At 46.2% G+C, this 57,671-nt stretch carries 47 protein-coding genes and 1 riboswitch (1 of these 48 running past the window's edge); of the genes, 26 read left to right on the forward strand and 21 right to left on the reverse strand.

All coding sequences use genetic code 11. The annotated features are described in order from the left end of the window. Window positions 1–160: 160 nt before the first annotated feature. Both nadC and K6Y31_RS07185 read right to left on the reverse strand, forming a co-directional pair. The gene (nadC, locus tag K6Y31_RS07180) at window positions 161–1,003 is read right to left on the reverse strand and encodes a carboxylating nicotinate-nucleotide diphosphorylase (RefSeq protein WP_233052129.1); all 843 of its coding nucleotides are present in this window, start codon (window positions 1,001–1,003) and stop codon (window positions 161–163) included. 25 nt (window positions 1,004–1,028) lie between these two features. Further along, window positions 1,029–1,544: a retropepsin-like aspartic protease family protein gene (locus tag K6Y31_RS07185; protein ID WP_233052130.1), complete on the reverse strand. Its 516-nt coding sequence runs from the start codon at window positions 1,542–1,544 to the stop codon at window positions 1,029–1,031. 257 nt (window positions 1,545–1,801) lie between these two features. Between K6Y31_RS07185 and ampD the strand changes: the two genes are divergently transcribed. The 6 genes from ampD to K6Y31_RS07215 all read left to right on the forward strand — a co-directional run bounded on the left by ampD (window position 1,802) and on the right by K6Y31_RS07215 (window position 10,793). Further along, complete coding sequence (gene ampD / locus K6Y31_RS07190; RefSeq protein WP_233052131.1) at window positions 1,802–2,359, forward strand: 1,6-anhydro-N-acetylmuramyl-L-alanine amidase AmpD; 558 nt, start codon at window positions 1,802–1,804, stop codon at window positions 2,357–2,359. A gap of 528 nt (window positions 2,360–2,887) precedes the next feature. Continuing rightward, a complete protein-coding gene (pdhR, locus tag K6Y31_RS07195) occupies window positions 2,888–3,652 on the forward strand; it encodes a pyruvate dehydrogenase complex transcriptional repressor PdhR (protein WP_232799884.1) in 765 nt (254 codons plus the stop codon). Window positions 3,653–3,728: 76 nt separating this feature from the next. Continuing rightward, window positions 3,729–6,392 carry a pyruvate dehydrogenase (acetyl-transferring), homodimeric type gene (aceE, locus tag K6Y31_RS07200; RefSeq protein WP_233052132.1) on the forward strand — a complete coding sequence of 888 codons (2,664 nt, stop codon included), beginning with the start codon at window positions 3,729–3,731 and terminating at the stop codon, window positions 6,390–6,392. 17 nt (window positions 6,393–6,409) lie between these two features. Further along, window positions 6,410–8,374: a pyruvate dehydrogenase complex dihydrolipoyllysine-residue acetyltransferase gene (gene aceF, locus K6Y31_RS07205; RefSeq protein WP_233052133.1), complete on the forward strand. Its 1,965-nt coding sequence runs from the start codon at window positions 6,410–6,412 to the stop codon at window positions 8,372–8,374. 108 nt (window positions 8,375–8,482) lie between these two features. Continuing rightward, entirely contained in the window at window positions 8,483–9,907 is a 1,425-nt protein-coding gene (lpdA, locus tag K6Y31_RS07210) for a dihydrolipoyl dehydrogenase (RefSeq protein ID WP_233052134.1), read from the forward strand. Window positions 9,908–10,268: 361 nt separating this feature from the next. Next, on the forward strand, window positions 10,269–10,793 hold the full coding sequence (locus K6Y31_RS07215) for a chloramphenicol phosphotransferase CPT family protein (RefSeq protein ID WP_233052135.1): 525 nt from the start codon (window positions 10,269–10,271) through the stop codon (window positions 10,791–10,793). A gap of 13 nt (window positions 10,794–10,806) precedes the next feature. Here the strand turns inward: K6Y31_RS07215 and K6Y31_RS07220 are convergent, their stop codons facing one another. Next, the gene (locus K6Y31_RS07220) at window positions 10,807–11,673 is read right to left on the reverse strand and encodes an AraC family transcriptional regulator (RefSeq protein ID WP_233052136.1); all 867 of its coding nucleotides are present in this window, start codon (window positions 11,671–11,673) and stop codon (window positions 10,807–10,809) included. 84 nt (window positions 11,674–11,757) lie between these two features. Here K6Y31_RS07220 and K6Y31_RS07225 point away from each other — a divergent pair, with 84 nt between their 5' ends. The 5 genes from K6Y31_RS07225 (at window position 11,758) to K6Y31_RS07245 (ending at window position 16,000) form a co-directional block, all read left to right on the forward strand. Further along, a complete protein-coding gene (locus tag K6Y31_RS07225; protein WP_233052137.1) occupies window positions 11,758–13,152 on the forward strand; it encodes an MATE family efflux transporter in 1,395 nt (464 codons plus the stop codon). A gap of 289 nt (window positions 13,153–13,441) precedes the next feature. Further along, on the forward strand, window positions 13,442–13,846 hold the full coding sequence (locus K6Y31_RS07230; RefSeq protein WP_233052138.1) for a GntR family transcriptional regulator: 405 nt from the start codon (window positions 13,442–13,444) through the stop codon (window positions 13,844–13,846). A 22-nt stretch (window positions 13,847–13,868) separates the two neighbouring features. Continuing rightward, window positions 13,869–14,726, forward strand: a complete 858-nt coding sequence (locus K6Y31_RS07235) for an ABC transporter ATP-binding protein (RefSeq protein ID WP_233052139.1) — start codon at window positions 13,869–13,871, stop codon at window positions 14,724–14,726. Next, entirely contained in the window at window positions 14,723–15,184 is a 462-nt protein-coding gene (locus K6Y31_RS07240; RefSeq protein WP_233052140.1) for a hypothetical protein, read from the forward strand. The genes K6Y31_RS07235 and K6Y31_RS07240 overlap by 4 nt, the downstream gene beginning before the upstream one ends. Before the next feature lie 69 nt (window positions 15,185–15,253). After that, on the forward strand, window positions 15,254–16,000 hold the full coding sequence (locus tag K6Y31_RS07245) for a hypothetical protein (protein WP_233052141.1): 747 nt from the start codon (window positions 15,254–15,256) through the stop codon (window positions 15,998–16,000). Window positions 16,001–16,116: 116 nt separating this feature from the next. Here the strand turns inward: K6Y31_RS07245 and K6Y31_RS07250 are convergent, their stop codons facing one another. Both K6Y31_RS07250 and K6Y31_RS07255 read right to left on the reverse strand, forming a co-directional pair. Continuing rightward, window positions 16,117–17,670, reverse strand: coding sequence for a cryptochrome/photolyase family protein (locus tag K6Y31_RS07250; RefSeq protein ID WP_233052142.1), 1,554 nt, complete (start codon window positions 17,668–17,670; stop codon window positions 16,117–16,119). A gap of 73 nt (window positions 17,671–17,743) precedes the next feature. After that, the gene (locus tag K6Y31_RS07255) at window positions 17,744–18,487 is read right to left on the reverse strand and encodes a DUF4397 domain-containing protein (protein WP_233052143.1); all 744 of its coding nucleotides are present in this window, start codon (window positions 18,485–18,487) and stop codon (window positions 17,744–17,746) included. Between the two features lie 190 nt (window positions 18,488–18,677). Here K6Y31_RS07255 and K6Y31_RS07260 point away from each other — a divergent pair, with 190 nt between their 5' ends. From K6Y31_RS07260 to K6Y31_RS07280, 5 genes are all read left to right on the forward strand, one after another. Beyond that, window positions 18,678–19,256 carry an anthranilate synthase component II gene (locus K6Y31_RS07260; protein ID WP_233052144.1) on the forward strand — a complete coding sequence of 193 codons (579 nt, stop codon included), beginning with the start codon at window positions 18,678–18,680 and terminating at the stop codon, window positions 19,254–19,256. A gap of 262 nt (window positions 19,257–19,518) precedes the next feature. Then, complete coding sequence (locus K6Y31_RS07265; RefSeq protein WP_345790244.1) at window positions 19,519–20,721, forward strand: aspartate aminotransferase family protein; 1,203 nt, start codon at window positions 19,519–19,521, stop codon at window positions 20,719–20,721. A 70-nt stretch (window positions 20,722–20,791) separates the two neighbouring features. Continuing rightward, window positions 20,792–21,808 carry an arginine N-succinyltransferase gene (astA, locus tag K6Y31_RS07270; RefSeq protein ID WP_233052146.1) on the forward strand — a complete coding sequence of 339 codons (1,017 nt, stop codon included), beginning with the start codon at window positions 20,792–20,794 and terminating at the stop codon, window positions 21,806–21,808. 120 nt (window positions 21,809–21,928) lie between these two features. After that, window positions 21,929–23,389: a succinylglutamate-semialdehyde dehydrogenase gene (astD, locus tag K6Y31_RS07275; protein ID WP_233052147.1), complete on the forward strand. Its 1,461-nt coding sequence runs from the start codon at window positions 21,929–21,931 to the stop codon at window positions 23,387–23,389. 60 nt (window positions 23,390–23,449) lie between these two features. Further along, on the forward strand, window positions 23,450–24,250 hold the full coding sequence (locus K6Y31_RS07280) for a DUF1338 domain-containing protein (protein WP_233052148.1): 801 nt from the start codon (window positions 23,450–23,452) through the stop codon (window positions 24,248–24,250). A gap of 153 nt (window positions 24,251–24,403) precedes the next feature. Here K6Y31_RS07280 and K6Y31_RS07285 read toward each other — a convergent pair whose 3' ends face one another. Further along, window positions 24,404–25,762 (reverse strand): aminotransferase-like domain-containing protein, encoded by a 1,359-nt coding sequence (locus tag K6Y31_RS07285; RefSeq protein WP_233052149.1) that lies wholly within the window; start codon window positions 25,760–25,762, stop codon window positions 24,404–24,406. A gap of 129 nt (window positions 25,763–25,891) precedes the next feature. Here K6Y31_RS07285 and K6Y31_RS07290 point away from each other — a divergent pair, with 129 nt between their 5' ends. Beyond that, complete coding sequence (locus K6Y31_RS07290) at window positions 25,892–26,758, forward strand: NAD(P)-dependent oxidoreductase (protein WP_233052150.1); 867 nt, start codon at window positions 25,892–25,894, stop codon at window positions 26,756–26,758. 81 nt (window positions 26,759–26,839) lie between these two features. On the opposite strand, the gene msrA is transcribed toward K6Y31_RS07290, so the two are convergent. Continuing rightward, complete coding sequence (gene msrA / locus K6Y31_RS07295) at window positions 26,840–27,469, reverse strand: peptide-methionine (S)-S-oxide reductase MsrA (RefSeq protein WP_233052151.1); 630 nt, start codon at window positions 27,467–27,469, stop codon at window positions 26,840–26,842. 281 nt (window positions 27,470–27,750) lie between these two features. On the opposite strand from msrA, the gene glpX reads away from it, so the two are divergent. Beyond that, window positions 27,751–28,761, forward strand: coding sequence for a class II fructose-bisphosphatase (glpX, locus tag K6Y31_RS07300; protein WP_233052152.1), 1,011 nt, complete (start codon window positions 27,751–27,753; stop codon window positions 28,759–28,761). A gap of 32 nt (window positions 28,762–28,793) precedes the next feature. Here the strand turns inward: glpX and K6Y31_RS07305 are convergent, their stop codons facing one another. From K6Y31_RS07305 to K6Y31_RS07325, 5 genes are all read right to left on the reverse strand, one after another. Continuing rightward, window positions 28,794–29,759: a LysR family transcriptional regulator gene (locus K6Y31_RS07305; protein WP_233052153.1), complete on the reverse strand. Its 966-nt coding sequence runs from the start codon at window positions 29,757–29,759 to the stop codon at window positions 28,794–28,796. Beyond that, window positions 29,746–30,699, reverse strand: a complete 954-nt coding sequence (locus K6Y31_RS07310; protein ID WP_233052154.1) for a LysR family transcriptional regulator — start codon at window positions 30,697–30,699, stop codon at window positions 29,746–29,748. Before K6Y31_RS07310 ends, K6Y31_RS07305 begins: the two co-directional genes overlap by 14 nt. Before the next feature lie 134 nt (window positions 30,700–30,833). Next, window positions 30,834–31,802: an OmpA family protein gene (locus tag K6Y31_RS07315; RefSeq protein ID WP_233052155.1), complete on the reverse strand. Its 969-nt coding sequence runs from the start codon at window positions 31,800–31,802 to the stop codon at window positions 30,834–30,836. 237 nt (window positions 31,803–32,039) lie between these two features. Then, entirely contained in the window at window positions 32,040–32,822 is a 783-nt protein-coding gene (locus K6Y31_RS07320; RefSeq protein ID WP_233052156.1) for a DsbA family protein, read from the reverse strand. Window positions 32,823–33,048: 226 nt separating this feature from the next. Next, window positions 33,049–33,510: a RidA family protein gene (locus tag K6Y31_RS07325; protein ID WP_232799861.1), complete on the reverse strand. Its 462-nt coding sequence runs from the start codon at window positions 33,508–33,510 to the stop codon at window positions 33,049–33,051. A gap of 552 nt (window positions 33,511–34,062) precedes the next feature. Here K6Y31_RS07325 and K6Y31_RS07330 point away from each other — a divergent pair. Next, entirely contained in the window at window positions 34,063–37,419 is a 3,357-nt protein-coding gene (locus K6Y31_RS07330; protein ID WP_233052157.1) for a thrombospondin type 3 repeat-containing protein, read from the forward strand. Between the two features lie 465 nt (window positions 37,420–37,884). Here K6Y31_RS07330 and K6Y31_RS07335 read toward each other — a convergent pair whose 3' ends face one another. Genes K6Y31_RS07335 through K6Y31_RS07350 form a run of 4 tightly spaced genes read right to left on the reverse strand, consistent with a single transcriptional unit; the run spans window position 37,885 to window position 42,958 of the window. Next, the gene (locus K6Y31_RS07335) at window positions 37,885–39,816 is read right to left on the reverse strand and encodes a hypothetical protein (protein WP_233052158.1); all 1,932 of its coding nucleotides are present in this window, start codon (window positions 39,814–39,816) and stop codon (window positions 37,885–37,887) included. Window positions 39,817–39,828: 12 nt separating this feature from the next. After that, the gene (locus tag K6Y31_RS07340) at window positions 39,829–40,269 is read right to left on the reverse strand and encodes a hypothetical protein (protein WP_233052159.1); all 441 of its coding nucleotides are present in this window, start codon (window positions 40,267–40,269) and stop codon (window positions 39,829–39,831) included. After that, complete coding sequence (locus K6Y31_RS07345) at window positions 40,270–41,799, reverse strand: hypothetical protein (RefSeq protein ID WP_233052160.1); 1,530 nt, start codon at window positions 41,797–41,799, stop codon at window positions 40,270–40,272. A 10-nt stretch (window positions 41,800–41,809) separates the two neighbouring features. Beyond that, the gene (locus tag K6Y31_RS07350; protein WP_233052161.1) at window positions 41,810–42,958 is read right to left on the reverse strand and encodes a hypothetical protein; all 1,149 of its coding nucleotides are present in this window, start codon (window positions 42,956–42,958) and stop codon (window positions 41,810–41,812) included. A 187-nt stretch (window positions 42,959–43,145) separates the two neighbouring features. Here K6Y31_RS07350 and K6Y31_RS07355 point away from each other — a divergent pair, with 187 nt between their 5' ends. Both K6Y31_RS07355 and K6Y31_RS07360 read left to right on the forward strand, forming a co-directional pair. Beyond that, window positions 43,146–43,412 (forward strand): carboxymuconolactone decarboxylase family protein, encoded by a 267-nt coding sequence (locus K6Y31_RS07355; protein ID WP_233052162.1) that lies wholly within the window; start codon window positions 43,146–43,148, stop codon window positions 43,410–43,412. Between the two features lie 161 nt (window positions 43,413–43,573). Continuing rightward, complete coding sequence (locus K6Y31_RS07360; RefSeq protein ID WP_233052163.1) at window positions 43,574–45,259, forward strand: cellulase family glycosylhydrolase; 1,686 nt, start codon at window positions 43,574–43,576, stop codon at window positions 45,257–45,259. A gap of 91 nt (window positions 45,260–45,350) precedes the next feature. Here the strand turns inward: K6Y31_RS07360 and ppnP are convergent, their stop codons facing one another. Further along, the gene (gene ppnP, locus K6Y31_RS07365; protein WP_232799855.1) at window positions 45,351–45,635 is read right to left on the reverse strand and encodes a pyrimidine/purine nucleoside phosphorylase; all 285 of its coding nucleotides are present in this window, start codon (window positions 45,633–45,635) and stop codon (window positions 45,351–45,353) included. A 215-nt stretch (window positions 45,636–45,850) separates the two neighbouring features. On the opposite strand from ppnP, the gene K6Y31_RS07370 reads away from it, so the two are divergent. Both K6Y31_RS07370 and K6Y31_RS07375 read left to right on the forward strand, forming a co-directional pair. After that, on the forward strand, window positions 45,851–46,666 hold the full coding sequence (locus K6Y31_RS07370) for a PhzF family phenazine biosynthesis protein (protein WP_233052164.1): 816 nt from the start codon (window positions 45,851–45,853) through the stop codon (window positions 46,664–46,666). Between the two features lie 189 nt (window positions 46,667–46,855). Further along, entirely contained in the window at window positions 46,856–48,685 is a 1,830-nt protein-coding gene (locus K6Y31_RS07375) for an ABC transporter ATP-binding protein (RefSeq protein WP_232799853.1), read from the forward strand. A gap of 200 nt (window positions 48,686–48,885) precedes the next feature. Here K6Y31_RS07375 and ribB read toward each other — a convergent pair whose 3' ends face one another. Continuing rightward, a complete protein-coding gene (gene ribB, locus K6Y31_RS07380; RefSeq protein ID WP_233052165.1) occupies window positions 48,886–49,539 on the reverse strand; it encodes a 3,4-dihydroxy-2-butanone-4-phosphate synthase in 654 nt (217 codons plus the stop codon). A 135-nt stretch (window positions 49,540–49,674) separates the two neighbouring features. Then, window positions 49,675–49,844, reverse strand: a riboswitch (FMN riboswitch). 122 nt (window positions 49,845–49,966) lie between these two features. Here ribB and K6Y31_RS07385 point away from each other — a divergent pair. From K6Y31_RS07385 to K6Y31_RS07395, 3 genes are all read left to right on the forward strand, one after another. Next, window positions 49,967–50,425 (forward strand): hypothetical protein, encoded by a 459-nt coding sequence (locus K6Y31_RS07385; RefSeq protein WP_233052166.1) that lies wholly within the window; start codon window positions 49,967–49,969, stop codon window positions 50,423–50,425. Window positions 50,426–50,593: 168 nt separating this feature from the next. Next, entirely contained in the window at window positions 50,594–52,750 is a 2,157-nt protein-coding gene (locus tag K6Y31_RS07390; protein WP_233052167.1) for a TonB-dependent receptor, read from the forward strand. Window positions 52,751–52,843: 93 nt separating this feature from the next. Beyond that, on the forward strand, window positions 52,844–54,385 hold the full coding sequence (locus K6Y31_RS07395; protein WP_233052168.1) for a PepSY domain-containing protein: 1,542 nt from the start codon (window positions 52,844–52,846) through the stop codon (window positions 54,383–54,385). A 30-nt stretch (window positions 54,386–54,415) separates the two neighbouring features. Here the strand turns inward: K6Y31_RS07395 and K6Y31_RS07400 are convergent, their stop codons facing one another. The 3 genes in view from K6Y31_RS07400 to K6Y31_RS07410 are tightly spaced (each overlapping or abutting the next) and all read right to left on the reverse strand, a layout consistent with a single transcriptional unit that may run on beyond the window. Continuing rightward, complete coding sequence (locus tag K6Y31_RS07400; RefSeq protein ID WP_233052169.1) at window positions 54,416–56,071, reverse strand: hypothetical protein; 1,656 nt, start codon at window positions 56,069–56,071, stop codon at window positions 54,416–54,418. Further along, complete coding sequence (locus K6Y31_RS07405) at window positions 56,068–57,426, reverse strand: protein kinase domain-containing protein (RefSeq protein WP_233052170.1); 1,359 nt, start codon at window positions 57,424–57,426, stop codon at window positions 56,068–56,070. Before K6Y31_RS07405 ends, K6Y31_RS07400 begins: the two co-directional genes overlap by 4 nt. Next, window positions 57,423–57,671, reverse strand: the final stretch of a protein-coding gene (locus tag K6Y31_RS07410) for a PP2C family serine/threonine-protein phosphatase (protein ID WP_233052171.1). Its footprint extends 531 nt past the window's final position; only the last 249 of its 780 coding nucleotides appear in the window; its start codon lies beyond the right edge, outside the window; it ends in the stop codon at window positions 57,423–57,425. The genes K6Y31_RS07405 and K6Y31_RS07410 overlap by 4 nt, the downstream gene beginning before the upstream one ends.

Genomic DNA, 57,671 nt, shown 5'->3' on the forward strand with positions numbered 1-57,671 from the left:
ATTCTTTGCAATGTCGATGGCGAATAAGTTAGATTTCTTCATGTATGGACTCCCTTGGTAAAGTAATTTTTCGTCACTTTATTTATACCGCATCTCCCGCGTGGGGAGGAGTCCATACATCTCCCACGGGGTATTCCACAAAGCGTTATACAACAAAGTGTTATCCAACAAAGCGCATTGATAAATCAACGGCTTGCACATGCTTGGTTAACGCGCCAACCGAGATAAAATCCACGCCGGTTTCAGCAAAGGTGGCGATGGTGGTTAAATCCACATTACCTGACACTTCTAGTTTGGTGTCGCCATGATTATTGGCAACGGCTTGCTCCATCATCGGCACGGTGAAGTTATCTAGCATCACCACATCGGCCTTGGCAGCCAATGCTTGGGCAAGTTCTTCGAGGCTTTCCACTTCAACTTCTACTTTTAAACCCGGCTTTAGAGTGCGCGCTTGGTTAATGGCCTCTGCAATGCCGCCACAGGCTAGAATATGGTTTTCTTTAATTAGGTAAGCGTCATACAAACCAATGCGGTGATTGTTACCGCCGCCGCAAGTTACGGCATATTTAGATGCGTTACGCAGGCCGGGCAAGGTTTTACGTGTATCTAACAATTTACATTGGGTGTGGGCAATTTTACTGGCGTATTCATGGGTCGCGGTGGCAATGCCTGATAAAGTTTGAATGAAGTTTAATGCGCTGCGTTCACCCGTTAGTAAGGTGCGAGCCGGGCCAGATAAATGGCAAAGCACTTGATTTGGCGTAACGAGGTCGCCGTCTTTAACTTGCCAATCAATGGTGACGCTGCTGCCAAGTTGTTTAAACACTTCATCGGCCCAGGCTTGGCCACAAAACACCGCGGGTTCACGGCTGATAATGGTCGCTTTAGCTTGAGTGTCTGCAGCAATTAAGTTCGCGGTAATATCGCCGACGTCAGCGCTTAGGCCGTTTAAATCTTCAGTGAGGGCGAGGGTGACGCTTTGGGCGATTTCTTGCTGGTTCATGCTATGTCCTGTCGGGCGGATAAAGTTAATTAAAGCTGATGGTCAGCTCGTTACCTTGTTGTACTAACTTAAACTGGCGCAGTACATTCATACCAAGCAGCACAGTGTCGTCGTCCATATAAGGGTTTATTTGCGCGCGGAGATCGTACAATGTTAGCGACCCTAAGCTCAAGCTTTTAATCTCGGTTGAATAGACGGAAATAATGCCATTAGCGGTGCTGACTTGGCTGGCATAGCCGCGCGTTAAACCCAGTTGGTCGGCAATATGCTGCGGCAACACAGTTGAGGTCGCGCCAGTATCCAGCATAAAAGTGACCTTTTGCCCGTCAATCAGGCCATCAACCACGTAATGGCCTTGGCGATTTTGCACTAAGGTAATGCTGCCTTGTTGGGTTTGATTATTTAGCTGGCCGTTAGGATTATATTCGCGGGCTATTTTGCTATCAAAATATTGATAACTCAGGCCACCTAAGCACAGCCAAGCAATTACCCACATCCATTTACTTACTTTTTTTGGTGCATTGTGTTCCGGCAATTCCATGACTTCCTCATCTATTCTTTTCGGCTTATTTACACCCAATCAACCTAGAGATGCTTGAAACATGCATCTTCAAGGTGATTGGGTATATAACCCAGCGAAATCTAATACGGGTTAATTGCTACTCTTACTAAAACCTGCTTACCTTGATAATTACGCGCTTTACTTGAAAAGACAACCTGTCTTAGCAGATCAGACTTTAGTTAAGGTGTTGGAAATGGCAGGATATGCGCATTAATGGCATTGAGTTTAGGAAATGTATGTCTGTTACTATCGATAGCCAAGGCATGATAGCGCAAGCCCGCCAAGTGCCTTCGCCCTTTTGTGATTTTCGCCCGCTGGAGGCGTCCATTTCTTTGCTGGTGATCCATTCCATCAGTCTGCCGCCGGCACAATTTGGTGGGCCGTTCATCGACCAATTATTTACCGGTCAGCTTAATCCGAGTGAGCATCCATACTTTGAGATTATTCACCAATTTAAAGTGTCCGCCCATGCTCTGATCCGCCGTGACGGTGAATTAGTACAATACGTGCCGCTGAATAAACGGGCTTGGCATGCCGGCGTGTCTGAGTTTTCCGGACAAGAAAAATGTAATGATTTCTCCATTGGTATTGAGCTTGAGGGCACCGATGACAGCGAGTTTACCGATGCGCAATATCAAACCTTAACTAAGCTAACCAAAGCCATTTTAACGCGTTACCCTTTGATTACTCCGCAGCGGATCACCGGCCATAGTGACATCGCCCCAGGGCGCAAAACCGACCCCGGCACTGGATTTGATTGGCAGCGATATTTGCAAGGTTGGGCTGTGAATTAATATCACGCTATTACCGGCGTTCCGAAGGGTAAATTATGCTGGTGTTCATGTAGGAGATGAGCTTGCTCAGCGAGCACCAGATATTCCCTGAGCAAGCTCAGGTCCTACAAAAAAACACCAATCAACCCGCTCAACATACAAGGAGGTGAGCTTGCTCAGCGAGCACCAGACATTCCCTGAGCAAGCTCAGGTCCTACAAAAATGCGAATCAACAAGTTCACATACAAGGAGATGTATGCTGCGATTTATCTGAGATTGTGCCTGTCATTTTATCGCCCCATTACTAGGGCTCCTAGGTTGGGCGGTAACTTGCTTTTAATAAAGTTGTCAAAATGTGCTGTTAGGGTTGAGCGAATGTAAAATAAGTTCATTGGTCTGACCTATATAAGTCGTTTAAATGTCAAATTGACTAATTTCCTTTGATCAAGATCAGCTTTTCGCTAGACAAAATGTTAGCGCTTTGCTATTTTTTGCCGCAAATGAAATTGGTAATACCAATTGCTCTAAAAGTGCTCTTAAAGAGAAACCATGGCCTATCAAAAGATAAAACAGCCTAAAATTGCCGACGTGATTGAAGCGCAATTGGAAAGCATGATTCTGGAAGGGAGCTTAAATCCCGGTCAGAAGCTGCCGCCTGAGCGTGAATTAGCCAAGCAATTTGATGTTTCCAGGCCATCTCTTCGTGAAGCGATTCAACGCCTTGAAGCGCGTGGTTTGCTCACTCGTCGTCATGGCGGTGGCACCTTTGTTGGCGCCGAGCTCAGACAAGGATTAACCGATCCTTTGTACGACTTGCTCAACTCAACGCCTGAATCACAATATGATTTATTAGAATTTCGTCATGCCCTTGAAGGTATTTCGGCGTTTTATGCGGCGCTGCGTGGCACCGAAACCGATTTTGAGCAAATTCGCCAAACCTTCTCTAATATAGAGCAGGTGCAATTAAATCAAGATCTTGAAGCAGAAGCAAAAGTGGTAGTGGCGTTTTATTTAGCCATCGTCGAAGCCTCTCATAATTTGGTATTGATGCATTTGATGCGCGGTTTATTACCGTTATTAGAGCAAAACGTATTACACAATTTAGAACAACTGCAGCGCCGTCCGGAAATTACCGAAGCAATTCGTGAGCACCGGAAAATGCTGCTTGATGCGATTTTGGGCAAAGCGCCTAAAAAAGCCAGAGATGCGTCAGATCGCCATCTGGTTTTTATTGAAGAAACCCTGCTTGAAATCAGCCGTGAAGAAAACCGCCTTGAGCGCTCTTTACGTCGAATTCAGCAAATTAAAGAATAACTGGGTGTGAATAATCACACTTTCGTTTGTGCGTGAAAGCAGTCACGTTATCGTGAATAACAAATAGGAAACTGCCATGTCAGATATCCAGAAGCAAGATCTCGATCCACAGGAAACTGCGGAATGGTTAGAGGCTTTAGAAGCGGTCATTTCAGAAGAAGGTACTGAGCGTGCTCACTACTTACTTGAAAAGCTAGCTGATAAAACACGTCGTAGCGGTGGTCACTTGCCGTTTGACGCGACCACAGCTTATGTTAATACCATCCCACCGGGTCAAGAGCCACACATGTCTGGCGACATGGCGTTAGAGCGTCGTATCCGCGCTATCGTGCGTTGGAATGCGTTAGCGATGGTATTACGTGCATCGAAGAAAGATTTAGACCTAGGTGGTCACATCTCAAGCTTCGCGTCTTCTGCTACGTTATACGATGTAGGTTTTAACCACTTTTTCCGTGGTCCAAACGAACAAGACGGCGGCGATTTAGTTTACTTCCAAGGCCATATCTCTCCGGGTATCTACTCGCGTGCATTCCTTGAAGGCCGTTTGACAGAAGAGCAGCTAGACCATTTCCGTCAAGAAGTAGACGGTAAAGGTTTACCTTCTTACCCACATCCTAAGTTACTACCTGATTTTTGGCAGTTCCCTACGGTATCTATGGGTCTGGGTCCAATCTCAGCTATTTACCAAGCACGTTTCCTTAAATACCTAACAGACCGTGGCATTAAAGACTGTTCACAACAGCGCGTTTACTGTTACTTAGGTGACGGTGAGTGTGATGAGCCTGAATCATTAGGTGCTATCGGCATGGCTGCACGTGAAGGCCTAGATAACCTATGTTTCGTTATCAACTGTAACCTACAGCGTCTAGACGGCCCAGTTCGTGGTAACTCTAAGATTATTCAAGAGCTTGAAGGTACCTTCCGCGGCGCCGGCTGGGAAGTGCTAAAAGTTATCTGGGGTCGCTACTGGGATCCACTATTAGCACAAGACAAGTCAGGTAAACTGCTGCAGCTAATGGAAGAAACCGTAGACGGTGAATACCAAAACTTTAAAGCCAAAGGCGGCGCGTACACACGTGAGCACTTCTTTGGTAAGTACCCAGAAACGGCCGAAATGGTTGCTAACATGTCAGATGAAGATATCTGGCGTCTAAACCGTGGTGGTCACGACCCATACAAGGTTTACGCAGCTTACAAAAAAGCGGCTGAAACCAAAGGCCGTCCAACGGTTATCTTAGCTAAAACCGTTAAAGGTTACGGTATGGGCGCAGCAGGCGAAGGTAAAAACATCGCTCACGGCGTGAAGAAAATGGATCTAGAAGCGATCAGGCACTACCGTGACCGTTTCAATATTCCAATTTCGGATGAAGATTTACCTAACATTCCTTACTACAACCCGGGTCCAGATTCGGAAGAAGTAAGATACATGAAGGCGCGCCGTGAAGCCCTAAAAGGTTTCTTGCCACAGCGTCGTATTAACTCTGACATTGAAATGCCGATCCCACCAGTGAATGCATTTGATGCGGTACTAAAAGGCTCAAACGGGCGTGAAATTTCAACTACCATGGCGTTTGTGCGTATCCTAACGGTACTGCTAAAAGACAAGCAAATTGGTAAGCGTATTGTGCCTATCATCCCTGATGAAGCACGTACTTTTGGTATGGAAGGTCTGTTCCGTCAAGTGGGTATTTACTCACGTCAAGGTCAGAAATACACCCCACAAGATAAAGACCAAGTGGCTTACTACAAAGAAGACATTAAAGGTCAAGTACTGCAAGAAGGTATTAACGAGCTAGGTGCGAAAGCAGATTGGGTTGCCGCGGCGACATCATACAGCACCAACAACAGCCCGATGATCCCATTCTACATCTACTACTCTATGTTTGGTTTCCAACGTGTTGGCGACATGGCATGGTTAGCGGGTGACCAACAAGCACGTGGTTTTGTGATTGGTGGTACTGCAGGTCGTACTACATTAAACGGTGAAGGTTTACAGCACGAAGATGGTCACTCACATGTACAAGCGAACGTGATCCCGAACTGTATCTCTTACGATCCAACGTACGGTTACGAGCTGGCAGTGGTTGTTCAAGACGGCATGAAACGCATGTACGAAGACAACGAGAACATTTACTACTACTTAACGGTAATGAATGAAAACTACGAGCAACCAGCCATGCCAGAAGGTGCGGAAGAAGGTATTCGTAAAGGTATTTACAAGCTAGACGAAGTGAAAGGCCAAGGTAAAGCGAAGATCCAATTGCTAAGCTCGGGTACTATCATGCTGCAAGTTCGCGAAGCGGCTCGCATTCTAGCGGAAGATTACGGCGTTGATGCTAGCGTATTTAGCGCAACCTCATTCAACGAGCTAGCGCGTGATGGTCAAGCGGTTGAGCGTCTAAACATGCTAAACCCACTAGCCGAAGAGCAAGTACCTTACATTACGACTGTTCTTGAAGCTGGCGTACCAACGGTTGCGGCAACGGACTACATGAAAACTTACGCTGACCAAGTACGTGCATACGTACCAGGCCCATACAAGGTATTGGGTACTGATGGTTTCGGCCGCAGTGATAGCCGTGAAAATCTACGTCGTCACTTTGAAGTTAACGCATCTTACGTAGTGGTTGCTGCGTTAGGCGAACTAGCGAAGCAAGGCAGCATTGAGAAATCAGTGGTTGCGGAAGCGATTGCTAAATTCGGCATTGATGTAAACAAAGTTAACCCACTGCACGCATAACAATAGGTATTAAGAGAATGTCTGATATTAAAGAAATTCTGGTTCCTGACATTGGCGCAGACGAAGTCGATGTAACCGAGATTTTAGTCGCCGTGGGTGACACCATTGAAGAAGAGCAAGGCTTGATTTCTGTTGAAGGTGATAAAGCATCAATGGAAGTACCTGCGCCGTTTGGCGGCGTAGTAAAAGAAATCAAAGTAGCAGTTGGCGATAAAGTGTCTGAAGGTACTCTTATCATTACTGTGGAAGCGGCGGGCGGTGCGCCTGCAGCAGAAGCGCCTGCTGCGCAAGAGGCTCCTACGACGCCGACTCCTGAAGCACCAGCTCCAGCAGCCGCAGCGCCAGCTGGCGCAAGCCAACTACTCGAAATCACGGTGCCAGATATTGGCGCTGATGAAGTTGACGTTACTGAGATTTTAGTAGCCGTTGGCGACACTATCGAAGAAGAGCAAGGTTTGATTTCTGTTGAAGGCGACAAAGCATCAATGGAAGTACCGGCGCCATTTGGCGGTGTGGTAAAAGAAATTAAAGTAGCGGTTGGCGATAAAGTGTCTGAAGGCACTTTGATTGTGGTCGTTGAGTCTGGCTCAGCTGCTGCAGAGGCACCAGCTGCTCAAGCAGCGCCTGCACCCGTTGCTGAACCTGCTCCTGCAGCTGCGCCAAGTGCTGCATCAACGACTGAGCTTAAAGAAGTTCACGTGCCTGATATCGGCGGCGATGAAGTTGAAGTCACTGAGCTACTTGTTTCAGTTGGCGACACTATCGAAGAAGAAGCGGGTCTACTCACCGTTGAAGGCGATAAGGCTTCAATGGAAGTACCTGCACCGTTTGCGGGTGTAGTAAAAGAGCTAAAAATTAACGTCGGTGACAAGGTATCTGAAGGTACCTTAGTGGCTGTGGTTGAAGTCACGGTTGCAGGTGCACCTGCAACCGCTCAAGCGGCACCTGCTCCTGTTGCTGCAGCGCCTGCACCAGCACAAGCTGCGCCGCAACAAGCTGCACCTAAGCCGCCGCCAGTACCGCATCATCCAAGTGCTGCAGAAAGCAAAGGTTCAGGTACAGTGCATGCTTCACCATCAGTGCGTCGTTTAGCGCGCGAATTTGGTGTTGATTTAACTAAAGTTAAAGGCACAGGTCGTAAAGCTCGCATCATCAAAGAAGACGTACAAGCATATGTGAAATACGAACTGTCACGTCCAAAAGCAACGGCGGCAACGTCAGTTGGCGGCGGTAACGGTTTACAAGTGGTTAAAGCGCCTAAAGTTGATTTCTCTAAATTTGGTGAAATCGAAACCGTTGAAATGTCTCGTATCCAGAAAATTTCTGGTCCTGCGCTACATCGCAACTGGGTGACTATTCCACACGTAACGCAATTTGACGAAGCGGATATCACCGAGCTAGAAGCATTCCGTCAAAGCGAAAACGCGATGAATGCGAAAATCGGTAACGGCATCAAAATTAGCCCACTGATCTTCATCATCAAAGCGGTAGCGAAAGCCCTTGAACTGCATCCTAAGTTCAACACGTCACTATCTGAAGATGGCGAGCACATCATCTACAAGAAATACATCAACATTGGTGTAGCGGTAGATACGCCAAACGGCCTAGTGGTACCGGTTGTTAAAGATGCTAACCGCAAAGGCATTCACGAGCTAAGCCGCGATTTGGCTGAAATCTCTAAGAAAGCACGTGATGGCAAGCTAACAGGTAAAGACATGCAAGGTGGTTCACTGAGTATTTCTAGCCTTGGCGGCATCGGTGGCACGCAGTTTACGCCAATCGTTAATGCGCCAGAAGTGGCTATTTTGGGTGTGTCTAAGTCAGACATGAAGCCAAAATGGAACGGCAAAGAGTTTGAGCCACGCTTGATGGTTCCATTAGCGCTTTCTTACGATCACCGTGTGATTGACGGCGCAGATGGCGCACGTTTCATCACCACAATTAATGGTTTACTGTCTGATTTACGTAAATTAGTCCTGTAAATGTTAAGAGGTCGGCGTTTGCCGACCTTTTTACTTCCATTTTCTTAACATGATTGTAAACTTGTTGGGATTTTTGTACCCCGACAAGCCAAAAGATAAGAGGCCAGAATGAGTAACGAAGTGAAAGCACAGGTAGTTGTGCTAGGATCCGGCCCTGCCGGATATTCTGCCGCGTTTCGCGCTGCAGATTTAGGTTTGGAAACTGTGTTAATCGAAAAATACTCTACCTTAGGTGGTGTATGTCTTAACGTAGGCTGTATTCCTTCAAAAGCCTTGTTACACGTTGCAAAAGTAATTGAAGAAGCCAAAGCCCTTGCTGAGCACGGTGTTATCTTTGGTGAAGCACAAACAGACGTTGATAAAATCCGCATCTGGAAAGATAAAGTAGTTGGCCAACTTACTGGTGGTCTTGGCGGTATGGCTAAGATGCGTAAAGTAAAAGTAGTTGAAGGTTTCGGTAAATTTACTGGTCCTAACTCAATCGAAGTTGAAGGCAAAGACGGTAAAACCACCGTTAACTTTGACAACGCAATCATTGCAGCTGGCTCACGTCCGGTTAAATTACCGTTCATCCCACATGATGACCCACGTATTTGGGATTCAACGGGTGCATTAGAGCTGAAAACAGTTCCTGAGCGTTTACTGGTGCTTGGCGGTGGTATCATTGGTCTAGAAATGGGTCAAGTTTACAGCGCGTTGGGCTCGAACATCGACGTTGTTGAATTTGCTGACCAGCTTATCCCTGCGGCTGATAAAGATGTTATCCAAGTTTATACCAAGCGTGTGAAGAAGAAATTCGACATCATGCTAGAAACTAAAGTAGTCGCCGTTGAAGCCAAAGAAGACGCGATTTACGTGACGTTTGAAGGCAAAAATGCACCTGCTGAGCCAAAAGCATACGACGCAGTATTGGTTGCTGTTGGCCGTGTTCCTAACGGTCTAGGTCTAGATGCAGAGAAAGCGGGCGTAAACGTTACCGAGCGTGGCTTTATCGAAGTTGATAAGCAAATGCGTACTAACGTGCCACACATTCACGCTATCGGCGACATCGTAGGTCAGCCAATGCTAGCGCACAAAGGTGTGCATGAAGGTCACGTAGCGGCAGAAGTGATTGCTGGTAAGAAGCACTACTTCGATCCTAAAGTGATTCCATCAATTGCCTACACTGAGCCAGAAGTTGCTTGGGTTGGTTTAACCGAGAAAGAAGCGAAAGAGCAGGGCGTTAACTACGAGAAAGCAGTATTCCCGTGGGCAGCATCAGGCCGTGCGATTGCATCAGATTGTTCTGACGGCATGACTAAGCTTCTGTTTGATAAAGACACACACCGCGTAATCGGTGGTGCTGTTGTGGGTACTAACGCTGGTGAACTACTTGGCGAAATCGGTTTAGCGATTGAGCTAGGTGCTGATGCAGAAGATATCGCGCTAACTATCCATGCTCACCCAACGCTACACGAATCAGTGGGTCTAGCAGCAGAAGTATACGAAGGTTCAATTACTGACCTACCTAACCCGAAAGCGGTTAAGAAGTAATTTAAACTTCAAATACGAATGATAAAAAGCAGCCTCGGCTGCTTTTTTTGTGCCTGTTTGTTGGACACGCTTCCATCTTTGAATTTATCGCCCCATGACTGGGGCTTCCTACGATCCAGTGACTCCCTCGTGGGAGTGGAATTTATTTCGCGAAAGCAGTATGTGCATCATTCGCGATATAAATATCGCGCTCACGCATTTTATAAACTGCGCAGGAATAGTGGACTTGGATGTGTTGAGAAAATAGTAGACTGAGCTTAAGTGGTATTATGTGAGCATATTGAAACACATCAATGAATGTAATGTTATGGCCAAATATTATATTGTTACTGTTAAACTTTTCTCATAATGAAGGATCATAATGTTACCTCAGGTTATTTTACTCAATGGCACTGGCAGCTCAGGCAAGACCAGTATTGCTAAAGAATTACAAGAACAACTGCCACAGCAGTATTTAAACTTCAGTATTGATAGTGTGTTGTACGCACTGCCGCCGAGTGATTTGCAACATATGATCAAAGGCGAGCCGATCACACGTGGCGGTTATGACTACGCTAAGCTAGTGGATGGCTATCATCGCTGCTTACCGGGGTTACTGGATGCTGGTTGCTGCTTAATCATTGATAACGCTTGGATTGATGGCGCAGAGGTGGATGCGTTGCTGACCATGCTTAGCTCGTATCGGGTATTTACTGTTGGCGTGCATTGTGACTTAGCGGTTGCTCAAGCGAGGGAAAAAGCACGAGGCGATCGCGCCATTGGTTTAGCCGAATATGAATTTCCCCTCGTTCATCGCCACTTTAATTATGACTTTACTCTTGATAGTAGTGCTATTTCTCCGGCGCAAGGAGCGCAGCTGATTCTAGACCAGCTGCTCGTCGATTAAAGTTATTAGCCGATTAAAGCTGCTGGCGAAAAGCGCGTGGACTCATGTGATGTGTTTTTCGAAAGCGGGCCGAAAAATTGGTTAATTCAGGGTAGCCCACTAACTCGGCAATATCCTGAATGGGCCAATCAGTACCGCTAAGTAAGCGCTTTGCATGTTTCATGCGCAAGCGGATCAGATGCTGCGATGGGCTTTGCTGGTAGTATTGTTTACAAAGGCGGTGAAAGTGTGGCGCAGAAAAGTGCGCCAGTGCGGCCATTTTATCGACGGTCCAATTAACATCTAACTGCTTTTCGACCTTTTCAAATACCTGCTTTAGTCGTAATTCTTGACGGCTCTGGATCGGCTGTTCACTCAAGCTTGCCTTTAACACTTGCATCATTTGCGCGACCAATAACGGCTGCAGTTTTGAGTGGGCGAGTGTCGGCATGGTTTGCGCTAACACCAGACCATCAATACTGTTTTTAAGCAGCTCGCCATAGGGCATATGTAATAGTTGGATCTGCGGCAAAATATTGGCGACTAAGGGCGAAGTGGGGTGAAGCATCATCCAGGCTAATTGCCATTCTTCACTGGCAAGGGCAATAGTATTGGCAATATGAGGAGGGATCACCAATAAGCTGCCCGGCTCTAATAACCACTCTTCTTGTTGCGTGGTGACTTTACCAGTGCCGCTAAAAGTGAACAATAAAGTAAAAAACTCCGGATCAGGGCGTTCAATGGTGAACTGTTCAACGGATACGCTGGTGCCACATTGTAGAATCTCTTGCTCAGCCAGCGCGATTAAGTCTTCCTGCCCGAGCACTTTTTGTTGGCATTTGGGCGAGATTAAAAAGTGACATTGTGAATAAGGCATAAATCTATAATGATAGTTTTGCATAAGTTGGTGCAAGTTTATCATAATTACTTTTTTCGGCTAGAGCGTATCCTTCGCCTATCTTAAATCTATTCGTGGAAGTCTATCATGAAGTCAGTTTTTCAAGCGGCTGATAGCCAGTTTTGGCGTCAAGTGCGCAGCATTGCTATTCCTGTTGCGGTGCAATCATTGTTGTTTTCCTTACTTGGCCTGATAGACGCCTTAATGGTTGCTACCCTAGGTGATAATGCCGTTGCTGCGGTTGGCTTAGGTGGCCGAGTAACCTTTTTTAATCTGTTGGCGATCATTGGGGCAAGTGCGGGGGTCGCCATTCTCGCCGCACAATATTTTGGTGCGAACAATATTGCCGGGGTTAAGCGGACCTTGGCGCAGTCCTTTATGTTCTCTTTGTTGATCACCTTTCCATTTACTGTGCTGTACTTGGTTGCTCCTGATACTGTGATAGCTTTGGCTGGCGGGGATAGTGAATTTAATGGCTTGGCCACTAACTACTTATTGCTCACTGGCTGGACCGTGATATTAACGGCAATCGCGGTACCGATTGAGTCGATGCTGCGCGCGGTGGGTGAAGCAAAAATGCCCACTTACATCAGTGTGTTCGCGGTATTTCTAAACGCGGCCTTAAATGCCTTGCTGATTTTTGGTTTATGGGGCTTTCCTGAGTGGGGCGTAATGGGCGCCGCAGTGGGCACGGCGGTGTCGCGTTTGGTGCAAACCATTATGCTGGTGGTTTACATGCTGAAATGGCGTGGTCATTACGCACCAGTGTTACAAGATTTTAAAGACGGCTTAGTGAAAAAAGCGCGTCAACGTTACTTGAGCATTTCTATTCCAGCCATGTTGCAAAATGGGGGGTGGGCTCTTGGCACCGTGACATATAGCTTTTTACTTGGCCATATCAGCGTCAGTGCCCTTGCGGTAATGAGTATTTTAGGGCCGATTGAATCTGTGGTGTTATCGGGATTTTTCGGTTTGGGAGTTGCGACTGCGACCTTGGTAGGACAAGAATTAGGCGCCGAGCAATACGATCGCGCTTGGAACAAAGCGTGGCTGTTGATTATTACTGGTGTTGGAACGGCGTTTTGCATTGGGCCACTGGCGTATTTTGGTCAAGCGGGGATTCAACATGCTCTGGTTTATTTAAATACGCCAGAGCTGGACATTGCCTTACAAGTGCTATTAATTTTGGCTTTTGCCATTCCATTACGGGTGTTTAACATGATGGGTATTTCCGGTGCACTGCGCAGTGGGGGGGACATGAAATACGCCGCCTTTATCGATATTTTCGGTTTATGGGGCATCGGCATTCCTATCGCCTTGTTCACTATTTTTGTTTTAGGTTGGCCACTGCCGTGGGTGATATTAGCGATTTTGACCGAAGAAGTGGTGAAGATTGTGCTGGTGCTAAGACGTATCCACGGCAAGCGTTGGTTAGCCAATTTGGTCAATGAGCCAGATGCTGCGCCTGCGATCGCGCTGTAAATTTTTATGTTGTAGGCCCCAGTAATGGGGCGATTTGATCACCTTCTTTATCGCTGCATTACTGCAGCTCCTTGTATGTTAAGCTAGTTGATTGGTGTTTTTTGTAGGACATGAGCTTGCTCAGGGAATTTGTGATATTCGCAGAGCAAGCTCTGCTCCTACTGGCTTGAGCCTACGAGTTATGCTTGCCCTGATTCCCTTTTTTTTCGAACACTAAAAAACCCCTTGATCAAAAGTGAAAAATATATCAAGCTAACTGTATCGGTGAATTAATACAGTGGTTATATTGATGATACACTTGTTACAGGTTAACCCCAGCTCGGGCGAGCCAATCTATCAACAGCTTACCGAGCAAATTAAGCGATTAATTGCAGCGGGTGTGTTGCTAGAAGGCGATGAACTGCCCTCCGTGCGACAAGTTGCAAGCAGTTTATCAATCAACCCCATGACGGTGTCGCGCAGTTATCAAATGCTGCTGAGTGAAGGCTTAGTGCTACGCCCACGCGGACAAAAAATGCGGGTAGCACAAGCTCAGGCTAGTGATGAACAAGCGCGTAGCGAGATGTTACAGCCCTTGGTCGATGACTTAGTAAAGCAAGCCAAGCAGTTACAACTTGAGTTAAGCGCAGTGCAAAGCTTGCTGGCGCAGAGCTGGAATAGCGTGACGATCCCATCAGATGATGCAGATAACTAATTTCAATTTAAGCAAGGACGAGATGATGATTAAATGCCGTAATTTACAAGCTAAGCGACTCGCTTACTTAAACTTTGATTTGGCCGAGGGTAAGATCTTAGGCCTGCTAGGCAAAAATGGCGCAGGTAAAACCACACTGATCCGCACTTTATTGGGCTTTAATAAAGTCAATGAAGGCGCCGAGCTGGAGGTGTTGGGCTATCAACCGGGTGCTTGGCCACAAGAATTAAAAAACGACATCGGCTATGTGCCGCAGCGTTTTGCCGGCTTTGATGGCTTGACCATAGATGAAGCCATCGCCACGGTGAAGCCTTTTTATCAAGATTGGGATGATGCCTTTGCCGAAAAGTTATTAGCGGAATACGGCTTGCCGCGCTGGATCAAAATTCGCAAACTATCGGAAGGTGAAAAGCAGCAATTTAGTATCGTGCTGGCGATGGCGTATCGCCCCAAATTACTGATTTTAGACGAGCCCGTTGCTAGCCTTGACCCGTTAGCGCGGCGTCAGTTTATCGAGCAGTTAATTGATAACCATTGTGAGACGGGCACTACGGTTGTCTTTGCCAGCCATATCACCTCAGATATTGAGCGCATTGCCTCTGACGTATTACTGATCAAAGAGGGCAAGGCTATGATTAGTGGTGATTTAGACGATATTCGTGCCAATTTGGTTAAGGTGAATTGCCGCGAAACGGCGTTTGCTAAATTAGATCTTGCTCCATTTAAGCCGCTATCCCACTCGCAAACCGGGGCAGACCACCAGTTTTTATGTGACGCCGCAGGTCAAAATATCGCAGCCTTGTTAACCGCCAAAGGCTTGCAACAGGTGCAAGTGTCGCACCTGAATTTGGAAGACTTATTTTTGGAGTTGCACGCATGAAATCTGACATGATGAAAGCGAATCAAGGCGCGGCTAACTGGTTTAATAAAGACATCTTCTATGCCCTGATTGCGCCGACTTTTGCCAGTCGGTTGGGTTTAACTGTGTTTGTTTTGGCGCAGCTGACCATTGTTGTGCTGATGCTAAAACAAATGAATGTCGGCGGCGTGCTTATGTTTTGGTGTTTGCTCTCGACACTGGTGAGTGCAGGACTGATTCGACCTTTATTGCAGCGCTTTGAACAGGCCCATAGCTTGCGGCTACAACCTTACTTTTATCGCCATTTTGTAGTTGTATTAACCTTGATAGCGGCAGTGTTTGCTTTATTGCCCCTTACCCTGTTTTTACTGCAATACCAAGCTTACAACCTAATCAGTATTTGGCTCGTTTCCGTCAGTGGCGCTTTGGCTGGCATGTGGGTAAACGATGACTGGCAGCAAGAAAATGTGATGAACTGAGTTATTAGATTTCTTTGGATATTGGTTTTTGTCGCTATTTGGATTGGCGTACTCCAGTCGCCTGAAACAGTGGAAGCAATCGTACAAGGTGAGTTACCTGAGGTGGTGCTGGGATGTTATATCTTGAGTGCATTTTATTTGCTGTCACCTTATGTTTCAGACCGGAAAGAGTCAAAAACGCCATCTCAAATTACCCCCCGCGTAAGTAAGTCATGGTTACCGATTCGGTTACGTTTGCTATTAAGTATGAGTGAGCAACAGGTGGTGTTCGGCGCTTTTCTTCCTCTGCTGTCTTCAATCGGTTTATTGATTACCTATTGGCTTGGTTTGGATTATATGTCTTGGGGCATATGCTTTTTTACTTTATTCACGCTCAGCATAGGCGGCTTATTACCAAACAGGTGGCACATTCGTTTTCAAGCTAAACCTGAGTTGTTTGAACGGCTGGCATTTACCTTGGCGATTAACCCCCACCAAGCCCAGCGTCAGCTATACCAAAGTATCTTAACCTTGTTTTTTATTGTGGTGGCTATCAGTGCAGTACCGATGACGATTTTAGCTATCGTCAGTAATAACGTGCTTGTGTTAGGGGGGCTCTTGTTTATTTGTACTGCGATGCTTTTGATTGACGCTATGCAACATCAATTTGAGATGTTTGCCACCGTAGTTATTATTACGTTGATTGGCTTGGGTGCTGTTATGTTTTTTACTCTGTCCTTTAGTGCACTACCTTTAACCATTTTGGCTAGCTTGTATTTCTTTGCCAGTCTTGGCTATTGCTACTTTAAACCACCCCAAGCGCCATTTAGCCGATAAATCGCAGCATAACTGATGCCCCTTGTAGGTTGAGCTTGTTGGTGGGTGTTTTTTGTAGGACCTGAGCTTGCTCAGGGAATAGCTGATGTTCGCTGAGCAAGCTCAGCTCCTACCGGTCACAAATCCTCTATATTGGCTAAATAATCCTGCGCCTGAGCTAAGATACTTTGCTGTTGCTCGGGCGTTTGTTTATCCCAATTGCGATACACCATGCCAATGCGCGGGTTGTTGGCTAAGCGCTCGCGGTGTTTAATCATAAACTGCCAATATAAGCTGTTAAACGGGCAGGCGTATTCGCCATCACGCTGTTTGACTTGATAGTGGCAACCTTTGCAGTAATCACTCATTTTGTTGATGTAATTGCCGCTGGCGGCGTAGGGCTTAGTGGCAATAATGCCGCCGTCGGCAAACTGGCTCATGCCGCGGGTGTTGGGCATTTCTACCCATTCAATGGCGTCGATATAAATGCCTAGATACCACTCATCCATGGCATCGGGGTGAATACCAGTGAGCAGGGCGAAATTGCCGGTGATCATTAAACGCTGAATATGATGAGCGTAGCTGGTTTCAAGGGATTGCTTAATGGCATGGCCCATGCAGTTCATCTTGGTGTTACCGTGCCAATAAAATGCGGGCAGGGCGCGCTGGGCATCGAGGCTATTTAGCTCGCTATAATGGGGCATATTGGCCCAATACACGCCGCGTACGTATTCGCGCCAGCCTAAAATTTGCCTTACAAAACCTTCCACTTGCGCCAAGCTAATGTGCTCGGGGCGCTGCTCAAACGCGCTAATGGCCGCTTGAATCACTTGCATTGGATGTAAGATTTTTGCATTGAGGGCAAAGGATAAGCGCGAATGATACAAGCTCCATTGATGTGGGCTGTGGGCGGTCATCGCATCTTGAAATTGGCCAAAATTTGGTAAGCAGTGTTGGCAGAAATAATCCAATAACGCCAACGATTGCTTGCGGTTAATCGGCCAAGGTAAGTGCTCAGCTACTTCACCTATGGTGTTAATTTGATGGCGCTTAAGGCGGGCTAAAATTTCTTCAATCGGGTTGTCAAATAGTAGGGGCGCGGGAATGTTAGCTAAATCGGCGGGCTTAAATTTATTGCGGTTTTGCGCGTCGTAATTCCACTTTCCACCCAGAGGCTTGCCATCATCTTCCATCAGCAGGTTAAAGCGTTTGCGCAGCTTGCGATAAAAGCCTTCCATTAATACATGTTTATTTGGGGCGAAATAATCACCTAGCTCGCAAAAAGGCACTAAAAAATGTTCGCAGTCCCACTCACCAATATCCACCTTGTCTATTTGTAGATTAAGAAGCTGTTGGCGCAAACGATATTCATCGGGACGTTGAAACTGTAACTGGCTAATTGAGTGTTGTTGGCACAGCTGAGTGAGTAAATCGGGTAAGTCTTGATAAACTTGACTGTCATCTAAGGTTAAATGTAGCACCTGATGGCCTGCTTGGCGCAGCGCATGGGCAAAGCCTTGCATCGCAGCAAAAAACGCGCACACCTTTTGCACGTGATGCACCACATAATCGGTTTCTTGTTTTAGCTCGGCAATCAAATAAAGCACGCCATCATCTTTGCTTTTATACCAAGAGTGATGGGCGTTGAGCTGATCGCCTAAAATAAGGCGCAGGGTGTGGTAGTTTGCCATAGTGATTGCAATATCCGCGTGCGTTTAACTTAAGTTGAGTGTAGTTAAACGCAGCGGGTGGTCGATCAGATCTTTATTGCGTTGGCTCGCGGTACAAGGTGGCATCTACGCCATTACCGTTGGCTGAGGCGGGGGAAATAAAGATTTGGTAGCTGCTGTTGTTGTCCAAGTAAATGGTTTTGTTTAGCAGTTGGTTAGCTAACACATCTGGGTTTTGCTTGGCTTTGACTACTCGCAGTAAATAACCGCCGGTACTAGTGCTAACCGAGCGGGTCGGCGAGACAAAGCCATACTTTAATTCGGAAATTTGTTTGTAGTTGTCGAGGTAAATATCCACTTCCTGGGCATAGCTAGGCAACACATGAATAAAGCGGGTACGGACATAGCCATTGCCAACGTTGCTAGTAAAAATCTGGCTGGTTTTCATTAAGGGCCGAGTGAAGCCAGAGCTGCTTACGTCACCATATTGATACAGTAAGTATTGCATGCCTTGTTGCAAGGTGACGCGGTGAGTAGTCACTATGTCTTCACGGCTATTAGAATCGACGGCTTTAATTAAATAATCGCGTTGATTGTCGTTGCCTAAGTCAAACTTAACTTGCTGAGATACTTCGCGATAATTAAGATTTTGCACCAGATCATTGGTCCAAACTCCTTTTTCATCGGTGTTTTGCACATCGATCTGTGGCGCAACAAAATTGATGGCGCGAAATTGGGTTTCATTGCGCCAAATATCGCCACTCGTGATACTAAAATCGCAGCCACTGAGCAGCAAGAAAGTGGCAGCTACGAGCAGTCCTTTGAATTGGTTTGACATTTTGATTCCTTGGGCATTAGTTTCAATCACTTTTGCTATATTATCGCGATTAGCAGCGTTTCGATAATATTATCAAATCTTGCCTTAACCGATATTGAATGCAGCAATAATTGCACCCGCATTGATTGTAGGTATGATAGCGATTTCTTTTTGTGCTACCTCTGATGGCAAATTTTGGAATGGGTAAATCATGCTACTAATGATCGATAACTACGACTCCTTTACCTACAACCTTTACCAGTATTTTGGTGAGCTAGGGGTTGAGATGATCGTGAAACGCAACGATCAAATCTCTTTAAAAGAAATAAAAGATATGGCGCCGGAGCATTTAGTGATCTCTCCCGGCCCTTGTACGCCAAACGATGCCGGTATTTCATTAGCGGCCATTGAACGCTTTGCCGGTGAGATTCCTTTGCTTGGCGTCTGCTTAGGGCATCAAAGTATTGGCCAAGTGTTTGGCGCTAAGGTCGTGCGTGCGAATAAGGTGATGCACGGTAAGACTTGCCCTATTATTCATGATGGTCTCGGCGTTTTTACCGGCCTTGAAAATCCGTTAACCGTGACGCGATATCATAGCTTAGTACTTGAGCCGGAATCCTTACCTGATTGTTTTGAACTCAGCGCTTATACCGAGCATTTAGGGCCGCGAGAAATCATGGCTATTCGCCATAAAACCTTGGCGGTGGAAGGGGTGCAGTTTCATCCAGAGAGCATTTTGTCGCAGCAAGGATTACAGTTGTTAGATAACTTTATTCGCTTGGTTAAATAGATATTCTGCTAATATGAATTTTTATTCATTTTGTCACATTTTATTCCTAGATTTATTGGGTTTGTTCGGTTACTTTATTCAATAAAGGTGACTTAATATTTACTTTTTATAACGAAAGCGTTTGTTTGTCAGCGTTGTTTTTTCGTTAAAATATTGTCGATTTTCAAATTTGCCCACATAATTAACAAAACATTAACATAGCGTGGTTGTTTGTTCTGTTTTCAGGGCGTAATAGTAGAGGGATATAGTGATGTCAGAACACATAGCAGTTTCAAGAGCCTTATTTGATGAGGTCATGGTTCCTAATTATGCGCCTTCGGCGGTGATCCCAGTACGTGGTAAAGGATCACGGGTATGGGATCAACAAGGAAATAACTATATCGACTTTGCTGGTGGCATCGCGGTGAACTGTTTAGGCCATGCGCACCCTGCACTAGTCAGTGCGTTGAAAGAGCAAGGCGAAAAAATTTGGCACGTGAGTAATATTTGGACCAATGAGCCTGCGCTGCGTTTAGCTAAAAAATTAGTTGATGCCACGTTTGCTGAGAAAGTCTTTTTAACCAACTCGGGTGCTGAGGCTAATGAAGCGGCCTTAAAGCTAGCACGTCGTTATAGCATTGAGCATTTTAGTGAAGATAAAGTAGAAATTATTGCCTTTAACCAAGGCTTTCATGGCCGTACTTTCTTCACCGTAACAGCGGGCGGTCAATCGGCTTATTCTGACGGTTTTGGCCCTAAACCAGGCGCGATTACCCACATTAATTACAATGATCTCGCTGCGCTAGAAGCGGCTATCAGCGATAAAACCTGTGCGGTTTTGATTGAACCATTGCAAGGTGAGGGCGGCGTGATCAGTGCCGAGCCCGATTTTATTAAAGGCGTAAGAGCGCTTTGTGATAAACACAATGCGTTATTAATTTTTGATGAAGTGCAAACGGGTGTGGGTAGAACCGGTGAACTGTATGCTTACATGGGCACCGAGGTGGTGCCGGATATTTTAACCACCGCAAAAGCCTTGGGTGGCGGTTTCCCCATTGCAGCAATGTTGACTACGACTAAGATTGCACAAAGCTTAAAAGTAGGCACTCATGGCAGTACTTATGGCGGCAATGCGCTAGCGTGCGCGGTGGCAGAGACTGCGTTTGATTTGGTTAATACAACCGCTATGTTGGCCGGGGTTAAGCAAAAAGAACAGGTATTTAAAGCGCACTTAGCTACACTCAATGAGCAATTTAATCTTTTTGCTGATATTCGTGGTAAAGGGCTATTAATTGGCGCGGAGCTTACCGAGCAATATCACGGTAAGGCGCGTGATATTTTAGTCGCGGCGGCATCGGCGGGTTTAATGATATTAGTGGCGGGGCCAAATGTTTTGCGTTTTGCGCCAGCATTAAATATTACTGACGAAGAAATAGAACTTGGTTTTGCGCGTTTAACCACAGCCATTGCTGAGGTGCTCAAATAGCCATTATTAAGCTAATGTAAATAGTTAGCTCCCCAAGTTTCTGCTTGGGGAAATAAGATGGAGTACGCTTATGCTAGTGATCCGTCCGATTAAAGCCTCAGATTTGCCGCAACTGCTGGAAATGGCAGTAGAGTCAGGTGTGGGGTTTACTTCCCTTCCGGTCAACGAGGCGTTATTGCAGCGCAAAATTGACCACTCTGTTGCCTCCTTTAGTAAAGAAGTGAAACAAGCTGGCGATCAAGGCTATTTGATGGTGGCTGAAGATCTTAGCTCGGGTGATATCATTGGCACCTCTGCCATTGAAGCCGCCGTGGGCATGACCGCCCCTTTTTATAATTATCATGTCGGTAAAGTGGTGCATTCTTCTCCCACTCTGGGGGTGTATAACTTAGTTGAAACTTTAACCTTAAGTAATGATTACACTGGGGTGTCAGAGCTTTGCACCTTGTTTTTGCGTGAGCCTTATCGCAGTGGTCATGCTGGCCGTTTGTTATCACGTTGTCGTTTTTTATTAATGGCAGAGCATCGTAATCGCTTTGCCCGCACCGTGATTGCAGAAATGCGTGGCGTAAGTGATCAAGATGGCCGTTCGCCTTTTTGGGCTTGGCTTGAGCAGCACTTTTTTTCTGTCGATTTCCCTACCGTCGATCATTTAACTGGGCTAGGTAATAAGCAGTTTATTGCCGAATTAATGCCTAAATATCCTATTTATATCAGTTTACTTAGCCCGCAAGCGCAAAAAGTGATCGGCCAAGTACATGAAAAAACCTTGCCCGCCTTAAAGCTATTGGAAAAAGAAGGGTTTCATCAAAATGGCTATATTGACATTTTTGATGCCGGGCCAACCGTTGAATGCCCGATTGAGCATATTCGCTCGGTGCGGGATTGTTTGCGTTTGCAAGTGGAAATTGGCTCACCGATAGACCAAGCTGAATACATAGTGAGCAATATATCTGTCGCCGATTTTCGTGCCGCAGTGGCATCAATTAGCGTGTCGCTTAAATACCATAAAGCGGTGTTAAGTCATGATGTGGCCGATGCGCTTAATGTGGTTGCTGGAGATACAGTAAGAGTGCTGAGTTTGTAGTTTAAGGAGCAGAGGTTGAGCAAGCGTTGCTTATTAAATAGTAAATTAGGCTGTCGATGGCCATTATTTGATAAGTAGATTTAAAGATAGTTTACATACAAACGAATTCAACAAGGAGGCATGATGCATTTAATTAATGGGATCTGGCTCGAAGGGCGCGGCGAACCGGTAGTCTCTGTTAACCCCGCAAATAATGATATCTGCTGGCAAGATTTATCTGCTGACCCTGAGCAGGTTAATCAAGCGGTGCAAGCTGCGCGCGATGCCTTCACTCTCTGGTCACAAACCAGCCTGGCTGAGCGTGAAGCGCTACTCACTCAATTTGCCAAAAAACTCACCAATGCTAAAGGTATGCTAGCGCAAGTCATCGCGAAAGAAACGGGCAAGCCGTTATGGGAAAGTGAAACCGAAGTGGCGGCAATGATCGGTAAAATTGCTATTTCTATCAAAGCGTTTAAAGCGCGTACCGGTGAAATAGAAAACGACATGCCGGGCGCCAAAGCAATGGTGCGCCACAAGCCTCATGGCGTGGTTGCGGTATTTGGGCCTTATAACTTTCCCGGCCATTTACCCAATGGTCATATAGTTCCTGCTTTGTTAGCAGGCAACACTGTGGTGTTTAAACCGTCAGAATTAACCCCGCAAACAGCTGAAATAACGTTAGGCCTATGGTTGCAAGCGGGTCTGCCAGAAGGCGTGATTAATTTAATTCAAGGTGAAGTAAGTACCGGACAAGCGCTAGCCGCACATCCAAATATTGATGGCTTGTTCTTTACTGGTAGCAGCCGTACTGGCCACTTATTACATCAACAGTTTTCCGGCCAACCTGAAAAAATACTGGCGTTAGAAATGGGCGGTAATAACCCGCTTATCGTGGCGAATGTAAAAGATCAGGCGGCTGCGGTGTATAACATTATTCAAAGTGCTTATTTAACCGCTGGTCAGCGTTGTACTTGTGCGCGGCGCTTATATATTCCTAATAATGAGCAAGGGGATGCGTTGTTAAAAGCCTTAATCAAAGGGGTTAAGGCGATAAAGGTCGGTGAATATGATGCACAGCCACAACCGTTTATGGGCGCGGTTATTTCTGCGCAAGCGGCGCAAAATTTGTTATCGGCGCAGCAGGCTTTGGTTGAGCTTGGTGGTAAACAATTAGTGCCGATGACGTTATTGAAAAAAGGAACGGGATTACTTAGCGCGGGCCTAATCGAGGTGAGTAACATTGAATCTTTGCCGGATGAAGAATACTTTGGTCCTTTGCTACAAGTGATACGCTATCAAGATTTCGAGCAAGCCATTACCCTCGCTAACCAAACTCGATTTGGTTTATCTGCGGGATTGTTTGCTGATGACGAATCTTTGTATCAGACTTTTTTTAATAAAATTCGAGCAGGAATAGTGAATTGGAATAAGCCGTTAACGGGAGCCAGTAGCGCCGCGCCATTTGGTGGTATCGGCGCCAGCGGTAATCATAGAGCAAGCGCTTATTATGCCGCCGATTATTGCTCCTATCCTGTGGCGTCGGTCGAAGCTGAACATCTCAGTCTTCCCACCTCCTTAGCGCCCGGACTCAGCGTTTGAGCATCGCAGCCTTAGACGAGGCTGCTTTTTTTGTTTCTTGTTCATGATATTGGAGGGGTTATGGAGCGTGCATTAACAGACTTGTTGGAACATTTATGGCAGCAATTTATCGCGGTGACACCAAGCGCGGTGAAAATTCACCAATTACTTGGCCAAGGTCAGCCTATTCAAAATGATCACATTGCGCTGCGCACTTTTGATTTGCCGAGCGTAGGTCTTGAGGTATTAGCCAGGCCATGGCTTGAGCTGGGCTATCAAGGTCAAGCTGAATACGAGTTTACCAGTAAAAAAATTCATGCTCAGTATTTTTCCCATCCTGATCCCACTGCGCCTTTAATTTTCATTAGTGAACTTAAAACCGCTGAGTTTTCCGATTGTGCTCAGGCCATCATGCGAGATTTAGTGGCGCAGCTTGATAGTAACTTATTAGGCACACCTGAAATGCTTTATAGCGGTGCGCAATGGCGCACTCAATACCATTGTTATCAAGCCTTACTTGAAGAGAGTGAGTATGCCGCTTGGTTGGCTGCTTGGGGCTATCGTGCTAATCATTTTACGGTTAATGTTAATGAGCTAAAAGGCTTTAGCGATCTTGCACAAGTGAACCTAACCTTGCATCAAGCTGGGTTTCATCTCAATACCGCTGGAGGAGAAATTAAGGGGGGCGCCGATGTTTATTTAGCTCAGTCATCTACGGTGGCAGACAAAGCAGAGGTTACTTTTTTAGATGAAACCCATTTAATTCCAAGTTGTTTTTATGAGTTTGCTCAGCGTTATGAACTGCCCAATGGCGAGTTATATCGCGGTTTTGTTGAGGCCTCGGCAGATAAGATTTTTCACAGTACCGATAGCAAAGGATAAAATGAATGCTGTCCCTACTTGGTGCGTCTAACCCAGTAGGAGATGAGCTTGCTCAGCGAACATCACAAATTCCCTGAGCAAGCTCATGTCCTACAAAAAACACCAATCAACTCGCTCAGCATGCAAGGAGCAGAACTTGTTCTGCGAACATGCTTAATAGATGTCGTTGTTTTTAAGTAATTCACTCAGAATTGTTAACCCTTGGCGTAATACTTTTTGACTCGTTGGCGCCATTAAAGACAACCTAACTGCGGCGGGTGGATGTTGTTTATTAACGCAAAAATATGGCGCGCTACTCACTATCACACCTTGGCTTTTGGCGGCTTGGCGAAAGCGTTCGCTGCTCCAAGGGCCCGGTAGATGTAACCAGCAATGGAAACTATGCAGCTGGCTATCAATCTGCCACTCACCTAACACCTCTCGCATTATTTTTTGCCGTTGTTGCGCCTCAACTATTTGCTTTAGCATCATTTTGGCAAGCAAATTTTGCTGCCAAAGGCGCGCCATGATCGCTAACGATATGCCACTGCACATCCAGATATTGGCGCGAATGTTACTGTTGAGCTGATTGGTGTAGCGGGCGGGGCCGTAAATAAAGCCAATCCGTAATCCGGGCAGCACTGCTTTTGATAAGCTAACGACCGAAAAACAGCGCTCAGGTACAAGGTTATAGAGGGCTTGATATTTACCTTGATTAAGAAAGCCATAAATATCGTCGTCCACCAGCCATAATCGATATTGCTTTACCACCTTGGCGATGGCTTTTCTGCGTTTGTTTGGCATCACCGCCGCGGTGGGGTTTTGATAGCTTGAGACTACCAGCACCAGCTTAATATCATGACTATCACAGGCCTGCGCTAAACTGTCGGGGCACATGCCATATTCGTCTAACTTAATTGCAACTGCTTGACGGCCAAGTTGTTGGCATATGGCGAGGGCGCCGGGATAAACCCACTGCTCGAGGGCAATTTTGTCACCCACTTCAGTGAGACTTTCAATTAATAAATACAGCGCATGTTGCGCGCCATGAGTAAATACCAACTGAGCTGGGTGTTGCGCTTGAATGCCTAAACTTTGTAGCCACTGGCACGCGATATGTTGGTAAGGCATCAGGCTGTGTTCATCAGGATAAGTCAGCACTGTGCTTGGCATGTTTTGCTCACCAAAGCTAGCCATGGCGTGGTCAAATTCGGGTTGTACTAGCTCAACTAAGGGTTGAATAATTGATAGGTTGCAAAGGCTTTGCCCGGCTTGAATGACGGCGTTGAGATCTTGTGTTCCCGCAACAAAAGTGCCTTTGCCCACTCGTGATACTAAATAACCTTGCCGCTCGGCGGAGCGATAAGCGCGGCTTACCGTCGTGGGAGTAATGTTGAGCTGCTGCGCTAGCGCGCGAATAGTTGGCAACGGTGCACCTGCTGCTAATAATCCTTGGCTGATGTCTTGGATCAGCGCTGCCGCTAAGGTTTTGTAGCCGAGTTTGTTGGAATTGAGTTTGGGTTGCCAAGTCACAGTGTTACCAATGTAATACAGTTTTTTATATTGTATTACCTTTAGCTTAGTAAATGTGCATTTTTTCTCGTCTGATCTTTTGTATTCACGTTATAGTCATTAGCATCAAACTAAAGCAGAGGGACGGCAATGAAATTAGCATTTATTGGTTTAGGCGTAATGGGTTACCCGATGGCTGGGCATTTGCAACAAGCGGGTCATCAAGTCACGGTTTATAATCGTACCACCAGCAAAGCCGAGGCATGGGCGGCGCAATACCAAAGCGATTTTGCTACCACGCCAGCACAAGCAACGGCTGATGCAGATATTGTGTTGATGTGCGTGGGCAACGACCAAGATGTCCGCGCGGTGGTGTATGGTGAAAATGGCATTTTAGCGGGGATGAAGAGCGGCGCTTTGCTGGTGGACCACACGACCACCTCGGCGGCATTGGCCACTGAATTAGCCGCAGCATGTCACGATCAAGATAAACGATTTTTAGATGCGCCAGTTTCTGGTGGTCAGGCGGGGGCAGAGAACGCTTGTTTAACCATAATGTGTGGCGGTGAGCAAAGGGATTTTGATTTCGCGAAATCGATATTGGCTATTTATAGCAAAAGTGCGGCGTTGTTGGGTGGTCATGGCGCTGGGCAAAAATGCAAAATGGTTAATCAAATTTGCATTGCGGGCTTGTTGCAGGGCTTATCTGAAGGTATTCATTTTGCGCAGCAGGCCGGGCTAGACGTTGAACAAGTAATCGACGTGATCAAACATGGCGCGGCACAATCATGGCAGATGGAAAATCGCGCTAGCACCATGGCTCAGAACAAGTTTGATTTTGGTTTTGCCATTGACTGGATGCGTAAAGACTTAGGTTTTTGCTTAGCAGAGGCGAAACAAAATGGGGCCCAGTTGCCGGTCACGGAATTAGTTGATAGCTACTATGGTGAGTTACAACAACAAGGCGAAGGCCGCTCCGATACGTCGGTATTAATTAAGCGTTTAACAAGCAAGTAATTGAAAACGGATATTTACTGTTACAGCAATAAGATTGGGCTAATTGATTAGCCCAATCTTGCTTAGCCATGGATTAATGCACTAGGGTTGCGGCGGTAAACACACGCCATTCGCACTTAAACCGCAATAGCCATTAGGGTTCTTTGCCAAATATTGCTGATGATATTGCTCTGCATAGTAAAACTGCGTTAGCGGTAAAATCTCAGTGGTAATATTTGAGTCAACCCCTTTCGCTTGCAATGCTTGTTGAAATAATGCTTGGCTTTGCATGGCTAAGCTTAAATCGTCTTCATTATCACAATAAATAGCGCTGCGGTATTGGCTGCCTGAATCGTTGCCTTGGCGCATACCTTGAGTCGGATTATGCTGCTCCCAAAATAGTGTTAATAGCTGATATAAACTGACTTCGTTAGGATCGTAAATGACTTCCACTAACTCAGTATGTCCGGTCATGCCTGAAGAGACTTCTTCATAGATTGGGTTCGGAGTAAAGCCACCGCCGTAGCCAGCACTGGTGAATTTCACGCCTGCTTGTTGCCAAAATAAACGCTCAGCCCCCCAGAAGCAGCCCATGCCAAACCAGACTCTTTTTAAATCTGCTACACTTGCCAATTGTGTATTAAAAACAAAGTGTTCAGTAGGGATGTAAATGGCCTGTTCACGACCCGGCAATGCCTGGTCGGCAGAAATCATTTGTTGTAAGCCAGCCATGTTAGTTCCTTTTGTTGGTGTATTTATTTCGTACCTGAGCACAAAAGACTCGTTGGCGAGTTTATTGATAACCCCACTTAGTTGCCAATAAATTATCGCGAAACGATCATGTTGTAGTCATTTGAGTATAAGATACGCCTGTTAAAACAGATTAATCCAGCTGTTATACGATTTAATAAGATAAATAGACTTATTTCTGTATATATAGCAGTTAATACTATGCCGTTATAAGGTCGTTTTGTGCTAAAATCCGCGACCGCGGCAACTTGGAGTAGCGAAAGATGAGACGTGAGTTAGCGATCGAGATTTCCCGAGTCACAGAAGCAGCAGCATTGGCTGCGTATAAGTGGGTTGGTCGGGGCGATAAAAATATAGCAGATGGCGCGGCAGTAGAAGCAATGCGTCACATCCTTAACCAAATTGATATCGATGGCGAAATCGTAATTGGTGAAGGTGAAATTGATGATGCACCTATGTTGTACATTGGTGAGCATGTTGGTAGCGGCGCAGGTGATGCGGTTGATATCGCGGTAGACCCTATTGAAGGCACGCGTATGACGGCCATGGGGCAGTCAAATGCGGTTGCTGTTATTGCGGTAGCAGAAAAAGGCATGTTCCTAAAAGCACCAGACATGTACATGGAAAAGTTGATTGTTGGTCCTGATGCAAAGGATGCTATCGATTTAAACCGCTCTCTTGAACAGAATTTAAAAGCCATTGCATTCGCGTTAGGCAAGCCACTAAATAAGCTGACTTGTGCAACATTGGCAAAACCGCGTCATGATAAAGCGATTAAAGAAATGCAAGGCTTAGGTGTTCGCGTATTCGCCATTCCAGATGGTGACGTAGCGGCGTCGGTAATGGCGTGTATGCCAGACAGCGAAGTGGACTTACTTTACTGTATCGGCGGCGCGCCAGAAGGCGTTATCTCTGCAGCCGTTGTTCGCGCACTAGATGGCAACATGCAAGCGCGCTTACTGCCTCGTCCATTGGTGAAAGAGCCAACGGAAGAGAATATCCGTATTGGCGAAGAAGAAGTAGCGCGTTGTGAAGCCCTAGGTATCAAGGTAAAAGAAGTACTTACTCTTGAAATGTTAGCGCAGAACGACAACGTTATCTTTTCTGCTACCGGCATAACTAAAGGTGACCTGCTAGAAGGTGTTGCCATCAATGGTCGCTTAGCGACGACTGAAACCTTGCTGATCCGTGGTAAATCAAGAACCGTGCGTCGTATTCGTTCGACCCATTATCTAGACCGTAAAGATCAGGCACTAAAAGATATTATTTTTTAATCAGTCTTATTTCTGAGCCAATAAAAACCAGCTTAATCGCTGGTTTTTTTGTGACTAGAACTCTCTGCTTTCATATCATTTATCGATGTTTTTAGCAGCTCTAACCAAAGCTGTCGAAACCAAATATGCAAGGGATCTTTGTGAGAGCGAGCGTGCCAATAGAGCATTAGATCGACAGGCTCGATGCAAGGCACATCCAGTGGCACCATATTGAGCTTATGCACCTCTGCTTGAGTGAGTTGCCAAGGCAACACGGCGATATGCTTACCCGCTTTTAGCCCTTCAAGTAATACCACCATCGAGCTGGAATGAAAGGTCACTCGGCGTTGCAGTTTGTGCTTTTTATACAGCGCATCAACCATAGGTTCAACGGCACCGGTAGGGGTGTAGCGAATGTGGCTATAGTTAGCGGTGTCGGCGAGTGTCACTTTCTTTTTTGTTGCAAGTGGATGATGTTTGGCGACCACAAAACGATAGCTATCATTGCTGATATGGCGGGCGTGAACGTTTGGTGGCGCCTCGACCATGCCGCCTAAGGCGAGATCAAGTTCGCCATTCTCGAGTTTTTCAAAAATATTTTTTGGCCGACGTACAAACTCGATTTCAATATTCGGCGCGAACTCTAGCAAACTATCAAAGAGTGATTGTGTCAGTCTTGTGGCGGCAAAATCCATGGTGGTAAAACGAATAATACCCTGCGTGGTGGCAGGATCAAACGTGTCAGGCTGCAATATATTTTGCGCTAATAATAAGCTCTTTATTAAATGAGGTTGTAGGCCTTTGGCTTTATCCGTTAATGCAAAGCCACCTGGCGCGCGTACTAAGATGGGATCGTCTAGTAGCTGTCGCAGCTTTGCTAAGCGTTGGCTCATGGCCGGTTGGGTCAGATTTAATCGGTCAGCGGCTTTACCAACTTGCTTCTCATCCAATAAGGCTGCTAAGGCGACTAATAAATTGACATCGGTTTGTTGTAAGAATAACAGATCAGAACTCAGCATGGTCAGCCTCCTTACTGCATAAGACGTTGTTTTGATAGGCTGTCATGATCAACTCTCTAATCCAAACATGGAGTGCTTGATGGTTTAAATCTTGCGGCCAAACCATCCTGGTTTCGGTATCACTGAGCTCGGGTATGTCAAATTGTGTCAGGCTTTCATTATCCGCTAACGCATTGGCTAAGGTATGCGGCACGATAGCGGTCAAATAGCCAGTTTTCATGGCTTCAGCCAACACTACCATTGAGCCAGAGGTAAAACCAGGTTTGATGTTGAGTTGGTGTTGTTGCAAAAACTGTTCAAGTTGCGTGTCTACTTCACCCGCCACGGCATATTTTGCTTGGGGCAGTTTTAAGGATTCAGCCAAGGTTTCAATATTATTGTCATGGTAACGCTGCCCAATTAGCAGTGACCAGCGCTCAAAACCAACATGTACGCTGCTGACATTTTTTGGCAGCTTTTTAAAGGACCCGATGGCTAAATCGAGTTTACCGCTATTAAGTTGGCTGGATACGGAATCGGTTTGACGCACATACTCTAATTCTAAAAAGGGAGCTTGTTCGGCCACTTGCGTCAATATCTCTTCAATGCATAAGCTTGCCGCTAAATCATTCATGGTGAAACGAATCACGCCCTTTATTTTACTTGGATCGAATTCACTGCCTTTGAAAATTGTGCTGCTGGTCAGCACAAAATCATTCAGTTGCGATTTTAAGGTCTGTGCCCGGCTGGTTAAAATCATATTTTGTGAGCCTTTGATGAGTAAAGGATCATCAAATAAATCGCGAGCACGATTAAGCACATGACTAATGGCTGATTGTGTCATGCCAAGGCGTTCTGCGGCGCGAGAAACGTGTGCTTCATCTAACAATACTGCCAAGCTGATCAATAAATTAAGGTTGGATTGATTGAGGTTTTCAAGGGTGAGGGGTTTATCTATCATTTCCGGCAAAGTTGATGCATTTGCCGATAAAATATCAGTAAATTGTAAAGGGGGGAATCATTTACTGTTGAAGGGGTCATACTTGAACATAAATGAGGCCAACGAAGGCCCCATTTTTATCACAAAGCTAAGTGTTATTTCACTTCTACTTGTGTTTCACCAGTGATGTCGATAGTCACGTGACGGTCTTGAGCACGCTCACTTTCAGCCATACCGGTAGCTTGCGTATCACCTTTCCAGTTAGTGATGATATGCTCAGCTTTAACACCTTTTTGTACTAGGTAAGATTGTACTGAAGTAGCGCGCGCTTGTGATAAACGTTCGTTGTACTCTTTATTACCTAGCTTGTCTGTTGCGCCTGTTAATTTAACTTCAGCAACGTCGTTGGCATTGTAAAAGGCAACCGCTTCATCTAATTGCTTTTTAGCTGTGTTGGTTAGAGCGTATGAATCGAAACCAAATAATACCGCATCAGATAGCGATTCTACTTTGCTTTCATAAACTGGCGTTGGCTCAGGAGTCACAATTGGCTCAGGCTCTACTGGCAATGGCGCAACGACCACTTGTTCAGCAGCGCGGCCAATGTGTGCCACTAGCTCTAAACCAAAGTTGTTTACGTCAGTTTTTAGATTGTGTGAACGACCTACGTTTTCAATGCGACGGTAGCGCGCTTGAAGATCTAAAGTGTCGTTGATGCGGTAAGTTGCACCCACGCCGCCTAGTGGAGATAGGCCTTCATCGCGGTGACCTAAAGAGTCAGAGCGGTAACCAAATGCACCTACTTCACCGAATACAGAGAAGTTTGTAGAAAGGGGTAGGCGACCGATAATAGAGGTATTGATACCTTGAAGAATGCTGTCTTCGCCTGGAAGTTCAGTTTTGCCTAAGTGGTTGTAACCTGCTTCTAGGGCAAAGTTTTCATTAAACTGGTAACCACCAAATGCATTAAAGCTTTTGTCTTTATCATGACATGATGTTGCGCCAACTTGGTCGCAGGTGTCTTCGTGTTGTGCGATACCTGCACCGCCACCAAAGTAAGTATTGCCCGCAAATGCTGCGCCAGAAGTTAATGCTAATGTAATCGCAAGAGATAATTTTTTCATTGTATACCTTCATTTTATTATTGTTAGTCAATCTGAGTTGTGGCAAATCGAGTTGCCGCTTCAGTTGATGAAGGGCAGTCTAGGTGGGGAAGGTAAATAAGAGAATAGGGTTTTGTTAATGGTGACTATGAATAAAACTTATAATAACTGTGATCTACCTCACTAGATGTAGATCACAGTTTAATATTTATGCAATATTAATTTTATTGTAAATAGATTAGGCGACTTATCTAACGATTACTTAGTGCTTAACCATTCAATAGCTTTTTCCATTTCGCCTACGCTACTAAAGCCGCGGTTGAGTAGCACATATTTACCGCCTACTACCAAGGTTGGTACACCGGTGCTCTGTAGTTTACTTTCAACGGCAAAAGAGACATCGAGTGCATTTTTCAGGTCTTCAGACTGACTAAATGCTTCAAACTTATCTTTATCGATACCTTGTTCAGCAAGAAAAGCTTCAAAGCTAGCTTGATCTTTAACAGTGCCGTTTTGTCTTGCTTCGAAATAGGCGGGGTGAGCTTTTTCCAGTACATCGAAGTGTTTAAAGGCTTGGAAGATCACCGCATCAAACACCCACTTTTCATTTAATAGTGAAGCATTGGCCGTCACTTTTAACTTTTCATCGGCCTTTAAGGTATTCATTAATGGTTCGGTAGCCTTACAAGCTGGACAGCCGTACCAAAAGAACTCGTGTACTTGATTAGTGTCTGCTGGTATAGCGGTTTCTAACACACGGTAATGGACATCTTGCTGGAATGGGTCATTGGCCGTGGCTATGGCTGCCGAGGTTAGCTCGGTTGCTTCGTTGTGAGCATGACCTTCGTGGCTGTCGCTTGCAGCTTCTGGTGTTGCTTCTTTTGCCGCTGGTGCTTCAGTTGGCGCAGTCGTTGGCTCGACACTTACCGCCACTTCGGCGCTTTTAGCTGCGGTTTCAGTTGGTGCTTCAGGTTGCTCAGAGCAAGCAACAAGGGATGCGCCAAATAAGATGGCGAGGCTTAGTTTGGTGATGGGGGTCATATCAAATCCGTTAATAATCACTAAATAATAAAAGAGTCGATTATGCCTGAGATAAATGAGTATGCCACTAGCTTGACTTAACTTTACACAGTTTAGTGACTGAAATGAAACCCCAGTATAGATTGAGCTGGCGATGTATGGCTGGCACTAGCAGTGGGTTACAGCGTAAGCATCTAAGCTCCTAAAGCGGCCAAATAATCATTTTTAATCTTAACACTCTATCGCCCTAGTCGGTGACCTCAAAAATAGAGTCAATAATAATGGGTAAGTTGCCCCTGACAGAAGTAGCGCCAAAGACAGAGCGTGCATGAACGCCCTTTTCACCAAATACCTTAGCCATTAAGTCTGAGCAGCCATCGAGTACCTTTGGATGTTGTTCAAAGTCTGGAGTTGCGTTGACAAAACCTTGCAGTTTTACCACACGACTGACTTTATCAAGCGAGCCTAATTCTAGTTTTACAGCGGCTAATATATCCAGACCCGTTGCTTTGGCAAATTCATAACCTTGCTCAACAGTATATTCTTGGCCAAGTTTACCTTTGGGTACAACACTTAATCCCGCTACAGGGCCTTTACCAGAAACATAAAGTAGCTTGCCTGTACGTACACAATTACAGTAGCTTCCTTGCGGGTCGCTGGCAGTTGGTAAGTTTAAGCCAAGTTCTAATATTCTTTTATCGATGCTCATATTCGCTCCTGTTTGTGATAGCCATGTTATTAAATTGTGCAGGCAATAAAGCGGCTCTAAATGTAGTCAAGTAACTCTTAGGCTAAGGGGGCGGTTTACAACTTTACGAAACGCAGGCTCCAACTCCCTAAGGCTAACCAACTGAAACTAAATCACGGATTTAAAATGCCACTTTAATCGTTCGCCAGCTTGTTGTGAATATATTTATCAAATAAATATAAAAAAAGTAAGGGTTCAAGTGGCTTTGATCAGTCTAGGTAGTTCTTACTGTTATACCAGAAAAGTTCGTGCACTCCATTTGGCCGAGGTGCAATAGTCGTTTCGAAACCGCGATAATGTGCGTCTTGCTGGAACGGTGTTTGGGGGTATGGCCACAACTGTTAAAAATGGGGTCGACCGCTGTTGATAATAGCTAGTAATTTGTTCTCAGTGAGTTTCTAGTTAGCGTATTGTTTTATTTATGTTATTTATTATTAGTTTGGAATAGGTGTTTTTCTCTTTTTTATATTTTTTTGATTGTTATAATGCGCTTTTTGGATCAAGGACGCTGAAATGGTCAATAAAATTGCTGTTGGAGTGCTGCTAATGGCTGGGGTTAATGCCTTTGCCAATGCCGCCATAGTAGATGCTAAATCACATCAAGGGATTGTATATTTAACCGACGAAATTAGCACAGAGATAAAACGTTATTCTCTGGCTGATGAGAAATTTCTTACCCCGATCGCTCTATCAAATATTCCTCTAGCCCTTGCTGTTGATGAAACGGGAATTTTTGTTAGTTATGGTAGCCAAATTACTAAGTTGGCTCTTGATGGTAGTAATGAAACTCAGCTTCGAGTCACCACTAAATCTATCTCTGATCTTGAAATTATTGATGACATTCTGATTTTATCTACAAGTAGTTATATTCAAACCGTCAACAAAAGTAGTGGTCAGTTTATTGCTGATAAGTCATTGTGGTATGCCTCTGGTGAAATGACGGTATTGCCAAGCTCTTCAAACGTTTATTTTCATAGCTCAGGTATCAGTCCTTCTGACATCAATAGATTAGACATTTCTGCAACGGGAGTGATTGGCTCTCAGCAAGATAGCCCTTATCATGGTGCCTACAATCAAGGTCGAGATATTGCCGTATTCCCTGATAATAGTCGTTTAGTTGATTACTCCGGTATTATTTATAATCAAGATTTAACTTACTCGGCGAGTTTAGGAACTGCTTTCAAAGATATTGATTTTTGGGGTGATTTGCCAATCGTGTTACGCGGCAATCAGATTCATGCGTATGACAAGGCTTCGCGTGAAACGGGTACCTATTCATTAAGTTTGGCAAATCCGGACCAATTGTTCGTTCACGATAATAAGGTGGTCGTATTCGCAGACGATCTTACTCATGTTGAAGTGTTTGCCGTTAGTCAGCTAAATCCAGCTGATCCACAAGCTGCGATTGATCCAACAGACTTAGCCTATACGCCAGATACCGTTGTATTAGATGACAACGAGGATGTGGTTTATCTGCTAAGTAAGCAACATTTAAACATCTTCCGTTGGTCAATTAGCCAACAGCAGTACTTACCTTCGATAGGGTTAACTTCTGCGCCCAGCGCAATTAGCTATTCGCCTGCCCATAATCGAATTTATTTGGCTTATAGTAATAATCAAATTAGCTATATCGACCTCAATACCAATACTGAATCTGTGTTCATCAATCTTCCTAACTCTATTTCCACTATTAGTGCTACGGGTAATTACCTCATGACCCGAGATAGCACTGGCGCTTGGGGAACCTTTAGTATCTTTAACAGTGCGGGTGAAAAAACACACTCTAATGAGTGGGCTTATCCAACCTCTTCTCTTGTTTGGGGTGAGCAAGCTAACCGCGTTTACTATATTAGCGGTTATTCACCTGCTGATTTACATTGGCACTATTTAGATCCTGAAACGGGTTCTCTTGGCGGTGACAATGACAGCCCTTACCATAGCAGCCAAGGTTGGCAAGTACCCATTCGTGTTTCTGAGAATGGCGCGTTTGTTGCGCTTGGTTCAGGTCGAATTGTATTAGGTCGTTCAATGAGCGAGGTGACCAATTTGTCGTTGACCGGCAATATTGAAGATTTGACTTGGCTACATGGTAATGTGTTTACTTTGCGCGGCGCTGACAGCAATACTTATACCCAGCTGCATCGATGGCAAGGCGATTTTAGCCTTGATGCTGCTGCAACTTATGAAGTTCAAGGCACCCCTTTGGCTATTTTATCGTTAGCCAGTAAAGGTCAAATATTATTGGCTTATGCACAAGCGGGTGTGCCCACGTTTGAATTAAAAGACTTTACCGCAAAAGACTTTGATGGCGATGGTTATAACGACCAAGAAGATTTATTCCCTGCTGATCCTAATGATTGGGCTGACTTTGATCGTGATGAAATAGGCGATACGCTAGATACTGATGATGATAATGACGGTGTTGACGATGGGGTTGATGCTTTCCCATTTGATGCCTCAGAATCCTTAGATACAGATGCTGATGGTATCGGCAATAATGCTGATACCGACGATGATAACGACGGCGTTGCAGATGGCGATGATGCGTTTCCCCTAGATGCAACAGAAACCATTGATACCGATGGGGATGGCTTAGGCAATAATGCTGATACAGATGACGATAATGATAACGTTGCTGACAGTGTTGATGTATTCCCGCTTGATCCATCAGAAGCGCTGGACTCAGATCTAGATGGCATAGGCAATAATGCCGATAACGATGATGATAATGATGGTATTGCCGACAGTGTTGATGCATTTCCTCTGGACTCATCTGAGTCAGTAGATTCGGATCTAGATGGCATAGGCAATAATGCCGACACCGACGATGATAACGACGGTGTTGCCGATAATATTGATGCATTTCCTTTTAACCCTAACGAGTCAGTAGATTCGGATCTGGATGGCGTAGGTAATAATGCCGATAACGACGATGACAATGATGGTGTGTTAGATGTAAATGACGCTGCGCCACTGGATGCGAGTATTGGTGCGAGTTCAAATGACAATGACTCAGGAAGCACTGATACAGGTAGTGATACAGATACGGGTGGGGCAGATAACGGTAATTCAGATAATAGCAACACCGATGGAACCGGCGAACAGCCATCGACAGACGATGGACAAACCGAGGAGCCCCAACCAGCGACCCCATTTGGTGGGGATTACAGTACCTTGTTCCCAGCCACTGCCGGCAACACTTGGTATTTTGATACTTTTGCTAACCAAGAAGTTAAGCTTGGAGCAGCTCAAACTATGTTACAGCAAAAGGTATATCCATTAGTATTTCCAAGTGGATCTAAGCTGCACCTTAATGCATCGAGTCAAGATCTCCAATTGCTAGGCTTACATCTGGCTCAAGTGAGTACGCCTTATGGCACATTTTCAGCTGACATTCGCTTAGATAAGGCAATTTCTTTAGCTCGTTCTGTATCATTAAATGGTCGCAGCAAGGTGAATATTCAACCAGAATATGGCAATCGTGATTTCGTTTGGAACGCATCAAGTACTGCCTATGGTTTTGAACAAGTGACAGTTGCTGCAGGCACTTACAATGCGCTTCGCAGTGAGCTTAACTTATCGGGTTATGCCGAAGTTGATGGTGCTAAAGTGCAGTTTTCTTATCAAGCCCAATACTGGTTTGTGGAAAATATTGGGCTGGTTAAACTTGTTGAAAATGGGGTGACGACTCAGTTGACGCGAGCTTCGATTAAAGTGATCGACAAAGCGGGTGAGACGGATACTTCTAACGGTGGCAGTACAGATAACACCGCAACTGCGGAAAAATCTGGTGGCGGCGGTGGTGGTAGTCTAGGCTGGTTTAGCCTGATTATGCTAGCTGGTTTGGCTTTGTTAAGAAAACGCAGTTAACTTTTATCGAAAGTTGATACCTAGATGAAAAAGCGGCCTGATAAGCCGCTTTTTATTATGACTAACGAACTTGTTTGAGCTCATTCGTGAGCCCGCCGACTACTCTCCATTGATCGTGGGGCATATCAAGAAAAGGCTGAAAAACATCCTTAAAGAGAAAAAACGGCTTTAAGTTGATGTCGATGACGCACTGGTGAAGCAGTTTCGCTCGTTAGAGTTGCGATTACAGCGGTGGCTAAAAAATGCCAAGCTTAATTCTGGCGTTTTAGCTGTATGACTGCGTCGCCCAATTTCTCTAAACATTCTCGCTAAAGATGGGGGGAGCAAGCTCCGGTCCTACAAAAAACCATGAATCAACTAGCCCAACTTACAAGGAGCGCAATTTATTGTGCGAAGCCTGCTGCAATCGCCGACCATTACCGCAGGCTTAGCCCCATGACGGAGGCTCCCACATCATTTTTACTTCTATAGCTTAGTGACCCTTACTTGTTTAGGTGGGTTTGGCTGCGCTAGTACAAACGAGGCAAATGCGCCGCGATGTATTGGTGAGCCAACGGGTTGACCGAGAAAGTCATGGCTGAGGCTTACGCTATCATCGCCGCCAGTGAGGGCGGGAGAGGTTTGCTCTAGGCTCGCTGGGGTTAAACTAGCAATTTGTGGATCGGCCATTTCATCGCTGCTATCTAGCCACTCGGTAAAGTGGGTGCGATCTTTGTCACTCCAACTGTCGCTGGTGGTGTTATAGAGTAAGTTGTTGCTTACTTTTATCCAGCTTGGCGCATCACCGCGTTTACCGTAAGTGAGGTAGGGCATGGGATGACTGACGCGGATAACATTGTTGCTGACACTAAAGGTTGCGCCTTGGTCGGTGCCCATGCTGATGGCTTTAGGCTCAACATGGCTAGGTTTACCACCACGAATATAGGTGCGCGAGGACTCATCGGACACATCATAAAGGGTGTTGTTGTAGACATCAAAATGCCCCTTGATACCCCCGCCTAAGGTAATGCCGTAAGGAGAAGTGCCATTGTTTTCTTCGGCCACCGGGCCAAGGCCTGCGTTGATGATGACATTGTTATACACCTGCGCATCCACCTCCCAACAAGCAGGGCGCTGTTGTACTCCGTTGCTGTCTGTGTAGGTGCGACTGTAAGTGTGGATGTTAATGCCTGAGCCTTTTTGATTAATGATGTAGTTGTTATGGGCTTTTAGTACGCTGCCGGGTTTAAAGCCGCGGCAGAGATCATAGCCATAGTTCAGTTGATCGTAAAAATGCAGACCAAATTTGGCCTTGTTATCGTTTAAGTGGTTCCAGCCAAATTCCCAGCCAGTAATTGGCTCGTTGCCCTCGGCTGGAGTCCGTATGGTTAAATAGGTGGTGTGTTGAAAATGGGAAGTTTGATCGCAGCCAATATCGGTGATTTGATTGCCCAAGGCTTTGAAGTTATCGTTGCTCGCGCCGCCGCCGACAATGGCACCCGACCAACCGTTTGAGCACATGCCATCACGCTCACCAATGGCGTTACCCACTGCGCGCCCCCATTGGTTGGTTGATAGCTGTGAGGTGGAGTTTTGCGGATTGGACACGCTTTGATAAGGCGCACCTTTGCCCATATCAACTTGATTGCCTGCCAATACCTTGTATTTAGAAATGACGATGCCGCGGCTTAAATACGGATAAACGCCTCTCATAGGCCCCGATGCAAGGGCTTGGGTGTTGGGATAGCTAGCAATGGCGATTTGTTTTTCTTGGGTGCCTTCTAGGCCCACTAACCAAAGGCCTGCGCCGAGGGATTGACCGCCACTAAGAGGATGTTGCTCTTGAATTTCTTGTACTCCATGGGAGTAAGCGATATCCCCGGCTTGTAATAAACGATTACCCGGCGCACGGGCACCATAGGTCATACCATTAATAACTTGAAACGGGTCGTCAAAGCTGCCGCTGTTTTGGTTATTACCGCCCGCCTTCACATGATAAATATTACCTTCACGTACGGTAAAGGGCAGTGTGTTGTCACTGCTTATACCCGCTTCATCAACAAGGCGAATACTTGCTTCACCAAGTCCTACACTCGTAGGAATTGAAAAGGCGACTTCATACAGTTGATGCGATGTCCATAAATCGGCTGGGCCACAGGGCTGTTGGCCATCGGCTTTTTTCCAGTAATAGATATGGGCGGCGGGGTGAGATTGACCTTGTTGGTCAACGATCGAGACGGTGCCTTGATTATCGCCTAAACGATAACCCCACACCGTCACGATCGCCCCTTCTCCCAAACCGTCACCTAAGCCTGCATTAGGCCCTGATACTAAATCACTAAAAGCCAAATGGGGGGCTGGTGCCGCCCAAGTGCTCAGACTTGCTAGCAACAAAAATAAGCTAATGAATAATCGCATTGGCTGTCCTCGTTATGGTGCACTGACAAATTGGCTGAGACGGCCATTATTGTCTTTGCTGGCTAACTCAAAGGTGTAGTTACCTTTGGGCAGCTCGATTTGCAATTGGGTTTGATCGCCCGCAATGCTCACTTCACCCGTTGCTTGGGTTTGGCTGTTGGTCCAGCGCAAGGTGTAGCTGGCGATATCACTGGCCAAAAGTACGCTGCCGTCAATGCGAGAGTTTGGCGTTTGCCATTCAATTAAGTAGCGTTCGGTCAGCGCTGGTGGCGTATCTGGCTCTTGCGTTGGCGAGATTGAAGGCGCTGCCGAAGGGATAACCGTGGGGATAACTGTCGGCGCAACCGTCGGTGTTGTTTCACTGCTTTTTTTATCACTGCCACCAGACCCACCACCACAGGCGGTGAGTGTTAATAATGCCAGAGGCAAGCAAAAGGTAAGTAGTCGATTCATTTAGCCTCCAGGCTGGTTAAGTTGGTAAACAAGAAACAGAGGTGGACGGGCATAGTTGTTCAGGGTATCGGCATTTTTAAAGGCGACATACAACTTGCCAGTGTTGGCATCAAAAGCCCCGCCTTTAAGGTTGATTAGGCCAAGGCTATCGAGTTTGCCGTAGTCATAAGGGCGCACATCCCAAGGCTCCATTTCACCGTTTTTCACTTTCAGCATATCGGTGACGCGCCACAGCCAGTAATAGCTGTAGTTGTCTGCGGCGGCTAGACTACAAGGACCACCGCATAAATTTCCATTATCTTGGGTGGCTTTGTAGCCAATGCCTGATTCATGGCCGCCTGAATTACCTATGGTGAGATAAGTATTGGTACCGGGAATAATGACACCAAATGCAGCTTCACTGAGTGCTGTCCACAGCTGATTTTGCCTGTCGGTGTTGTACAAAATATCCTGCACACTGATGCTCATATCGCTATAGAGGGTTTTGTCATAAAGTATTTGCGCACGCCGATGAGGAAAATCGAGCACCGCTTCGGTGGCAACGGGGCCGCTGGTTTGTTGCAGCATGGTTTGTCTGGGCGACCAAATAAAACCCGATGGGCCAGTGGATAAACGACTGTGAATAGATCCGTGAGCATGACCTGAAATATGGGTGCCACCAAAGTCAGCTTGCCAATTTTCGGGCACATCTGTTATCCAGCCTGCGACATGGGCTGCGCCATCAAGTTGATACGGACCGTGCATTTCACTATTGGCCAGATCGCTGGCATCGACAAAGCGCACAGAAGTGTCGGTTTCGCCGCCGCCGGCATCGTACCAGTTCATGTAATTAACGATGAGTTGGCCGTCGAGTAAATACATGCCGTTGACTCTAAACCAGTTGTCGATGCCGGTATCCACGCGGTCGGTATTATGAAAGGGGGCGAAATTCTGCAATGCTTGATCGCCGATATTAAAGTCCGCTGGGTCGCGACTGTTTACTACCTCTGGGATGGCAAATTCAGCGATGCCTTGCTCATAGTCATGACCGACAATAAATAAGGAGTGGTTAGCTTGGTTAAGGGCAATGGCTGCTGGCGAGTAGTTTAAGTTAGGGTAAGCGGAGTCGCCGAATTTACCTGATGATAAACGAAAGCCGCCAAGGTATTGCATATCGCTAATTTGCCATAAGGGTAAGTTGGCATTATCGGCCGGCTGTTGCTCGCAATGACTGTACTCAAAACTGCCACTCCAAGGCGTTAACGCGCTTTGCTCACATTGCCTGTTTTGTTGTTCGCTTTGGCAAACTTCAGGGGCAATAACCACAGGGGCTAGGTAGCGAGTGCGACTTTGCTGTTCACCTTCGGATAATCCCTCGCACAAATCGGGCTTCGCCGTTGGCTCTACTGTTGGCGCCAATGAAGGTGTGTTGCTGGGTTGGATTTCGCCATCGTTTGGTGAGGCGTCACTGCCGCTATTACCACCACAAGCGATTAAGGCCAAGCTTAGGCTAATAAGCGCTACGGGGCGCAAGATACAATGAGTTGGCATGAACATATCCTTATGGCTGTCGAGTTACACTCAATTGGCTTGGTGCGGATGGGGTATGAGGATGGGCATTCATCACCACCAAATCGTCCATGGCATACCAGTCTTCGTAGCGCAGGCTATCGGGCAAGCTTTTATCTATGTAGTCGTTACCGCCCAGTTTGACGGCGTTCCAGCCCACCATTTTGTCGGCATCTTTACCGACCCAAGCAATTTGGTAATTGGCAAACACCAGTTGATCATCAATCCATTGCTCATAATGGCCATCGGCAACGCCGGGGGCGGAATTCATTTTCACGTAGAAGGCCATTTTGCGCCATCCAGTGATACTCTCATCACCAAAGAATTCCCTTGGGTGGATCATGCCTTGCTGCCCGCCCTGTGGAATTAATAGCCCGGACTTCATGCCAACCAGCTTGGTATTGGGGTTATCGGTGACGCGATCTTGGTTTAAATCGTTGATGTTATTGTCAAAGTTTAAGCTCATGTCGCCACTGAGCATTTCCCTTGGTAGCCCTTTAATGGGGTTACTTTCTAAGTAGTAGTGGTTTGCTGGCGGGTAGCCGCGCATCCAAATGGTATTACGTAAGCCGTAGTTGTTGTGAACATAGTTCCAACCTGCAATGGGGCCGTTAAAGCCGTCACGAAAGCCTTTGAATATTTCCCCACCTTCACCCCAAGTGTGAAGGATACGAAACAGCTTACTTAACGCTTTAGGGTGATCGCTATTAGGTGCCCATTTAATGTAAAACTCGGCGTAGACTTCGCTGTACTCTTGGTCAAATTTTTTCGCCAAGATGCCATCGGACCACCACTTCCAATTGGGCTCAGATTTAGCATCGCGATAAAACACCACAGAACGTTCACCGCTGCGAGCTTTGTCGGCAAATGCGCCAATCTCAATGGATTCATGGCGGTCGGCATCGCCCATGGATGGCGCGTAGGCCGGATCGGTGCGGATCACGGTCCAATTTGGCGGTGCAGGGTTGGCATGTGGTCGTAGTCCAACGCCATTTGTATTCGGATAACCCGCTACCCAATCTGGTTGCTGTTCAAAATCTTCTGCAAAAATGACATTGGCCTGTGAGTTGGAAATGCTTAACCAACTCAATAACCCTGTAGTGAGAAGCGCAATGAATTTAGGGCGGTGAAATAGCAACATCTTGGTTCGACTTATAGGTAAACAATAGTTACATATTAAACATGTTTTATATGCAATAGGAGTCATATTGATGCGAAGAGTTGTTTTATTTGCGCTGGGTCAAATTTTATTCTGATGACAGAAACCCTGTAGCGATCAACTATTTCAACCTAAATAACTGATATAAATTAAAATAAAGGAGAGTTTAATGTTAACGAAACAGCACCAAGAAAAGTACGCCGCATTTTATGCCGCAACCCATCACAATGAACATTTAGATTCTAAAACGGAGGTGTTGGTTGGCTTAGCTGCAGCTATGGCCATGAATTGCGCACCTTGTACCGACTATTATCTACAACAAGCAAAAAAACAGGGAATCAGTAAAGCTGAAATATCTGAAGTAACAGCAAAGGTGATGGCTGTGGCAGCAGGACAGAAGAAGTTGCAAGCCCAAGCAGCATTAGAAAACTATTAAACCGATTGGGATTTTAGGCAATTTACTCCGATTAGGCTTAGGGTTTTGCGGTTGCTCCCATAATGATGTTTTGTACCTTTATTTATGAACCTTTGATTGTAAACTAAATGTGTTGTTTAAAAATCAAGCAACTAAAACCTGTTTAATTCAAGGATGAATTTATGAAAAAATCCCTCATAGCGCTGGGTGTTGCGATGACATTTAGCCAACCTGTTTTAGCCGTTGACTGCAGTGGTATTGAAGCTTACCAAGGCAAAGGTGAATACACGCAAGATCAACAAGTTACCCATCAAAGCAATAAATTTCAATGTACTGTTCCTGGCTGGTGTGCCCTTGACGGTCCTTATGAGCCTGGTGTTGGTTGGGCATCGAGTAATGCTTGGCAAGATTTAGGCGTTTGTGATACCGGTGGCGGGGATACTGGCGGCGGTGATACCGGCGGTGGTGATACCGGCGGTGGTGATACCGGCGGTGGTGATACCGGCGGTGGTGATACCGGCGGTGGTGATACTGGTGGCGGTGATACCGGTGGTGGTGATACCGGTGGTGGTGATACTGGTGGCGGTGATACCGGTGGTGATACTGGTGGCGGTACAGATACAACAGGGCCATCATGTGATGCAACAGAAGATTGGCAAGCCAGTGTTGCTTATGGCAGTGGTACTGTTATCGATCATCAAGGTGAGTTATATCAGGCGAACTGGTGGACTAAAGGCGCTGATCCGTTAAAAAACTCAGGTCCTTGGCAGGTATGGAGTAGCCAAGGCAGTTGTTCTACCAGCGGCGGTGATACAGGCGGTGATACCGGTGGCGGTGATACTGGTGGCGGTGATACTGGTGGCGGTGATACTGGTGGCGGTGATACTGGTGGCGGTGATACTGGTGGCGGTGATACCGGTGGTGACACAGGTGGTAATACTACTGATACGCCAGTAGCATTGAATGGTCAGCTATCGGTTTGTGGCACTAAGCTATGTAATGAAAAACAGCAGCCAGTGCAACTGCAAGGCATGAGTAGCCATGGTTTGCAGTGGTATGGTTGGAACAACTGTTTAACCGAGAAATCACTTGATGCCCTTGCTAAAGATTGGCAAGCCGATGTCTTACGCATTTCACTTTACGTGCAAGAGGGCGGTTATGAAACCGACCCGCAAGGCTATACCGAGCAGGTTAATCGCTTAATTGCTGAAGCCTCTGAGCGTGGTATGTATGCGCTAGTTGATTGGCACCAGCTTGATCCGGGCGATCCAAATTACAATCTAGCCAATGCTAAGCGTTTCTTTACCGATATTGCTAACGCTAACAAAGATCGTAATAACATTATTTACGATATTGCTAACGAGCCCAACAAAGTGAGCTGGGATCGCATTCAATCTTACTCGACTGAAATTATCCCCGTGATCCGCGCGATTGATCCTGATGCGGTGGTATTAGTGGGTACTCATGGCTGGGCAAGCTTAGGGGTGTCCGATGGCGCGAGTTATCAAGATATCGTTAAGAATCCAGTGCCATTTGATAATGTGATGTACACCTTCCATTTCTATGCCGCTAGTCATGATGATTACTACCGTCAGCAGCTAACGGCCGCCAGTGAAGTGTTGCCATTATTTGTTACCGAGTTTGGTACGCAAACTTATACTGGTGATGGCAATAATGACTTTGTCAGTGCACAGGCTTATTTAGATATTCTAAATAGTAAGCAAATTAGCTGGGTTAACTGGAACTATTCTGACGATTTTCGCAGTGGTGCGGTATGGCAGCAAAGTACTTGTCGTAACGATGGACCTTGGGCTGAGGCGAGCTTAAAACCTGCAGGTAAATGGGTTCGTGAGCAAATGCGTAAGTAATGTTTAGCCTGTCAAAATCATAAGGCGGGCATGGTTTCACGCAAAAACGGCAGCCATATGGCTGCCGTTTTCTTATTAGCGTACCGCTAACTTAACCTTCGTATTTACAAAGGTAAGCCGTATCTACATCTACTTTTACAGAAAAGCTAGAGTTAGCTTCCACTGGGAACATTTGACCGTCAGTGTAAGTTTTCCACTCATCAGAGCCAGCTAGTTTAATGGTTAAGCTACCGCTGACCACTGTCATGTATTCTTTAGCACCAGTAGAAAACTCATACTCGCCTTTTGCCATTACTCCAACAGTTGCTGGTAGGTCTTGTCCTTCAAATGCGATTGATTTTACTTTACCGTCAAAATATTCGTTTACATTAAACATTTTTATAATCCCTATATATAAACTTTTTAAGCTCAATGATGTGTTTTTTCGCCGCCAAGTATGCCTTGAGCAAATCACTGAAACAAGCAAAACTAATTCAACAGCCCCTTGATAGTGAGGTGGAAAAAACTCACTTTTTAGCGCTTACCTCTTGTTGCTGAGTAGGCATCGTTTTATGGTGTGGTTTTAATCTTGGGCGTGCGAGAGGAAAGAAGATGTTACCACTCTATCAAATTGATGCTTTTACCAATGCGCTTTTTAAAGGCAATCCCGCTGCTGTAGTTCCCCTAGACGCTTGGTTAAGTGATGAACTAATGCAACAAATTGCGGCTGAAAATAACCTAGCCGAAACGGCATTTTTTGTGCCCATCAGCCAAGGTCAATATCAGATCCGCTGGTTTACGCCGGCCTGCGAGGTTCCCTTATGTGGCCATGCCACCTTGGCCAGTGCTTTTGTGCTGTTTTATGAATTAGGCTTAGCTGGCGAGCAGGTGGTGTTTCACAGTAAAAGCGGCGAGCTAACGGTGACAAAATCAGGTGAGCAATTACAGTTAAATTTCCCGCAAATTCCAGCTGCCATGGTGGCTGATGAGTTGATCCCTGCTGACATTGAACTTGGCTTGGGCGTGCCAGTTGCAAATGTATTAGAGGCTACTAGCCAAGACGATCCTGTTTACCTTGTGGTGCTCGACAGCGTGCAGCAACTCAGGGCGCTAGCGCCTGATATGAACATTCTAGCTCGCTTGCATCCCCACTCTGTTTTGGTGACAGCATTAGGAGAGGAAGGATCTGACTATGACTGCGAGTCGCGCTTTTTCCTGCCCAGTTATGGCATAGATGAAGACCCAGTTACTGGTATGGCGCACTGCATTTTGGCGCCCTATTGGTGCCTTCAGTTAGGAAAAGCACGTATCAACGCGTATCAAGCCTCTAAGCGTGGTGGTGCTATGCACTGTGAATTACTGGAAGCGGGTAGGGTGTTGTTATCTGGCCACGGCAAGAAATACCTGTCAGGTCAAATAACCCTATAACCTTTGCTCAATAAAGTTGGCCATTGGCGCGGTCGACTTGATTGATTTATAGATTAAAAATTAGAACAAACAATGCGCATTTTTAGTTAGATCCGACTGCCTGATTTCGCTTATCATATTCAGTTCACCTATTCGGCAGCTTTGTTGCCGATTTTGCCTCTTCTTTACCTGCAAATAAAAGGATATGCCATGTTTGGCTTTTTTGAACGCCTTCTGCCTGCTTTTCCGCCCGAAGAGCCGACCCAACCACCAAAGGGGTTGTTAGCCTTTTGCCGACACTACACCAAGGGTATGTGGATCCCACTGCTTCTGATGTCATTATTAACAGCATTAGGAGCAGTATTAGAGGTATCATTATTTCGTTTCATGGGACAACTTGTTGATTGGTTAGCGGATAAAAACCCAGATACTTTCCTAGCAGAAGAGTCGGGCACACTGATTTATATGAGTATTGTGCTGCTGGTGGCGATGCCTTTAGTTGGTCTATTGCATTCGTTGTTGGTGCATCAAACCTTATTGGGTAATTATCCGATGTCGATCCGCTGGTTGGCACACCGATTTTTACTTAAACAAAGTGTGTCGTTTTATGCCGATGATTTTGCTGGACGAATTTCAACTAAGGTGATGCAAACCGCGCTGTCGGTGCGTGAAACCGTGATGAAGCTACTTGATGTCCTAATGTATATTGTGGTGTATTTCACCTCTATGCTGGTACTGGTTGCCTCGGCTGATTGGCGTTTAATGCTGCCTATGTTGGTATGGTTGGCCGCTTATGTTGGCATTCAAATGTATTTTGTACCTAAGCTACGTGCAATTTCAGCTGAACAAGCCGATGCGCGTTCGATGATGGCGGGTCGTATTGTCGATTCATACACCAATATCACCACTGTAAAACTATTCTCACACACTAACCGTGAAGCCGACTATGCCAAAGAAGGCATGGACGAATTTATGGCGACGGTGTACAAACAAATGCGCTTAGCAACCAGCCTGAATATGTCGGTCAACGTTATTAATTATCTACTGGTATTTGTTATTTCGGCGATGGCTATTTGGCTTTGGTCTGGCAGCTTAATTACGGTTGGTGCTATTGCCATTGCGGTGTCATTAGCGCTACGTTTAAACGGCATGGCGCAATGGATCATGTGGGAAGTCAGTGCCTTATTTGAAAACATGGGCACAGTGACAGACGGCATGAATACCCTGTCTAAGCCATTACAAATTCAAGATAAAGCGGGTGCGCAGCCGATAGTAGTTAATAAGGGCGAAATTAAATTTGATCAGGTTGGTTTTCACTATGGTGAGGACAAAGGCGTGATTAATAATTTGCAATTTACCATTAAACCGGGCCAGAAAATTGGTCTAGTGGGTCGCTCGGGAGCCGGTAAATCAACCTTAGTGAACTTGTTGATGCGTTTCCACGATGTTGAGTCAGGACGTATTCTCATTGACGATCAGGACATTCGTGAGATCCAACAAGATAGTTTGCGCGCGCAAATCGGCATGGTAACGCAGGACACCTCGTTGCTGCATCGTTCGGTGCGAGAAAACTTACTGTACGGACGCCCAGATGCCACTGAAGAAGAAATGATTGCTGCGGCTAAGCAGGCCGAAGCCCATGAGTTTATTCTCGGCTTAACGGATCCAAGTGGCCGCACCGGTTATGACGCTCATGTGGGTGAGCGCGGCGTGAAGTTATCCGGTGGTCAGCGTCAACGTATTGCCATTACTCGAGTGTTATTAAAAGATGCGCCGATCCTGATTTTAGATGAAGCCACCTCGGCGCTGGACTCAGAAGTAGAAGCGGCGATTCAAGCTAGTTTATATAAACTCATGCAAGGCAAAACCGTTATTGCTATTGCTCACCGCTTATCAACCATCGCCGCGATGGATAAACTGATCGTGCTGGATAAAGGTGAAATCGCCGAGCAGGGTAGTCATGCTGAGCTGGTTGCCGCAGGTGGGATTTACGCCCAGCTATGGGCGCATCAAACGGGCGGATTTCTCGGCGAGGATTAAGTTCCTATTCGCCGAATAAATTCGGCTCCTACACGATATTCCCCCGTAGGAGCCGAGCTCGCTCGGCGAATGATATTCTGAACTTAGCAATATCGCCGAGTATATTTGCCCTCTACACGATATTCCCTCCATAGAGGAACTGAGCTTGCTCAGCGAAAAAGCGCTTTATCGCCCCATGACTGGGGCTCCTACCTAATAAATTAACCCGCCAAGCTTTGCTGGCTGTTAATGTAACTCACCAAATCTTCAATCGACAGTACGGGCATTTGATGTTGCGTAGCAAACTTAACCACTTCAGGTAAGCGTGCCATTGAGCCATCAATATTGTTTAATTCGCAAATCACGCCAAAAGGATCGAGTCCTGCTAGTCGCATTAAATCGACCGACGCTTCGGTATGACCGCGTCTTACTAACACCCCGCCATTGACCGCTTTTAGCGGAAACACATGGCCGGGACGTGATAAATCTTCGGGCTTGGCGTTGGCTGCGGTGGCGGCTTTGATGGTGGTCACGCGATCGGCGGCGCTAACACCTGTGGTTACGCCTTCTTTTGCTTCGATAGTCACAGTATAAGCGGTGTGATTTTGGCTGGTGTTGTTGCTAACCATTTGTGGTAAATCGAGCTGCTTAACACGCTCTTCTGGTAAACATAAACACACAATACCGCTGCCTTCGCGGATCATCATCGCCATTTGTGCGGTAGTGAGGTGCTGCGCTGAAAAAATAAAATCCCCTTCGTTTTCACGATTTTCATCGTCAACAACCAGTACACCTTGGCCTTGTTGCAGTGCGGTTAATGCCGCCTCAACACGTTGCAATGGCGTGCCAAAAGGGGTTAATAAAGACTGACTCATGGTAAATTCCTTCTATAAATAGATACCAGAATCAGGGCTGATAGAGGACGTGTTTGACCACGAAAAAAGCCTACGCAAGTGCCCATTAGCAAATGGCTGACAATAGCCTGCTAACGGACGAGCCCGCGCATTATTTTTTATTCTCTCTCATCCGGACTATGACCGTCGGCTCTGGAGTTACACCAGATCTGCTGACCTTGCTTAAACAGAGTTAACCAAGCGCTCGCGGGCTTTTGTTTATCTCGACATCGAGGTGAAAACAATTTACCGCCGGTGGGGAATTGCGCCCCGCCCTGAGAATGTGCTTAAAAAGCGCGGATAGTTTACCGCTACAGCAATAAGTTGCAAGTGATTGGTTATTTGCGTTTTATTTAATGCTGTTAACGAAATGTTGCATTTGCTTTGCTGAGTCGCTAATCTGCGCGCCATGGAACAAGGATGTTTTCGACATTGGGCACGATTTCTCGTTATATCAGTTCTGCTGAAGCTGATGCTGCCCTTCTATGCCAGCGCTGCCAGTGCCGTTAATCCGGCGCTGCAGGGTTACGATCCGAACGAAAAAATACTGATTTGTACCGCCACGGGATTTAAGTGGGTTAAGGCAAGTGAGCTATTTGCTGGCGATGCGATGGCTACCAGTGATGGCCTTAATGCCGATGTTGCTAATTTGGATGGTCACGGCGATTCTCCTTTTTCTAAATTTAAATGCGCTTTATGTGTACCAGCAGTCGATCTTAGTGCACTGCAGCAGGTCTATCTTGGCATCAAACCTAGCTTATTATTAAGCCAGCTCACTGCTATTTGGTATCAATCCAATGGCCTTGAATATGCAAATGTTATTTGGTTTCAACCCCTCCTGCGCGCCCCGCCGCCACAACACGTTTAACCGCCTCATTTAATCTGATTTTGTTGGAAAGCTTTGCGGTGTAACTTTGGTTGCCGCTTGATTTTTCTTGCAAATTCAATATCAAAATTAATTTTGCTAACGAAAGCGATTGTTTGGTTGAGATGCCAATAAAGCGCCTACTTAGCGGATAAACGTGTTGAATTAGAAATGAATATAACAACTAAAAAAACCTTAATCGCATTGGCGATGAGCAGTATTGTACCTTTTGCCACGTTTGCGCAATCTGAGCAAGGGCAAACTGAACCGGGCCAAATTGAAACGACGACTAACAGCGTTGATACCATGGTGATCACTGCCACTCGTGAAGGTAAATCCCGTAGCGAGTTGGCGGAAAGTGTTAGCGTGCAAGACAAAGAAGAAATTGAAGCTGTCTCGCCATCTCACCCCGCTGAGTTACTTAATCGAGTGGCAGGTGTGCATGTTAATAACCTCGGCGGCGAAGGGCATATGACGTCAATCCGCCAACCAATTTCAACCAGTGGCGTGTATCTGTTTTTAGAAGATGGGGTGCCGACTCGTCCTACCGGTTTCTTCAATCACAACGGTTTATACGAAGTGAATATTCCTCAGGCCGAGCGAGTGGAAGTGACCAAAGGACCGGGATCATCACTCTACGGCAGTGATGCGATTGGCGGGGTGATTAACTCGGTGACTGAGGCCAGTCCTGATTACGCGTCAGGTCGAGTAAACCTTGAAGGGGGAGAGCATGGCTGGAAACGCGCGCTGGTTTCTGGTGGCACTGATATTAATGACGATCATGGCATGGCATTTAAGTTAAACCTGACTGACAGTGACGGTTATCGTGATGAGTCAGAATATCAGCGTTACTCTACCTCACTGCGTTTTGACGGCAATCTTTCTAGTGCGACCAGTTACAAGTTGATCGCAGCTTATACCGGTGTTGACCAAAGTGGCGTGTCAGATTTAGAAGAAGATGATTACAAAAATAATCCGACCAAGAATAAATACCATGGCGACATTGGTTTTCGTGATGTGAGTGCCTTTCGCTTAACGGGGGAAATTGCCACCGAGCTAAGTGATGTATCGCTACTGAGTTTTACGCCCTTCTATCGTGATAACACCACTAAGATGATGCCCAGTTGGATGGTAACTTATGATCCTAACATTCGTGAAACCAACTTCCAGTCATTTGGTCTATTAAGTAAGTACCGTTATAACTTTGAGCAAGGTGAATTGATCACCGGTGTCGACATCGACCACACTGTATCTGACTACCAAGAAAAGCAAATTTCGGTAACCAAGCAAGGCGACATTTTTACCGATTACAGTGAAACAGGTCGTACTCATTACGATTATGATGCTGACCAAACCTCTATTTCACCCTATGTGCATGGCGAATGGACACCAGCAGATAATTGGCGTTTAGTGGCTGGGCTGCGTTATGACTATTTTCACCTTGATTACACCGATAATCTTGACAGCAGTATCAGTGAAACCCTTGGCCGAGGTCGTTGGTTACGCCCTGATTCTCAGTCTCTTGATTTTAACCACCTCAGCCCCAAACTGGGCGCGGTGTATAGCTTTAATCAAGGTCATCAAACCTATGCCAATTATCGTAATGCGTTTCGTATTCCTTCGGTTGGCCAGCTATTTCGCTCTGGCTCAACGGTGAATACCACCGATTTAAAACCCGTTGAATCAGACAGTTTTGAAATTGGCTTTCGTGGTGATTTAACGGAGAGTTTTGGTTATGACCTGACCTTGTATCACATGATCGTGAAAAACCAAGTAGTTAGCTATATCGATGGTCGCGATCGCAAAACCACCAATGCCGGTAAAACGCAGCACCAAGGTATCGAGCTGTCGCTCGCAGGTGACCTAACTGACGAGTGGGGCATGAATGCTGGCTTTACTTACAACCAGCAAGAATACAAAGCGTACCAATATATTTACTCTTGTTATCCACCAGCGTGTGTACCTCCGGTGGTTGAAACGCGCAACTATGCCGGTTTTGATGTTGGTAAAGCGCCCAATACTATGGGTAATTTAGCCTTTCAATATGCGCCATTAGCCTTGGATGGATTGGCATTAGAGCTGGAGTGGGAGCACTTAGGCGAATACTACACCGATGAGACCAACACCAATAAATACCAGGGCCATGATTTATTTAACTTACGTGCCAGCTATGAAATTAGCGACCGCGTGATGTTGCGTGGTCGGGTAATGAACTTAGCGGATACACGTTACTCGACTTACACCTCTAACCAAGTGGGTAACCCTAATATTTCCTATCGTCCGGGCGCGCCACGCAGTTTTTACTTAGGTATTGACGCACAGTTTTAAGGGCTGATTTTAGAATACGGCTCCAAGCACTTGGTGATTGGCAACATAGGTGCTTGGAAGCTGTTGATGGTAAGGCATATGTAAGGTATTCCCATGCAATTTAAATTTTTAAAGCCGCTGTTAAAGCCGGCGAAAACATGGCACAACCGTCTCGCTTGGTTGGCGTTTATTAGCCTATTTATCTGGGCGTTGTCGGGGTTGTTACATCCGCTAATGAGTTGGACTGGGCCAAAGTTGGCGGCTTTTTTTCCGCCTAAAGCCGTATTACCCGCCAGTTTGGTAAGCCAAGTGCCAGCGGTGTTAAAACAACACCAAATCAATCAAGCGTTATTGGTGAAAGTTGTGCCCTCGGTCAATGGCGCGGTGCTACAGGTGACGCAAGATGAATTGGCGCCGCGGCGTTACTTTGATTTAAGTAATTATCGTGAGTTAGCCGATCATGATGTTGAGCATGCTAAGTGGTTAGCGCGTTATTATACCGGCCTCGCTGATACGGCGATCAAGTCCGTCACCCTGCAAACGCAGTTTGATCATGCTTACCCTTGGGTTAACCGCTTGCTGCCGGTGTATAAAGTGGCGTTTGACTCGCCCGATGGTCTCACCATCTATGTACACACGGAAACCAACGCCCAAGCTGGGCTCACTAATGACTACAAAACCCAAGTGCAAGGCTGGTTCCGTACTTTACACACTTGGCATTGGTTAGATGATTTTGAGTATGCGCGAGTATTGCTGGTGGGGTTACTAATGTTAGTGCTGGTGCTAAGCACGCTAACTGGTATGGCGCTGGTACTTTCTATTAAGCGCAGCGCTAAGGCGACTTGGCAGCGTAATGTGCATCATTTAGTGGCGTATGCTATCTGGTTGCCTTTACTGGGCTTTAGTGGCAGTGGCTTGTATCACCTGTTACATGCTGCCATCGCTGACCAACACAACGGCTTGCGTTTAGCGCAGCCATTGACTTGGCAAGACGATGAGCTCAACCAACAAATATGGTCTAGCAAAGAGCTTGGCTTTATGCTGAATGGTTTAAGTTTAATTCGCGACCCGCAAGGGCAGTTAATTTATCGCTTAAGTTTACCAAGTAACAAAGCGGGTAAGGGCGGCCATGTCCATGATGCGGTGAAAACGGCAGGTAAAGATGAGCACCCTCATCACGGTCATCAAGCCCCGCAACGTGACGCGATTTATGACGGCATCGCCATTACGGATCCAGCGTTGTACATCTCGGCGAAAACGGGCCAGCAAGTGGCATTTAACGATGAAAAACTGGTGATAGCAATGGCTGAGCAACAGTTGGGTTTACCCCTTGAGCAGCTGCAAGGCACTCAGCTTATTACGCACTTCGGTTTACATTATGATTTTCGCAACAAGCGCTTGCCTGTGTGGCAACTGGATTATGACAGTGAGCTAGGTGATAAGGTATTTATTGATCCGGCGACAGGGATCTTAGTCGACCGCCTCACCGACAACGCACGCTACGAAGGTTATTCGTTTAGCTTTTTACATAAATGGAACTTTACTCGGCCACTTATGGAGCGGAGCACCCGTGACATCATCATGTGCATAGTGCTGTTTATGGCGATGTTTTTTGCAGCCTTGGGGATAGTGTTAAAGCTAAGGCGTAGAGCTTAGGTCAGGACTTAACATTGAAACAGAGCAAGCTCATTGTTGAGCTTGCCCTTGTTGCTCGGCTAGTTTGAGTAACCTTTGCTTTAAGGCATGGGCTTGAGCTGGCGTAATATTTTGCACCGATTGGATTCTTTCGTTGATGCTTTGCCGCTGACTGGATTGGGATTGCTCTAGGTTCTTTTTCACCCGCTTGATCGCCTCATGGTTAAAATCCGATTGAAAATATGAGTCTTCATGAGCGGTTTTTATTGAATCAAACTTGAGTTTATCAGGCTGACTCGTTAAGTCTCCCGCTTGGCTATAGCTAGTCCAAAACGCTTCAATGCCGTCATTGCTTAAATCTAATTGATGGTCAAAGTACACCTGCTGGTGGGGGCCCGCCACATAGTAACTGCGAAAGCGTTCGGCGATACTGATAGGTTGTGTTTGTAAATTAAACAGGGTCAAGTCTACATAATGACGCTGAGCAAGGACGCCTTGTTGCAAGGTAAGTTGCGGCCCCGCCAGTAGGTAGTTTTCTTTGCCCGGCAGTTGAATATTGTCAATAAAACTCAAAGCCAATGGCGCTATATCGTGTTTGATACTGCCCTTAGGTAGTTGGGCGAGGTGAGCTAATGGCTCAGTAATCTGCCCACCTTTGATGGTGCCTAAATGTTGATAAATCAGTGGATCAGGAATGGGCTTATAGCCGTTGGCGGTGCGTTTTACCATTCGAGGCTTTGAGAAATCACGTTGCTGCTTTTTAAACACGCGAATTTGGCTTTGCGCTTGGGTTGTTTGCCCTTGCGTCGTCGGCAATACCACTTCGCCGATGGCGAGAACATTATTACCTAAGGTTAAGCTGTGAAACTCGGTGTTGGCTTTTGGGATTATCTTGAGTTTGGCTGTGATGGCGTTGCGATAGAGCTCAAATTCAAATATTTGGATAAAGCTATCGCGGCCATCGGCATTGGCATAAAGGGCGGCGATATGAAAAGCCCCACTGGAGACACTGAGGGCTTTGATGCGATAGTGTTGCAATTGCTCAGGCAACTCACCATGGGCCACGGCTTGTGCTCCCTCTTTAATACTAAATACCTTAATGCGGCGCTGGCTGGCGGTGACGAGGAAATAGCCATTATTAGCGACATCAAATAACCAAGGCTCATCGGCTTGATAGGGAGAGTCCTGATCAAAAAAGGCAAAATGTTGATTCGGATAACTGTGGTGGAGTTGGCCCCTTGGCTTGTGAATACTGCTGATGCCGTAGCAGTTACTTTGCTCGGACTGGCAAAGATAAGTAAACAGCATGTCGGTGCGCGGCCGATATTGCCAGCGGTTTAAAAACAATTGCTGAGCCGTTAAGTCAAAGGCGAGGCTAAACGTCGGTTGTTTAGTGAAAAAGTCCCATCGGTTACTGTCTTCATTGACCAATCGAATGCTTTGGGTGATGCCAAAAGGTTGTTCCGCCAGCGGTTTAAACAACACATGGTTATTTTGATATTCATCGCCACTTAGCCCCACTTGTGGCAGCGGCCAGAACGCTTGCTGCGATGACCCCTCTAGTCCAATTATTCGAGGCTTGGGATTAACAGTGAACGCAACGGTGTCGGTCTTGCCATTGGGCGTGTTGATATTATTGAGCAGCACGGCGCCTAATATAAGTAAGCTCAGGGCGATAAATACAAAACTGATAGTGCGCTTGATCATGGCTGCTCCTGTGTCGGCGGCTCACTCGTTAGTCCCTGTTCAGCTTGACCAGAAGCGATTTCAAATTGTGGCACGGGCGTGGGAGTCAGTTGCATAGCAAACAGTAACGACCAAGCGGCAACGCTTAACCCACCGAGTGCGATGGCGCCGGCCACTTGTTTTTTGGAAAGCTTAAAACCCGCAAACCAAGCTACTATTTGGCTGAAATTGATACTCGGTGCCGACGCTTGATTGCGAACTGGATTGATTGGTCTAGCTGGGTTTTGATACTGTGGTGTGTTCCCCGTATATGGCTGCTGATGCCTTGCTCTAGCTGCTTTGATAGATTTTTTTCTAATGACTCTAGGGGCAGCAATATTTTGCTTTGGCTGCTGACAATGAGGACAAGTCTTCCCCCAATATTGATGGCTAGTGGCTTGCTGACACTGTTTAAGCTGCGGGCGTAAATTTGCTAATCGATCAACCCAATCTTGCGCGCTTAAGCGAGTGGCTGAGGTTAAACTGCGGCTAAAGCTATTAATCAGCTCAGCCGGAAAATCTAAATGCAGCGACCAAGGCGAAGGCGCGATATCGGGGTGCGCCGTTGCGCCATAAGGATAAAGTTGTTTGGCAATTTTACTTTGGTTATCCGTGGGTAAATCTCGCCCCTTTTTGGGCACGCCCTGAAAGGGGTGCAAGCCATGATTGAGCAGCTGAAATAAAATAACCGCAAGGGCAAATTGGTCTTGCTGCTGATCGAGGGCTTGTGGTGGTAACTGCTGATTATAGGCCTCGGGGGCAATAAAGCCGGCGGTATATTGATGAGCCGGAAAGTCACTTTGTTTGCCCTTAATCGAAAAACCATCACAGTCAACAATGCAAACTTCGGCGCTGCGCTTATTAACCGATAAGTTGGCCGGTTTTAAGTCGATAATGGCATGGCCAAGGCGGTGCAGGGCGGCGATTTGTTGGCAAAGATTAATCGCCACCTTAATGCGAAAGCGAATATCATCGGGCAGTTGATGTAATTCACGGGTGCGCTTACTCAGTAGCATTTCCAATTGCACATGCTCGGATAAATCCAGCAGCGGCATTGCAAAGCCCAAAAAGCGTTGTTTATGGTCGGCAACCAGCGCAATGGGCCAAGTGAAGCCCGCTTCTCCCTCTTGTGATACGTGCGGTGGCTGCGCAATCATTTGCCAGAGTTTGTTTTGCCGCGTGTCATCTTTGTCGGCATCGTGATACAGCTTGATGGCGTATTGGCCATCAAGGCTAGCGTGGATTGCGCCATCTGCGCCTTGATTTAGCGCCTTGGGGTTGAGTGTGATAGGTTGGTTTTTGCCATCATTAAAGCAAAGATTAACGCGTAGAGTCATACAGCCAAACTTGAGTTATACAACCACACTAGGGTTTTATCGTCTTGGGTAATGGAATGTGTGCGAGGATCGTCTAAGGTTGCCATTAGTGCTTGGCTGGCAAGCTCGCTATCAACACTGGCTAAGTAACTATGTACCGGCTTTAAAAATTTTAAATCCGGTGCATAGGGATGCGTCTTCGCAGCAAAGCTGGCACAGCCATCACTCATTAAAAACCAAATCTTGTAGCGCGCTGGCGCGCACAT

The sequence above is a fragment of the Motilimonas cestriensis genome (genome assembly GCF_021295315.1).
Classification (GTDB): Bacteria; Pseudomonadota; Gammaproteobacteria; order Enterobacterales; family CBDFNC01; genus Motilimonas; species Motilimonas cestriensis.

What these genes read in the sequence shown, in the direction of transcription:
- K6Y31_RS07250 (WP_233052142.1), bottom strand. Translation starts at nt 17,670, where the DNA reads ATGGCAAACTACCACACCCTGCGCCTTATTTTAGGCGATCAGCTCAAC.
- K6Y31_RS07315 (WP_233052155.1), bottom strand. Translation starts at nt 31,802, where the DNA reads ATGAAAAAATTATCTCTTGCGATTACATTAGCATTAACTTCTGGCGCA.
- lpdA (WP_233052134.1), top strand. Translation starts at nt 8,483, where the DNA reads ATGAGTAACGAAGTGAAAGCACAGGTAGTTGTGCTAGGATCCGGCCCT.
- K6Y31_RS07225 (WP_233052137.1), top strand. Translation starts at nt 11,758, where the DNA reads ATGAAGTCAGTTTTTCAAGCGGCTGATAGCCAGTTTTGGCGTCAAGTG.
- glpX (WP_233052152.1), top strand. Translation starts at nt 27,751, where the DNA reads ATGAGACGTGAGTTAGCGATCGAGATTTCCCGAGTCACAGAAGCAGCA.
- K6Y31_RS07235 (WP_233052139.1), top strand. Translation starts at nt 13,869, where the DNA reads ATGATGATTAAATGCCGTAATTTACAAGCTAAGCGACTCGCTTACTTA.
- K6Y31_RS07280 (WP_233052148.1), top strand. Translation starts at nt 23,450, where the DNA reads ATGGAGCGTGCATTAACAGACTTGTTGGAACATTTATGGCAGCAATTT.
- K6Y31_RS07385 (WP_233052166.1), top strand. Translation starts at nt 49,967, where the DNA reads ATGGAACAAGGATGTTTTCGACATTGGGCACGATTTCTCGTTATATCA.
- K6Y31_RS07240 (WP_233052140.1), top strand. Translation starts at nt 14,723, where the DNA reads ATGAAATCTGACATGATGAAAGCGAATCAAGGCGCGGCTAACTGGTTT.
- K6Y31_RS07400 (WP_233052169.1), bottom strand. Translation starts at nt 56,071, where the DNA reads ATGATCAAGCGCACTATCAGTTTTGTATTTATCGCCCTGAGCTTACTT.
- aceF (WP_233052133.1), top strand. Translation starts at nt 6,410, where the DNA reads ATGTCTGATATTAAAGAAATTCTGGTTCCTGACATTGGCGCAGACGAA.
- K6Y31_RS07340 (WP_233052159.1), bottom strand. Translation starts at nt 40,269, where the DNA reads ATGAATCGACTACTTACCTTTTGCTTGCCTCTGGCATTATTAACACTC.
- ampD (WP_233052131.1), top strand. Translation starts at nt 1,802, where the DNA reads ATGTCTGTTACTATCGATAGCCAAGGCATGATAGCGCAAGCCCGCCAA.
- K6Y31_RS07185 (WP_233052130.1), bottom strand. Translation starts at nt 1,544, where the DNA reads ATGGAATTGCCGGAACACAATGCACCAAAAAAAGTAAGTAAATGGATG.
- K6Y31_RS07370 (WP_233052164.1), top strand. Translation starts at nt 45,851, where the DNA reads ATGTTACCACTCTATCAAATTGATGCTTTTACCAATGCGCTTTTTAAA.
- K6Y31_RS07215 (WP_233052135.1), top strand. Translation starts at nt 10,269, where the DNA reads ATGTTACCTCAGGTTATTTTACTCAATGGCACTGGCAGCTCAGGCAAG.
- K6Y31_RS07390 (WP_233052167.1), top strand. Translation starts at nt 50,594, where the DNA reads ATGAATATAACAACTAAAAAAACCTTAATCGCATTGGCGATGAGCAGT.
- K6Y31_RS07310 (WP_233052154.1), bottom strand. Translation starts at nt 30,699, where the DNA reads ATGATAGATAAACCCCTCACCCTTGAAAACCTCAATCAATCCAACCTT.
- K6Y31_RS07355 (WP_233052162.1), top strand. Translation starts at nt 43,146, where the DNA reads ATGTTAACGAAACAGCACCAAGAAAAGTACGCCGCATTTTATGCCGCA.
- K6Y31_RS07330 (WP_233052157.1), top strand. Translation starts at nt 34,063, where the DNA reads ATGGTCAATAAAATTGCTGTTGGAGTGCTGCTAATGGCTGGGGTTAAT.
- K6Y31_RS07290 (WP_233052150.1), top strand. Translation starts at nt 25,892, where the DNA reads ATGAAATTAGCATTTATTGGTTTAGGCGTAATGGGTTACCCGATGGCT.
- astD (WP_233052147.1), top strand. Translation starts at nt 21,929, where the DNA reads ATGATGCATTTAATTAATGGGATCTGGCTCGAAGGGCGCGGCGAACCG.
- K6Y31_RS07305 (WP_233052153.1), bottom strand. Translation starts at nt 29,759, where the DNA reads ATGCTGAGTTCTGATCTGTTATTCTTACAACAAACCGATGTCAATTTA.
- K6Y31_RS07325 (WP_232799861.1), bottom strand. Translation starts at nt 33,510, where the DNA reads ATGAGCATCGATAAAAGAATATTAGAACTTGGCTTAAACTTACCAACT.
- K6Y31_RS07345 (WP_233052160.1), bottom strand. Translation starts at nt 41,799, where the DNA reads ATGCCAACTCATTGTATCTTGCGCCCCGTAGCGCTTATTAGCCTAAGC.
- K6Y31_RS07360 (WP_233052163.1), top strand. Translation starts at nt 43,574, where the DNA reads ATGAAAAAATCCCTCATAGCGCTGGGTGTTGCGATGACATTTAGCCAA.
- K6Y31_RS07405 (WP_233052170.1), bottom strand. Translation starts at nt 57,426, where the DNA reads ATGACTCTACGCGTTAATCTTTGCTTTAATGATGGCAAAAACCAACCT.
- K6Y31_RS07375 (WP_232799853.1), top strand. Translation starts at nt 46,856, where the DNA reads ATGTTTGGCTTTTTTGAACGCCTTCTGCCTGCTTTTCCGCCCGAAGAG.
- K6Y31_RS07335 (WP_233052158.1), bottom strand. Translation starts at nt 39,816, where the DNA reads ATGCGATTATTCATTAGCTTATTTTTGTTGCTAGCAAGTCTGAGCACT.
- ribB (WP_233052165.1), bottom strand. Translation starts at nt 49,539, where the DNA reads ATGAGTCAGTCTTTATTAACCCCTTTTGGCACGCCATTGCAACGTGTT.
- K6Y31_RS07320 (WP_233052156.1), bottom strand. Translation starts at nt 32,822, where the DNA reads ATGACCCCCATCACCAAACTAAGCCTCGCCATCTTATTTGGCGCATCC.
- pdhR (WP_232799884.1), top strand. Translation starts at nt 2,888, where the DNA reads ATGGCCTATCAAAAGATAAAACAGCCTAAAATTGCCGACGTGATTGAA.
- astA (WP_233052146.1), top strand. Translation starts at nt 20,792, where the DNA reads ATGCTAGTGATCCGTCCGATTAAAGCCTCAGATTTGCCGCAACTGCTG.
- K6Y31_RS07395 (WP_233052168.1), top strand. Translation starts at nt 52,844, where the DNA reads ATGCAATTTAAATTTTTAAAGCCGCTGTTAAAGCCGGCGAAAACATGG.
- K6Y31_RS07220 (WP_233052136.1), bottom strand. Translation starts at nt 11,673, where the DNA reads ATGCAAAACTATCATTATAGATTTATGCCTTATTCACAATGTCACTTT.
- ppnP (WP_232799855.1), bottom strand. Translation starts at nt 45,635, where the DNA reads ATGTTTAATGTAAACGAATATTTTGACGGTAAAGTAAAATCAATCGCA.
- K6Y31_RS07230 (WP_233052138.1), top strand. Translation starts at nt 13,442, where the DNA reads ATGATACACTTGTTACAGGTTAACCCCAGCTCGGGCGAGCCAATCTAT.
- K6Y31_RS07350 (WP_233052161.1), bottom strand. Translation starts at nt 42,958, where the DNA reads ATGTTGCTATTTCACCGCCCTAAATTCATTGCGCTTCTCACTACAGGG.
- K6Y31_RS07260 (WP_233052144.1), top strand. Translation starts at nt 18,678, where the DNA reads ATGCTACTAATGATCGATAACTACGACTCCTTTACCTACAACCTTTAC.
- msrA (WP_233052151.1), bottom strand. Translation starts at nt 27,469, where the DNA reads ATGGCTGGCTTACAACAAATGATTTCTGCCGACCAGGCATTGCCGGGT.
- K6Y31_RS07255 (WP_233052143.1), bottom strand. Translation starts at nt 18,487, where the DNA reads ATGTCAAACCAATTCAAAGGACTGCTCGTAGCTGCCACTTTCTTGCTG.
- aceE (WP_233052132.1), top strand. Translation starts at nt 3,729, where the DNA reads ATGTCAGATATCCAGAAGCAAGATCTCGATCCACAGGAAACTGCGGAA.
- nadC (WP_233052129.1), bottom strand. Translation starts at nt 1,003, where the DNA reads ATGAACCAGCAAGAAATCGCCCAAAGCGTCACCCTCGCCCTCACTGAA.